Here is a 55,744-nt window from a genome sequence, read left to right as displayed (position 1 = left end):
AAGAGCCAGTTGTCCAACAGCACGATGCGGCCTTCGTGGGACCGCAGCACCGTGGACAGAGTAAGGCCGGCAAGGCTGACGAGAAGAATGACAAATAGGACCCGGACGGAGCGAGGCGCGGTCGTAAAGCGGGATTCGATGTCGGAGCGCGCGCCGGGTATCGATTCGCTCACGAACTTTCTCCCTCGACGAACCGCTCAGACACTTGTCCCAAAAGGCGGAAAGACCGGATCCCGAGTCCAGTCTGTTACACATATCAAAACACGTCGTCGGCCTAGTTTGAAGAGGGTTTTCATACTTTAGGTATTTTTCTTGGACGGCTCTCGCCAAGGTCCGGCTTACCTACTTTTCCTGCCGCGCGGCACTACCCGGCATCGTTCGCAAAAGTGCGTCGCACACGCGGCCGAGCTCGCTGGTCGTTTCGTCGTCGAGTCCGGAAAACACCAGCGATCGGACCAGTTCGACATGACCCGGTGCGGCGCGTACGAGTTCGGCACGGCCGTTCTCGGTCAAGACCGCGAGCATGGCCCGGGAATCTGTCGGGGACGGTTCGCGACGAACCCACCCACGCTTTTCCATACGCGTGACGACGTGGGAGATGCGGGAAAGCGACGCGTGGGATCGCGCGGCCAGCCAGCTGAGCCGGATGGAGTTGTGCGGTGCGTCGTCCAGTTCGACGAGAACGCTGTACTCGAAGTGCGACATACCGGAGTCGCGCTGCAGCTGGGCCTCCAGCGCGGCGGGGAGTGTGATCATCACATTGGCCAGTTTTCGCCAGGCGACTTGCTGATCGGCCGTCAACCACTGCGGATCGTCCATGGCGTCGAGTGTACTCATTTTGTTGACGCTTAAACTAAAAGCCGATACGATTGAAGCATCAACTAGTCGAAGTCAGCGTCGGAAGGAATTCGATGACCGCCACCGCAGTACGTATGCCTGCGGCATTCATCGGTCATGGAAATCCGATGAATGCGCTGGAGCGAAACAAATACACGCGGGCGTGGCGCTCGTTCGGCGAATCGATTCCGCGCCCTCGCGCAATCCTGGTCGTTTCGGCTCACTGGTACACCAATGCGACCGCGGTAACCGCGATGCCGAAACCTCGAACGATCCACGACTTCTACGGCTTTCCGCAGCCGCTGTTCGATGTCGAATACCCCGCTCCCGGATTGCCCGAGCTTGCGACCGAAGTCGCCGACCTCGTCTCCCCGACCTGGGTTGGCCGCGACCTCGACAGCTGGGGCATCGATCACGGCACGTGGTCCGTGCTTGTGCATGCGTTCCCCGATGCGTCCATACCGGTGGTGCAGCTCTCGCTCAACGCGTTCAAGGATTTCGATCATCACCTCGAACTCGGCAGAAAGCTATCGGCCCTGCGTGACTCCGGAGTCCTGATCGTCGGCAGTGGCAACGTCGTCCACAACCTGCGCGCAGTCGACTTCGCCAAACCGGAGGCAGGCTTCGACTGGGCCTACCGTTTCGACGATGCCGCACGAGAAGTGTTGCAAGCCAACCCGACCGAGGTCGCCGCTCTCGACAGTCACGCAGATTTTCGCAATGCCGTACCGACGCCGGACCACTTTCTGCCGCTGCTCTACATAGCCGGCCTGGCCGACACCGAACCCCTCGACCTACTCGTCGACGGCCACGCCGCCGGGTCGATCTCCATGGCGTCCTACACCCTCGGGATGCCGCCCCCGGTTCAGGCCTGAGCCGCGCCGAGTACCCGCTCCAGATTGCGCAGCGTGATGTGAATGTTCTTGCGCTGGAAGGCTGCGAACGACGGTGACCCAGTCACGATGCGGTCGAAGGCGGCGGCAACGGAATCGGACCAGCCGCGACGATCGTCGTGCCACGTCTCGGTGACCTTCGTCCCGCTACCCTGCGGCTCGAACCTGTACTCCCAGGAGGCGATAGGTCCGCGAAGGCGAGGGGTGCCGATGCCGATGACGTGTACACGGAAGGCGAAACGCTCGCCAGGATCGGCTGCCGTGACAGTGCAGCGCGTCGTCCACCGTGCGAGCCCACGCTTGTTGCGCCCCTCGAACACCATTCCGACATAGGCGCCGTCCCGAGGTTCGAGGACAGTCGCGCCCTGATTCTCCGGACTCCACTTCCCCATCTGCGTTGGGTCGCTGATGTGCGAATAGACGGTCATCGGGTCGGCAGCAACATAGATGCTGTCGGATACGGACATATCTCGACTCATGCCACCATCGTGTCACCGACCCGCGCCCGACCGCCGTCGGCTACCGCTTCTGTGCGGTGACCAGCAGGTATTCCAGTGCCCAATCCGAGTGTGCGGCACCGGCTGTGCGGTCGTCGGTACGGGTGAGGAATGCCTCGAAGTCGTCGTCGAGCGCGGCGACGCGATCCGGATCGCCCGCGACCGCGTTGTAGACCGCAATGGTGGGTCCGTAGTTGGCTTTGAAGAATTCCCGCATCTCGACGGGCGACGCGAACTTCCGCGCAGGCCGCACGGTTCTGCGTGTGAGCGTGATGTTGTCGACGCGATCGCCGAACAGTTCGCGGACGTGGTCCTCGTCGCCCCAGAGTGGCGGCGGCTGCGCACCGGCAGGCGGCGGCGGTGCGTAGGGACCCATGGTCTTGAACAGCTGGCCGATCACACCTGCCGGCGTCCAGTTGATCATCGCGATCGTTCCGCCGGGGCGACAGACACGGATCATTTCGTCCGCGGTCTGCTGATGATGTGGCGCGAACATTGCTCCGACGACGGAGAAGACGACGTCGAAATCGTCATTGGCGAAGGGCAGTGCTTCGACGTCGGCTTCGGTCCAGGTCAGGTCGAGGCCACGTTCCGCCGCACGTGCACGACCGACGTCGAGCAGTTCCGGCGTCAGGTCGGAGGCGACGACGCGCGCTCCCAAGGCCGCAGCAGGCAGCGACGCGTTGCCGGCTCCTGCCGCAACATCCAGGACGTGTTGTCCCGCAGTAATTCCCGCGGCCGCGACGATCGTCGGTCCGAGGTCTGCGATGAGGTCCGTGGCTACGGCCGGGTAGTCCCCCGATGCCCACATCGAGCGGTGTTTCGCTTTGAGGGCTTTGTCGGCATCGGTCGACGTGATGGTCGGGTTCACGGTGGATGTCATGTGGTCTCCTTGCGGCGTTGCACCGGTGCACGGTGACGAAATTCGAACTCGTCAACCATGCGGCCGGGCGCCGAAAGCTTCCAGATATCCGACGGTGGTGGACCGTCCACTCGCGGGTGCGCACATTCGACCCAGGGGGAGGTAGCGATCTTGCGACGGCTGTGCTGCCTCGAATGCGCGCACCAGTCGGGCGGGCTTACGGCAACAGATCTTCCTTGTGCTCGACGAGTGGTCGAACGTCGGCAAAACTGTCCGCGAACACCCCGCCAGGACTCGGGCACCCTGCAAGCCGGGCGGCGATTTCGGTTGCCCTGTCGAAGCTTTCGCATTCGACGACCCAGTAGCCTGCGATTACCTCCTGCGTTTCGGCATAGGGTCCGTCGGTGACGACCGGGGCGCCGGCTTGTACCTGCACACGTCGAGTGTGGACGGGTTCGTCGAGTCCCCGGGTTTCGACGAGTTCACCCGATTCGACGAGATCGTTGGTGAACGACTGCATGAATTCGCCCATTGCGGCGAAATCCTCGGGCGCCCAGCCTGCCATCGTCGCGTAGTCGGCCTGCGAACCGTAGGTCAGGATGATGTATTTCATGGTCTTGATCCTCTCGTTGGGTTGCCTTCACCGAAGATGTCGAAGCTGGGCACGCCGTCCGGACATCGCTACGAGAACTATTTTGATCGAGTTCGACGCTCGTATGTGTCTCGTGCCCGGCTATGCGCCGACCTGAGTAGTTCGTGAACCGTCGGGGTGGTCGCTGTGCCCGGATCGACGACGCTCACCCAGCCGGCGCTTGCGTAGACGGGATGTGCAATCACCACGTCCGCAGTGCTCGGATCGACGTCGTCCGTCTCGGATTCCCGTGGCACTGATTCCCGCGTCTCGCGGCCGATCAGTGTGCGGAACGTCGAGGCGACGACGGCAATGTTCACGCGATAGGTGTCGGGTCTGTCGAGGCGGGAGCCTTTGTCGTCGGGATAGTCCTTCGTCACGATGGTCGCGAAGGGTTGCGTTCGTGGCACCACCCCGTCCGGTGCGTAGTAGAAGAACAGATCACCCCAGCTGATCTCGGGGGATCCGTCGCCGGGTTGCGGTTCGAGGGTGAGGACGCCGTCCAGGTCGCCGATGTAGCTTCTGATCTCGTCGAGGCTCATGTGTTCTAGCGTGTCATTCAAGTCCCTGTGGAGACTTCGACGCAGCAGAGCTGGGAGGATCCGATGGAAGGTCGCAAGTCACCCCTTGGGACCGCCGACGTCGCGCGGGAATCGCGATACTCCGTTCAGCAGATCCGCAATCTGGAGCGCGACGGTGTGCTGCCCGACGTTCGGCGTGGACCGACCGGCTATCGGATCTACTCCGACGTTCATGTCCACGCTGCCCGGGCCTATCGAGAACTGGCTGCCGGCGTCGGACCCGTCGAGGCCAAGATAGTGATGCGAGCGCTGTACACGCTGCCGAAGAAGGATCTGCTCGAACTACTCGACGCTGCGCACGCGCGATTGCATGCTGAGCGCCAAGATCTCGCTCGAGCACAACAGGCTGTTGCGGCGATCGCTGCGGAAACGATCGACGATTCTCGTTCGTCGGATGCGATGAGCATCTCCGAACTCGCCGACGCACTAGGAATCAGACCGTCGACGCTGCGGCACTGGGACGCCGAAGGGCTCGTAGTTCCTCGTCGCACATCCACCGCCGAAGCCCGAATGTACGCGCCGAGCGACGTGCGGGACGCGCGGATCGTGCACCAGCTGAGACTTGCCGGCTACGGCATCGAATCGCTACGAGCGCTGCTGCCGGACCTGCGCAGCACTCGACGGTGGACCGACGTCGGCGAAGCGTTGGCAGCACGCGACGTCAGCATCACAAACCGTTCGTATGCGCTGCTGCGCGCCGCCGCGGCGCTCGCGCCCCTCCTCGACTACGTCGACACGTGATCGCTCGGTACGACGACCTTCGTTGGCTGCTTGTCGGAAGCTGTGATCTCCACGATCGGAAGTCGCAGCGCGCCCGTCGCAAAGTCGGGAACCGCAGCACATTTCGGCCGAACCGGTTCGATCCGCTGGTAGGTGGCTCCGAGTGACGATCGGGTGTCTGCCTCGCCCTTGTTTGGCCAGAACGCCATTGCACGTTCTGCCTGCGCGGTGATGGTGAGCGAGGGGTTGACACCGAGGTTGGCTGTCACGGCCGAACCGTCGGCGACGTGCAGACCGGGATGGCCGTAGACCCGCTGGTAGGGATCGACGACGCCGGTCTCGGGTGAGTCGCCGATGACGCAGCCGCCGATGTAGTGCGCTGTCGCCGGAATGTTGAAGATGTCCATCGCGAGGCTGTGGGTATCGCCTTCGATCTTGTCGGCGAACCGGCGGCCGATGTCGTGGGCGACCGGGATCCACGTCGGATTCGGTTCTCCCGTCCCCTGTTTGGTCTTCAGCAGGCCGCGGCGGCGGTACGACGTCAGCGAGTTGTCCAGCGATTGCATGATCAGCAGAATCACCGAACGATCGGAGGCGCCACGGGCATTGAGGCTGCGTGCGAACACGATTGGATGCAACACGATCGCGAGCAGGAACCGCAGGAAGCGGAATGCGCCGCCGTCCACGATCGGGACCGACATCGGGAACAGTGCGTTCTGGCCGGAACCGTAACGGCAGACCTCGACGTGGGTGTCGGCTTCCGGATGGATCGACGACGTGATGGCGATGCCCTGCGCGAAGTCGGTGCGCTTGTTGCTGACGACGTTCAGGATCGCTTCGGAGTTGCTTCGGGTGAGCTCGCCGAGCGTGGGTGACAGATTCGGCAGCGTTTCCTCGTCGCGCATCTTGTGCAGCAGCTTCTGGGTGCCGAGCGCTGCTGCGGCAAAGACGACCTGTTCGGCGGTGAACGTCTTGCGGCCCTTACGGATCCAGCGATTCGACTGCACCGTCTCGACGGCGTACCCACCACTGGCAAGCGGCTCGACTTTGGTCACCGTCGTCAACGGGTGGACTTCTGCGCCACCCTGTTCGGCGAGATAGAGGTAGTTGGTTGTTGTCGTGTTCTTTGCGTTGTGCGGGCAGCCGGTGAAACACCGCGCACAGTGCACGCAGCCGGACCGGCGCGGACCCGCACCGCCGAAGTACGGATCGTCGACCTCTTCGCCTTCGCGACCCTCGTTGAAGAACACGCCGACGTTGGTCATATGGAAGGTGTCGCCGACGCCGAGGTCGTCGGCGATGTCACGGATGACCTCGTCGGCAGGCGTCATCCGTGGATTGGTCGCGACGCCGAGCATGCGCTTCGCCTGGTCGTAGTACGGGGCGAGTTCGCTGCGCCAATCGGTGATGTGCGACCACGCTTTGTCGGTGTAAAACGCGGGCAGGGGTTCGTAGAGGGTGTTGCCGTAAATGAGCGATCCGCCGCCGACGCCCGCGCCGCTGAACACCGCGCACTTGCCGAGGATGCTGATCCGCTGCGGACCCGTCATGCCGAGTCGGGGTGCCCAGATGGATTTGCGAACGTTCCAGTTGGACTTCGGGTAGTCGCCGTCGTTCCAGCGCCGACCTGATTCGAGCACACCGACGCGGTAGCCCTTCTCGGTCAGTCGCAGCGCGCTCACGCTGCCGCCGAAGCCGGATCCGATCACCAAGACGTCGTAGTCGAAGTCTGTCATTTGTTGTCCTTCTCGGTCGGTGGCGTCGCTATCGAACAGTCAACCCCTACTCATGATCACGTGCACGCATTCGAGTGGCCAGATATTGCTGGCCAACAAATCGATATTTCCGGCCAAAGGCCCTCCGGGCTCGTGAGTCTTTTTGGAGGGCGGGGCGCTCCGAAAGTGCGCACGAGGCGCGTAGCGCCCTTATCGCCGCCAGAGCAGATCGATTTCGACTCGCGCGAAGCGCCAGCCCTCGTCCGTCCGCACGGCGTCGTAGCGATAACGAACGCCAAGTGAGGTGTTGACCTCGGGCTCTGCCGCCCGCGGGACCATCGTCGCGATCACGTTCGCCGCTACCGTTGCGGTATCGCCATCGAGGTGGACCTGCACGTCGCCGACGTGATGCTGCGTCGTCTCGAAGTCCTGATGATTGCGGACCACCATCTCGATGATGGCGTCCAGTCCCTCGACCACGCCACCGGGCGTCGCCGCGTCGGCAGTCGCGAGATACAGGTTGCGAAAGTCCTCGAAGTTCTTGCTGTCGATGGCCCCACCCACCGCATGTGCGAGACGCGTCAGTTCGTCGCGGTCGAGCAACTCCAGCAGGCGGATCGATTGCGCGATCGTGAAGTCCACTGGCTCTCCTGAATTCGACTGACAGAGGCTTTGGTCGGAGGCCAAGGATAGGTGTCAGGCAGAGAGCAGCGCTAGAGCAGGGCAACGACCGAAGATGGGAATTGCCCTGGTGTTGGCGTGGTAAGGGATTCCTTCGGTATGGCCGGTGCCGCGTCGGTGTCCCAACATTCGGGATGCGACGCGGTGGTGCGTCTTACGCCAACGCAGCACCGATTTCTCGAACTGTTGCATTGCACTGTGGAGGGATTCGCCCACGCTCACGGTGAGCTGATCGGTCGAGGATGCAACCGCGTCGTCGACCGTGCGCTGTCCGGCAAGAACCCGACCGCGGACGGACGGAACCGACAAATACGCCGGCGACTCGATGCGACTGAGTTCCGGCGTACGGCATAGGCTTTCGACGATCTTGTAGTTTTGCGACTGAATTGCGCTTGCGCCATCGGTGTACTCGCGGAACTTCAGAAACGCCACAGGCTGCATCGTGGCAACCATCGAAAAGAGCAGCGACGTATCACGGAACGACTTTTCGGCCGATGCGAGTGCGTGTATAGCGCGCGCTCCCATGCCGAGCGACAAGGCCTGAATCGTGCTGGCCAGATTCACCGCCACCGCCGCGAATGTCGCTTCGTACGACTGCAATACGCGAATGAACAGGTATTCGTCGTGCACGAGACTGACGGGCAGAATGCTCCGCCGCAAGGTCAGGTGCTCGCCCTTTGCCATGTCGTTGCGGACCGCTGCGCACATGTGTCGGGCCGACTCGAGTGCGTGTGCAGTGTCGGGCCCGTCGAACGCTATGCCGAGTCGCTCCATTGCCGGACGTGCGATGCGCATGCCGAGGCGGCACCTTTTGGTGACTGTGCGCAGGTCCGGTCGAAGTACAGGTAGTCGATCGTCGGTGCCGTCGAGCACCGAGAGTTCGAAATGCATGATGTCGGTGACCAATTGCAGCACGAGTCGATCGCTGCGTCGCGCGGCGGCCATAGGACAACCATCAGTGTCCGCGGCAGGTAACGCCAGCAGTTCGAGCGCAAGGTAACTCGGGTTGTCGAAACGTTCGTCGAACTTGTCGAGGGCGACACTCAGAAATCGAGCGAGTGTGCTGTCGCCGGCGATCGAACCTTCGCGAACTCGCGAACGTACCTGGTCGAGAGCCTCTAGTACGTCCGCCTCGACCGAGTGCTTTCCGACGCGTTGGAATGTCGCGAGGACGGCGTCGTAGGGGAACGTGTCCGGATTGGGCTCGCGAAGCCACGTCGTCAGTACGTTCACGGGATTGCACTCCTGATCGCCTGGGTAGCACCAATGGTCCGTCCAGACGAGCGCGGCAAGAAGTGCCCCAAGGGTTGGTTGTCGGCCCACCTTGATGAGCGGGGCCCGACCGAACTGTCGTACCGTGCGGGTAGCTTCCCGTGCGACAGCACCGAGGGAAGGCACGATCCCAAGGTGAGTCTGACGCTCGACGGCACGGATATCGGACGCAATATCGTTCGCGTCGAGGGTGTCGCCGAATCGGCTCCCGATCAGTCTGCGGCGCACGAGCAGCCCGCCTACGTAGCCAAGTATCTCGAGAGAATCGGGGTTCTCTTCGGCACGCCGGAGCGATTCGCCGAGCGCTTCTCTTCGCCGCTGCTCATCACCCCGACCCGGGTATACACCTGACTACATCGGACGAAGATCGATCAGCTTTCGCAGCCGCTGCTTGTCCCGCTCCAGGCGGCGCGCTTCGTAGGCAATAGGGAAGTACCGCAATCGTTCCGGGAGCATCGGCACACCGCGGGCGACGGCCCAGCCGAGGGCGCGGAGTTTGCGTTCGTCCGTCGCTGTCCATTCGATCCCGAGTTTGCGGCGTGCTACTTCGGGGGTGGAGCCAACGGTCGCGAGGTATTGCATCTTGCCGATGGGTGCGGTGACCGCGGTCCACAGCGGTCTGAACGCCCGCGGCAGTTGCGGTGGTGCGGGCAGCTGCGCGGACAGCCGCAGGAAGTCCTGCGTGACGGCTGTTGCCTTCAAATCGTGAGCGACGACGTCTTCGAAGTAGACGACGAAATCCGCGTACGTCGCGGGGATTTCCTTCTCGGCGACCCTGAAGTTGCGCATCAACTGCACAGTTTCTTGGTAGTACGCCTCCTTCTCGGCGTACGAAAGAGGTTGCCTGGCAAAATATTTCGCGCCCTCACAGAAGGCGTAGGTCCCGGTGTGCAGTACCCATGCCCACGGTTTGGTCGACAGGGCGGTGTGTCGGACGCCATGAGCGTCAACCGAATTCAGGTGCCTGTGCATCTCGCGCAGGCGATCGGCCTCTGCGATCGCCTCGTCACCGCCGTACACCCACATCATCACCGACGCGATGCTGCGCGCTGCCCGGCCGAGTGGGTCGGTCCGGAAGGTCGAGTGTTCGTCGACAACGGTCGAGATGGTCGGTTCCATCGTCTGCAACAAAAACGCTGTCCCGGCAGTCAGCGAGAAGGAGACGAGCCCGGTTTCGTCCCACATCCGGGTCCCCGGCTCGATGGGACGCCGCGAAGGACGGGCGGGTGGCTTGATCTCGGCTACTGCTCGGGTCACGATGGCGATCTCCCTCGACGATGAAAGAGTTATGCGATAACTCTCTCACTGTATCGCGAACCAAGTCGAGTAGACAGGGCCGCCCCGACCCGAACGATTCGGATCGAGGCGGCAGTCAGCGCTGGATCAGGGATTCATCTCATAGGTGTTCGCATGTGCGCGAGCCTGTGCCCACACCGTCTCGAAACGCTCGGCATCGGCGACCGGACGCTGGATGCACCTCAGCGCACCAGCGTATTGGGCCGGCGTTGCCGTCGGCTTGGCGGACAGCGCCAGCGCATGCGTCGAGAAGTCGCGGACGAAGACGTCGAAGATCTGGTCGACCACCGCGTCGTCCGTGCCGGCGATCGCGGCCTGTTCCAGGATCAGCTCCGCGAACGGGATCAACGAGAACATCTCGCCGAACGACAGCAGGAAATCGAGGTCGGCTCGCTGCGACTTCGACGGCGGGGCACTACCGAGCAGCGCCTGCAGTGCGTCGATCTGCTCGACGAACTTGCCGACGTTGGGCAGATGAGCAGCCTTCTCGAAGGTCGGGCGCCAGTCGTGGAACTTGACCTTGAACAGGCCCTTCGTCGGTCCCTGTTCGAACAGAAACTTGTCGTCCGCGAAATCGCGACGGGTCGGCACGGGTGCGAACGCCGACTTCGCAGGCCGCAGGCGTTTCACAACCGGTCCGGCGGAGCGAATTGCCTTGCGGGAGAGCGAGAATGCCGTTCGGAACGCGCCGTCGGGAATGCGGCTCTGCTCCGCCTTCTTCGGATCGCGCAGTCCGAGTAGTGCCAAGCTGGTGTCGGCCGGGTTGAAGAGGTAGTTCGGCATGAACTTCAACGCCAGCGCCAAGTTGATGTGGACCGTGCCCTCGAGCTTGGGCAGACCCATGATGCCGAGCGCGCCCATCTGGAAGTACGTGTCCTTCTCGAAGCCGCGCGCCGAAATGATGTCGAACATGTCCTCGATCGCCTTGAGCCCCTGGCGCGTGACCGTCATCTTTTCGATCGAGTTGTAGAGCACGTAACGGCGATCGTCGATCGACGCCGACCGCATGTAGTCGATCGAGCGCTCGCTGTAGAGCTTCATGGCGAGCAGACGCGCGTAGCTGTCGGTGAAGAGTCGGCGGACCTGGGCGAAGTCGGTGACCTTCGTGTCGAAGAGGACGCGGTTCTCGGCGTGGGTGAGTGCCTCGTAGAACGAGTGCTCGACTATGCCGATCGCACCGAAGCCGAGGTTGAACTTGCCGACGTTGACGGTGTTGATCGCCGCATCGAACGCTGCCGGCCCGGTGTGCAGGATGTCTTTCTTGGCGACGGGATATTTCTCCAGATCGAATGCGGCGACGTACATCTGAGATGCAACGACGTTGTCTCGCAGCTTGTAGGCCTTGTGCTGGCTGTCGGCGACGAAGAAGACGTAGCCTTCCGGACCCTCGATGCCCTCGATGCGGCCGAACACCGAGACCATGCCCGCAAGGTTGCCGTTGCCGATGTAGTACTTGCCACCGCTCGCCGAGTAGCCACCACGGGAGTTCGGCGTCAACACCATGTCGGTCTGGTAGATGTCGGCGCCGTGCTCCTTTTCGGAGAGACCGAACGCAAAGATTGCGCCCGAATCGAGTAGATCGGCTGCCTTGCGCTTGGCGTCTGCGTTGCTGGACTGCCAGATTGGCCCTAGGCCGAGGATGCTGACCTGCCAGACGTACCAGTACTGGATGCCGTAGAACCCGAGAATCTTGCTCATCATCGCGATACGCGCTGTGTCCCAACGCTTGTCAGGGTCGCCCGCCGCCTCGGCAGCCGGTGTCAGCAGTGTCGCGAACACCCGCTCGCGCTTGACGAAGTCGAGGAAGTCGGCGTACCAGACGCGCTCGCGATCGTCTTCGAGGAGCTGGCGTTTTCCGAGCGTTTCGAAATAGTCGATCGTCGCTTCGAAGATGCGTCGGGTCGGCGCGTCGAACTCGGAAAAGTCTGGTGTGCGCGGATTGAACAGGGCGGTCATCGGTGTCCTTCGGATCGAAACGGGTCCGGGGTTGGCAACAATTATTCAGCAATGTAGCATTATTATTCATGAGTGTAGAAACTTCGGATCGGCGTGCGCGGGCAGCGCACCTCGGACCGGAAAAGCGACGTCCGCAGGTGCTGGACGCTGCCTTGGCGATTGCGGTGGAGCAGGGGGTCGCCGCAGTCACCATCGGCGCCGTCGCCGATCGGATGCAGGTCACACGGCCGGTCGTCTACTCGTGCTTCACCGATCGTGTGTCACTCATCGAGGCGATGCTGCGCCGTGAAGAGCAGAACCTCATCTCCGGCGCGATCGCAGCACTTCCGCGCGGCCGCGCTGATGCAGACGCGCAAGTGTTCGTCGACGGTTTCCGCGCGCTGCTCGACACTGTCGCAGCCCGCACGGATTCGTGGCGCATCGTCTTCGACGCCGATCCGGACCCCGCCGTCGCCGACAAGTTCGGCCGCGGTCGTTCGGTGGTCGCTGACTTCTTCGCACGCCGCATCAGGCCGACCCTGGAACTGTGGGGAACGGTCGACATCGAGCGCAAGCTACCAGTGCTCGTTGAGCACTTCATGTCCGCAAGCGAGGGTGCGGTGCGTTCGCTGCTGCACGACGAATCCGACTGGACACCAGCAGAACTCGCCGACTTCATCGGCAACGCCGTCTACCGTGCCTTCCGGCATGCGTGACACTGACCCCATAAACCTCAACGAGGAGGACGCACACATGAGTGGTGCACACGAGATCGCCAAACGCGGCTGGCCGTTCGACCCGACGCAGCGTCGCCAGGACTACGGATTCTTCGGACCGGATTCGCCGACCTGGAAGGTCTGGACCGCTCCGACGGCGCTGATCGGATTCCAGCGCTCTGTCGTGCTCGAACATTTCGATCCGTTTCTCGCCGCCGCGGTCGCTGACGAGTAAGGCATCTACACCGACCCGAAGGGCCGCCTCGACGGGACACTGTCCTACTTCTTGATCGCCGCGATCGGCGACAGCCGCTCTGCCATCCAGACATCGGAGATGCTCCAGCGCGTCCACGCAAAGGCGACGGGTATCGAGCCGATCAGTGGAAAGCGCTACAGCGCAAACGATCCCGCGTCACAGCTGTGGATCCACGTTACCGGTTGGCATTCGGTGCTCAAGTGCTACGAGCTGTACGGACCCGGCCCGCTGAGCCCTGACGAGGAAGCGCAGTACTGGCGCGAGTGTGTGGTCGCCGCTGAACTGCAGACCTGCAAGCCGTCCGATGTGCCGTCGTCCCGCGATGAGGTCCGGGAGTACTTCGCGCGGATGCGGCCGCAACTGTGCTCGTCCGAGCATGCGCACAAGGCGATGCACTACCTACTGCGCACCCCGTATGCCAACGGCAAGCTGCCGTTCTGGGGTCTCAGCCGCCTCCTTGCACCGGCGACTATCGCCTCGCTGCCGAAATGGATGCGCGAGCTCGGCGACTTCGACCAGCCGAATCTTGTCGACCGGGGTTTCAAGCCGTTCGTGAGCACGGTGGTCAAGATGACCAGCAGCCCGAAAATCGAACTCGGAGTGATCAAACCGGTTCTGCCGATGACACATTCGGTGCTGCGCCAGAACTACGAGGGTGCGCCGCCGTTGCGCGCGACGACGGTCACTCCCGAGCAGGCTCGGGCGCTGTACGGCAAACGCGCTGTGGCGGTAGAAGACTCGGCGACTGCCTAGGCTTCGACGGACTCATGGCGGCGGAGCAGTCTCAACATCACCGCCGCCGGGAGGTACATAAGCACGCCGTAAATCGCGGGTGGGATCGCCATTTCCTCGTTGCCGATCACCGAGATCGCGATGGTGATCGCCAGCGTCGAGTTGTGGATACCGATCTCGAAACCCGACGCAATTGCCTGGCGGCGCTGCACCCCTGCAAGTTTCGGAATCCAGTAGCCGATTGCGAGACTCAGCGAGCACAACAGCAACGCGACAGCGCCGATCGTGAGAACGTGCTCGGACAGCGCTTCGAAATTGCCGATCAGTGCGAGCACGACCACGATGACGAGGATCGCGACCGACGCGATCTTCACCGGCCGTTCCATCCGCGCAGCGAAGGCCGAATACCGTGCGTGCACGAACATTCCGATGGCAACGGGGACGAGCACGATTGCAAACACCTGCAGCATCTTCTGCGGCTGCAAGCCGATGTTCTCGTCGCCGTCCAGGAAGTACGCGACCGAAAGTCCGACGATGAGCGCCAGGGTTACGACGGCGAGCACGGAATTGATCGCCGTCAGCGTGATGTTCAATGCGACGTCACCGCCTGCCAGGTGGCTGAACAGGTTCGCCGTCGTTCCACCCGGAGCAGCCGCGAGCAGCATCATGCCGACAGCGAGTTCGTTGGGTAGCGCAAACAGCAGGACGAGGCCGAAGCAGATCGCCGGCAGAACGAGGATCTGGACGGCCAGCGCGATGATCGCTGCCTTCGGTACCTTTGCGACTCGCTTGAAGTCGGCGATCGTCAGGGTGAGTCCGAGTCCGAACATGATGACGGCCAACGCGAGGGGCAAAAAGATCGTGACGACTGGCGAATCGATCTGACTTGCAGCGAGGGTCATGTCCGAATTGAACCGTATGGGCGAAATTGAGACGCACGCGACCCACAATTTCCAGGATGGGTTCTCGCCCGCGATCAAACTATTGCCCGTTGGAACACATCGATAATAAAAGCGTCATCGACCGGTCGTACGTTCCCACCATGGCGATCGATACGGATACTCCCCACAGCGAGCCGGCGCGACCGGCCACCCGGACCCGGTGGTATCGGTCGCTGTTCGTGCAACTGCTCGTCGCGATAGTCGGCGGCATCGCGATCGGCTGGATCTGGCCGGACTTCGGAGCCGACCTCAAACCGCTGGCAGACGGCTTCATCAAGCTGATCAAGATGCTGATCGCACCGATCATCTTCTGCACCGTCGTGCTCGGCATCGCACATGTCGGTGATCTGAAGTCGGTCGGCCGGATCGGCGTGAAGGCCTTGATCTACTTCGAGGCCGTGACGACCTTCGCCCTGCTGTTCGGGTTGCTGATCGGGAATCTGTTCGGACCCGGATCGGGATTCCGGATCGATCCGCAAACCCTCGCGAACGGTGCCGAGGCTGTCGAGAAGAAGACGAACAGCGGCGAACTCCCGCACACGGTCGACTTTCTCCTCAACATCATCCCGACCTCGATCATCTCGGCATTCGCCGAAAACGCCCTATTACAGGTGTTGTTCTTCGCCGTGCTGTTCGGTCTGGCTCTCGCCAAATTCGGTGAAAAGGGTCCGCCGATCGTGTTCGAGTTGATCGATCACTTCAGCCAGATCTTTTTCACGATCATCGGCTGGGTGATGCGTCTGGCACCGATCGGAGCCTTCGGCGCGATGGCCTACATCATCGGCCAGTACGGAATCTCCTCGCTCGGAAGCTACGGCAAATTGATTCTGTGCTGCTATCTCGCCGCTGTACTGTTCATCGGAATTCTTGGTGGGATTGCGTGGATCTTCGCCGGCGTCAACCTGTGGAAGTTCGTGCGCTACATCAAGGACGAGCTGTTCATCGCGCTCGGCACGGCGTCGACGGAGGTGGTCCTCCCACGCATCATGGCGAAACTGACGAACGCTGGATGCAGCCGGACGACGACGGGTCTCGTTGTGCCGACGGGCTATTCGTTCAATCTCGACGGTGCCACGCTGTACCTATCCATCTGCGTCTTGTTTCTCGCGCAGGCGCTCGGCGTCGATCTGACGCTCGGCGAACAGATCACGGCCGTCCTCATTCTGATGCTGACGTCCAAGGGAATGGCGGGTGTTCCCGGTTCGTCGTTCCTTGCACTGTCGGCGACCGTAGCCGCGATCGGCCACGGAGCGATCCCCGTTGCCGCAGTTGCACTGCTACTCGGCGCCGATCGGATCATGGATTCGATGCGGGTTTCGGTCAATCTGCTCGGCAACTGCGTCGCCACCTTCGTCGTCGCGAACTGGGAAGGTCAACTCGACAAGGAACGTATGCGTGCCGTACTCAACGGCGACGACGTCGAACCGCTGGACGACGACGAACTCGTGAGCGAGAAGGTTGCTGCCCGATCGACGTGAGTTGGATAGCATCGCCATATGAAACTGGCGCATGACATCTCCGGTTCGGGTCCGACGCTGGTTCTCGTCCACGGGGTCACACACCGTCGGCAGGGCTGGGACGTGCTGCTCGACCGACTGACGCCGTACCGGCGGGTGGTGACGGTCGACCTGCCAGGCCATGGAGAGTCGCCCGCGGTCGGGCAGCCTCCCAACATGCTCGAGTTCCTGACCGACGAGTTGAGTGCGTTCGTCGCTGAAGTAACGCCGGAAGGCGAAAGAGCGCACATCGCAGGCAACTCGTTGGGTGGCTGGCTGGCGCTGGCGCTCGCGGCTCGCGGCGAAGTTGTCTCCGCGACCGCGCTGTCGCCCGCGGGCTTCTTCGTCAACAGGCTCGATCAGAAGCGTGCACGTGCGACGTTCGTTTCGATTCGAACCTTGGCGAAGATCACGGGCGATCGTCTGCCGCAAGCGTTGCAATTCAGGCCAATTCGATATGCAGCGTTGGCGCCGTTCTTTGCGAAGCCAAGTCGTATCTCCTACGATGACGCGTTGGTCGACAGTCGGTCTTTGATGGCGAACGAGGTACTCGATCCGCTGGGGCCGCTTCCGTTCGTGCTCCCCGCTGTCGTCGATCCAGCTATCCCGGTAACGGTGGCGTGGGGCCGACGGGATCTCGTGCTACCGGTCTACCAGGCTCGACGTGTGCTCGAACAATTCCCCGCTGCGCAACTGTCCGTCTTGCCGCGGCTCGGCCACGTTCCGATGTCCGACGATCCGGCGCTGATCGCCAAGATCCTGCTCGACGGAAGTTCAGCCGCATCGTCGACTACGAAGACGGCCTGATCCGGATCGGCGTCAGACTGCCGGACTCTTTCTGAACAAGGCTCGCGCCCAGAAGAATCCGGCAAGGCCGATGGCGAACGACCAGCCGATCGCGACGACCGCGCTCGACCCTATGGCCGAGCCGAGCAACAGTCCGCGCAGCGTCTCGATGATGGGCGTGAAGGGTTGGTACTCGGCGAACCAACGCAACACGGTCGGCATCGAGTCCGTCGGCACGAAGCCGCTCCCGAGGAAAGGCAGCAACGCGAACGGGGTCGGGAGGTTGCTCGCGGTTTCGACGCTCTTCGAGATCATTCCGAGCGCGACCGAGATCCACGTCAAGGCCAGGGTGATGAGGGCTAGCAGGCCAAGTGCCGCAACCCATTCCAGCGGGCCGGCGGTTGGGCGAAAACCGATCGCAAGTGCTACGCCGAGAACGACGACCACGCACAGCGCCGTCTGGATCATGCTGCCGAGAACGTGTCCCGTGAGCACCGACGACTGCGAGATCCGCATTGTGCGAAAACGCGCGACTATGCCTTCTGTCATGTCGGTAGCGACCGACACCGCAGTACCCGTCGCGCCGCCTGCGATGGCCAACAACAGGATTCCCGGCGTCACATAGTTGATGTATGCCGCACGACCCACGGACTCGCCGCCGAGGCCGCTCCCGAGTGTGCCGCCGAAGACGTAGACGAACAGCAGCAGGAAGACGAGCGGCAAGGCAATCAGCGTTATCGTCATCGACGGATACCGAACGATGTGGCGAAGGCTGCGGCGGAGCATCGTCGCGGAATCTTTGGCCGCGTAGGAGAGGGTTGTTATCGCAGGTCCGCCTTTTGGGTATCGGAAGTGCCTGTGAGGGTGAGGAATACGTCGTCGAGATTTGGTGTGTGGATGGACAGGGTCTCGACCGGAATCGATTCGAAACTCAGCCGATCGAGTACGAGTCGAATCGATTCGGCGCTACCGTCGGTGGCGACCGCAAGTGTGAGCGTCTCGTCGTCGCGGATGACATCTCCGCGGAGTGCGTGTGACGCTGCTTCCAGTTCGTCCTCATCGATGAACCCCAGGTTGATATGCCCGCCGGGGATCAGGCGTTTGAGCTCGTCGGCTGTTCCCCGCGCGACCAGCTTCCCATGGTCGAGCAGTGCAATGCGGTCGGCGAGCTGGTCGGCTTCTTCGAGGTACTGCGTGGTGAGGAAGATGGTCACGCCGTCGGCGACGAGTGCGCGGATGATCTGCCACATCCCTCGTCTGCTGCGCGGGTCCAGCCCGGTCGTCGGTTCGTCGAGAAAGATGACCCGGGGGCTTCCGACGAGGGTCATGGCGAGGTCGAGTCGGCGTCGCATCCCACCCGAATAGGTTGCGGCAGTTCTAGGTCCGGCGTCGACAAGGTCGAACTGCTCGAGCAGTTCGGCAGCGCGTCGCCGACCCTTGGCCTTACCGAGGTGGTGGAGGTCCGCCATCATGATCAGGTTTTCTTCGCCGGTCAGCAGGTTGTCGACTGCCGAGAATTGACCCGTGACGCCGATGGTCCCACGAACCGAATCGGGGTCGGCAGCCAGATCGTGCCCACCAACGCGAATGTCACCACCATCGGCGGGGATCAGCGTCGAAAGTATCTGCACAACAGTGGTTTTGCCGGCGCCATTCGGACCGAGCAGCGAAAAAATCGTTCCTTCTGCGACATTCAGGTCGATCCCGTCGATCACCGTCTTGTCGCCGTACGACTTCCGCAGTCCGATCGCCGAGATCGCCGAGGTCGGAGGGTGAATGGTCATGGTCGCTTCTTTCGTGTGCGGGTCCGTGAGGAGCAGGGCTCAGGCGCGACGAATCACGATGTCGCCGAAACTTGTTCGGGCACGGACTTCCAGCGTCTCGTCGTTCGAATCGGGGGTGTCGGCTGCCATCATCGAGTTGTGGACCTCGCCGTACTTGGTCTGCACGTCGAGCCAGGCCGCCGACCCTTTGCTGATGCCGATTTCGAGGCTGCCGAAGGCAGTTTCCAGTGCGACGGCACCGCGCGTCGCTTCCCCGACGCGAATGCTGCCGTTGGCAGTTTTGGCGCTGACATCGGATTCTGTACGGTCGATCGAGATGTCGCCGTTGGCGGCGTTGACGTGGAGATTGCCGGTGACATCGCCGATCCAGGTGTCGCCGTTGGAGTTCTTGACTACAGCCCTGCCCGCGATCTCGGTCACGCGGATCTCTCCGGTGCCATTGCTGATGTTTGCGCGACCGCCGATCTTACGGACGACGAGATCACCTGTGGCCGTGGTCAATTGCGCGGAGTCGACGCTATCGACGCGGATGTCTCCGGTCGCGGTCTTGAACCTCGTGTCGCCGAGCGTGCCGGTGGCGCCGAAGTTGGCGACAGCGGCATCCGCCTTCACCTGTGATCCCGTCGGGAGGTCGATGGTTATGTCGACCGAGCCGCCGTCGTTGAAGAAGCTGTATCTGCGCCAGTTCTTCGGCGCGGCAACGAGCAACCGGCCGTCCACGAACTCGACTCGGGTTTCGCTTGCGGCGACGACATCGGACTTCTTGGAGCTGTCACTGGGACGGACCTCGACCGCAGTGTCGTGACGAGCGGTTGCATTGATGCGGATATCGCCGACGCCGACCTCGATCGTGACCGATATGGGTTGCGGTGTTGCAAATGTAGGCATAGCTGTGGTTCCTCGAATGTCGTTGTGCGGGTGTTGGTCAGCGAACCCAGCCGGTGAAGCCGGCCCCGTCGCGGGGTACCCGGCGGCCTGCGCGCGGTCCGCCGGAATCGAGGGTCGCGACAACAGATCGGACGAGCCAGGCATTGACCGACAGGCCCTCCTTGCTTGCGGCGTCTTCGACTCGGGTCTTGATGCTTTCTGGAAGGCGGAGGTTGATGCGCGAGGTCGAGCCCTCGTCGGCGTCGCTCGAAGCCGAGGGCGCCGGGATGCTCGGCTCGGCGTCCTCGTAGCTGTGCTCGCTCGGCGGTGCGGTGACCACGAACTCGGGATCCACGCCTCGGAGTCGCACGGAGACCGATCCTGGCGCCAGTTCGGTGGTGATCTCGTCCGCTGCTGCAGAGAGCGCGTTCAGTAGCGCAAGTCTGGTCGCGGACTCCAGGGGTGCGGTGAGTCGCTCGGCCAACGCCGTTGCGTCGTCGCCGCCGGCTGCGGCTGCGACGACAAGCTCGCGGCGGAGGCTGTCGATGTAGGTGCTGAGGTCCATGGCGCCACTATGGCACCACTGTGGCGCCATAGCAACGCCTGATTGGCTCAGGCTAGCTCAGGTGATGCTGTTCGCCGCGAGTGCATCGAGTAATCCGTGGGTGCGAACGGCGGTTTCGGTCGGCTCTACCAGCGCAAACGCGCAGCCGATGGCACGTGCGCCACCGTCGGCCTCGTCGCTGTCGCCGACCATCAGGCAGTGCTGAGGATCGACGCCGAGACGGTCACAGGCGAGGCGAAAGATCCGCGGATCGGGTTTGGTGGCACCGATTTCGAACGACAACACGAACTCGTCCACCAGGTCGGCCCAGCCGCGTGCGGAGAATGCCGGGCGCACATCAAAGGCAATGTTGCTGACGACAGCGAGCGGATGTTGCGCGCGATCAGCAGCGCGAGGGTTGCAGCGACATCCTGGTACGGCGTCCACTGCATCGGATCGATCAGATGGGAATACAAAGCCACCGACTGCTCGTGCGGGACGCCCGAGTTGTCCAGCATGTTGACATACGCGCGGCGATGCAGCGCGGGATCGAGGTCGCGGTTCTCCCACGCATGCCGATCGGCTTCGTCGACGTCGACGGTGAGCCCGACCGGTGCGGTCATCCGGCGCATCAGCTCGGTTCGGGTGTCGATGTCGAACGCCGTTCCGTCGTGGTCGGTGAAATGGGGCACCCACGAGTCGTTCGGTTCCAGGCGAAACAGGGTTCGAAGAGAAGTCGAACAGCACCGCATCGATACGTCCCTGAGCCGCGGTTGCTCCGATTCGGCTGTCCATCGATCAGTCCTTCGTGTCTTACGGGTTCTGAGGAAAGTCTTTCTCGTGCACGTCGACGAAATGGATCTGGATATCGCGCGCTGGACGATCAGGCATCGGCGGGCCGAGGACGGCGTCGAGCACGGCGACCGCGGCGTCGGCGAAGTGCGACCCGAGGGACCGCAGATCGTCACCGTAGGTTCCGGTGACGGATACTTCGGCACCTGTACAGGTGGATTCGTCGAGATACAGTGCAATGGAACTGATTTCGATTGCACCGGCCCGTAGCAAGGCCTGCCGAATTGCCCGGGTGACGACGGCGTCGCTGATTCGGAGAGTGTCGTGCTCGCGTTCTGCAGGCGCAGTTGGAAAACGGGCGTCGAGTGGTGTGGTCCGTCGTGTCGTGGCACGGATCTTCGAGAGCACGGACGAACTGATGTCGACCCAGCGCGGCTCCGTTGGTGCCGCGCGCAGATTCTCGATCGCGCGACCGAGCACGGGATCGTGTTCCTGTGTCATCTCCACCTCGCCATCCGCACGCTCAATGTTGCTCGGGCCCGTTGCAAATTGCCGCGGACGGCTCCGTTCGACAACGCCATGACCTGTCCGATTTCTTCGTGTGACATCCCTTCTACTTCACGCAGCAGCCAGCACGCACGCTGTTTGTACGGTAACTCGCCGAGGGCGAGGCCGAGGTCCTCCATAAATCCGGCGTTCGTAGCGCGCGCAGCCGGATCGACGCTGCTGGCTTCGGCGGGACGATCCAAAACCCAGTCTTCCGATGGTGTAGCTGTACGGCGACGTTGCTGATCTATGACCTTGTGTGCGGTTATCCCGAACAGCCAGGTCCGCAAACTCGATTGAAACCGGAAGTCGGATATCGATTTCCACGCCGCGACGAGAGTGTCCTGCACAACCTCTTCTGCAGCGCCGTGGTCGTTCAGCAAAGTGGTTGCGTAGCGCAGTAGCTGGGGGCCGTAGCGGACAACGATGGCCTCGAATGCGTCTTGCTCGCCGATCGCCGCCGCGTGCACCAGCACCTTGTCCGATGCTCCGGCCCAGGCTTCTTCGTCGTCGAAGATGCGGTCGGTGCTGACCCCGTCGTTCGACACTTCCGCGAGAGTACACGCGACGATCGAACGCCGACCGATGTTGCTGTGACTCACGTTACAAAACATTTCCGTGCAGTTTTGTGAACTCGACTCGACTCACCTTTCGACAAACACAGTCGAGAAACATCGCCTCCGACTCTCGCAACGAAAGGGATTGGAAATGACCACCACTGAGGTGCAGTCCGCGAAGACCACGAACATCGCGCAGAAGCAGGTTGCAACACAGCCTGATTCGGCTCTGGTGAGTTCGACCGGTCGCACCACGATCGCGGACACCGTTGTATCGAAGATCGCAGGCATCGCGACCCGCGAGGTTCAGGGAGTGCACAGCGTCGGCGGCGGCGTCACCCGCGCAATCGGCGCGCTGCGCGAGCGCATCCCCGGTGCGCGAGTCAACCAGTCCCAGGGCGTCTCCGTAGAGGTCGGCGAGCGTCAGGCGGCTGTCGATATCGACATCGTTGCCGAATACGGCGTGTCCATTGCCGATCTGGCAGTAGGCATTCGACGCAACGTGATCGCTGCTGTCGAGCGGATGACCGGCTTGGAGGTCACCGAGGTCAACATCGTCGTGCACGATGTCTACCTCGACGAGGGATTCGACGAGGGTCCCGAAGAGACCTCGCGAGTGCAGTGAGCGTCAACAGCACGCCCGGCCGCGACGAGCCGGAACTCGCGGACACCGTCGCCCACGCAGTCCTTGCGGTAGACGGCGTTGCCGAACTGCACGGTGGCATATTCGGTGAGGCGGCAACGTATCTACCGGGTCGCCGTGTCTCCGGAATTCGGCTGACCGATGCGGGTACCGAAGTTCATGTGTCACTCGCTTTGGGGACGTCGATCCGGACTGCCGCGGACGATATCCGCACCGCCGTAGCCGCGCTGGTCCCCGGACCGGTCCACGTCATCGTCGAAGACGTGATTCGCAGTGCCGCAACATGATCGGGACTTCTCGCAGGAGTATCGTGCGCGCCGCCGAGCGGCGGCGCGCACGCACCACCCGGATGTAGGTGGGGACGCCGAGTCGCTGTCCGCGGCTCTCGCCGCCGTCGATCGAGAATTCGGTCAGGCTCGGCGAATCCCCGCATCCAACCCGGATGTTGTTGCTGCACAATCGATTCGAACTCGGCTACGCCGGGTTGCCAGAGTCGCAACAAAACAGGCCAAACGCGTCGGACGTCGACGCTATTTCGAAATCTAGCCAGATCCCAGGAACATTGGAGCCCCACAGTGTCGAACGCAGTCATCGGACTATTTGCTGGTCTGTTGTTGGCCATCGCGGCCGCAGCGGGAGGATTCACCGGACTGTTGTTGGCGTTGGTCCTCGGCGCCATCGGGTTTGCAGTCGGGGCGTACACCGCGGGTGACGTCGATTTGTCGTCCGTGATGCGAGGTCGCGGTCGTGATTGAGCAAGCAGCCGACCGCACCGATGCCGGCGACCGTGGAACTCTACGTGTCGACGATCGGGTGATCACACGCATCGCGTCCACGGTGGCAACGTCTGTTGCCGGTGTGGTCCCCCGCGAATCGATGCTGACGAAGGTCACCGGCCGTGGTCTTCCGCGGATATCGGCCCACGTCGATGGTGGCCACATCAGGATCGACGCCGACTTGGCAGTCACCTGGCCGGCTCCCGTTGTTGCTGTCACAGAACAGGTTCGGGCCGACATTGCCAGCAAGGTCGGTGAGTACACCGGTATGACCGTCGACCGTGTCGACGTGACGATCAAAAGCCTGGTCCCCGCTAGCTCGGATGGGCCGGACGAACTGACAGGACGAGTGAGATGACAAGTGCGAAACCGCCCAGATCGGCTCCAGCGGTACCCCCAGCAGCGATCGGAGCCGCCCTCGCCCTCATAGCAGTCGGGGGTGTCGCAATCCGAGACACGTTGGTGGAGGCAGGCGCTGTAGCCGGCCAGCCCTGGATTGCTCCTGCTCTCGGCAGGCTCGACGGGCTGAGCGCGCAGGCATGGATGGTGCCTGCAGGCATTGCCGTCGCGGTGGTCGGATTGTTGCTGCTTGCCTCGGCTCTGAAGCCGCGTCGATCGACGCACACCGTTCTCGCGACGGACGGACTCTGGATTCGTCGCCACGATCTGCTCGAATTCGTAAGGCGCACAGCCAGTGACGTCACTGGAGTCGAAAAGGTAGAGGTCCGTGGGTCGTTTCGCAAGGTGGTCATCAAGGGCCGCGTTCTTTCCGATGTGGATAAGGCAGCTGTCGGTGCAGCCACCGAAGCGGCGGTCGGTCGTGAGCTGGCAGTCCTATCGAAGCGTCCCGCGCTCGCCATCGCATTCTCGGAGACAGCACGATGACCCGCGCGAATGTTGTCACAGATCGCGTCCTGGTCGGACTTATCGGGTTGGCGTTTATGGCACTCGGGTCGCTGGCGGTAGCGTGGCAACTCGATTACCTGCCCGAAGATCGTCGGACGCTCGTGCTTGCCTGGGCGGTGGGCGTGGACGAACAAGCCTGGTGGGCATGGGCATTGGGCGCAGGCGGCGTAGTTGCAATAGTGCTCGGCCTCTGGTGGCTGGTCGCACACCGACCACGTCGAGGGCTCGGTGAGGTGACCTTGCCAGGAACCAACGGCGCAGGTGCACTTCGCGTCGACCTCGACACGTTTGCTTCCGCAGCAGCGTCGACGCTCGGCACGACTCCGTCCATCGCGACCGCCAGGGGCAGGTCGCTCGCTGATCGCGGCCAACGGATCATCGAGATAACCGCGACAGCTGCGGACAACGCCGGCCTCGCTGACGTCGTCTCCGCCGCCACGACCCAGCAGGCGAACATCGTCGAATCGGCAACGGGCATCCCCGTCGTCACGCGGATTGCACTTCATGCCAAACCACCACGGCGCGCCCGCACCGAGCGGTAGCGCCTACCCAAAGACCGCCCACTCGAATCGAGTGGGCACGTAGAATGGAATACACCATGGGAATTGTCGACAAGGCCAAGAACGCAGTCGAAGACACCGTCGGCAAGGTCAAGGAGGTTGTCGGTGACGCCACCAACAACTCCGATCTCGAGGCAGAAGGCAAGAAGGACCAGGGTTCGGCCGGCATCAAGAAGGTCGGCGAAAACGTCAAGGACGTTTTCAAGAACTGACGTTCGAGGGGTCGAGCGCGGGACCGATTACCGGTCCCGCGCTCGCGGCATTCGAGGGCGCTGCGCGCCTCGTTAGTCTTTTCGGAGGTCCCGCACTCCGAAGGGACTCACGACGTGCTTGGCGCCCGGTGCATCCCCCATTCGGGGGTGGTGCGGATCGCCCCCCGCGCACGATGATGGGTGAACACCGTTACCGGTGCGAACGCTTCGTCGAAGAGGGGTATCCGTGCATTACCCGCTGGCAGTCACCGACTTCCTGGACCGTGCCGTCACTGTCTATCCGGACCGCATCGCGATCGTCGACGAACCGGATCAGCCCGCCGATTCCTGGGGTGAGATCACCTACCGCGAAATGCATCGGCGAGCGCGGTCGCAGGCAGCGACTCTCGACGAACTCGGCATCGGGGTCGGAGCGAAAGTCGCGATCATCTCCCACAATTCGGCACGGCTACTGACCTCGTTCTTCGGCGTCTCCGGCTGGGGACGAGTATTGGTGCCCATCAACTTTCGGCTCGCTCCTGCCGAGGTCAAATACATCGTCGAACACTCCGAAGCCGAAGTCCTGCTGGTGGATCCAGCGTTGCGCTCGTTGCTGGACGACTCTCGAAACAAGGTCGACTGTAAACACGTTTTCGTGCTCGGCGAGGACGACGACAAGATCTGGGCGAGCGCCGCTGATCCGCAGCCGTGGGAAGCCGACGAGGACGCGACCGCCACGATCAACTACACCTCCGGCACGACTGCCCGACCCAAAGGCGTCGAGATGACGCACCGCAACGAGTGGACGAACGCAACCGTGTTCGGATGGCAATCCGGCGTCAACGACCGCGACGTCTACCTCCACACGCTGCCGATGTTCCACGCGAACGGGTGGGGCCAGCCGTTCGCCGCGACGGGCATGGGTGTCACACACGTCGTGATCCGGCAGATCGACGGTGCCGAAATCCTGCGTCGTATCCAACGACACGGCGTCACTTACCTGTGTGCAGCGCCCGCGGTGGTTGCGGCGGCGCTCGACGCGGCGAAAGACTGGGATGGTCCCATCCCCGGGCGCGACACCGTCCGCATCATCGTTGCCGGCGCCCCGCCGCCGACACGCACGATCGAGCGGGTCCGCGACGAACTCGGGTGGGAATTCATCCAGATCTACGGCCTCACCGAGACCGCGCCACTGCTGACGATGTCGCGGATGCGTGCGGAGTGGGACGACCTCGATCCGTCCGAGCAAGCTCGGCGACTCGGGCGTGCCGGAGCCCCGGCCATCGGCGTGCGGATCAAGATCGACGAATCCGGCGAGGTACTCACGCAGACCAATCACAATCTGAAGTCGTACTGGCGAAATCCAGAGGCAACCGCAGAAGCGCAGGCCGACAACTGGTTTCACACCGGCGACGGCGGGACCTTCGAGGACGGCTACCTCACGATCGCCGACCGGAAGAAGGACGTCATCATCACGGGCGGCGAGAACGTGTCGTCGATCGAGGTCGAGGATGCGCTTATGCAGCACGAGGCGGTCCGCGAGGTTGCGGTCATCGGAATCCCGGACGAGAAGTGGGGTGAACTGGTGACGGCGCTTGTCGTACTCGACGGCGAGGTCTCTGCCGAAGATCTGATCACCCACTGCCGCAAGTACTTAGCGGGCTATAAGTGCCCGAAGCGGATCGAGTTCCGCGACGAACTGGTGCGCACTGCAACCGGGAAGCTGCAGAAATTCAAACTGCGGCAGCCATTTTGGGACGGGCAGGGTCGTCAGATCAACTGAAGTCAGCCGTCGACCCTCGCGAAGTGATCCCGGAGATGACCCGCGACGATCTCGGGTTGCTCCGCGCTGACCGAGTGGCCGGCTGCCTCGACGGTGAGGTGCCTGCCACCAGTTGCGGCGGCGATGTTCTCCGATGAGATCGGCGGTGGATAGGCGTGATCTTCGGAGCCTGCAATGGCGAGGACGGGCACCTTCGTCGACGCCAGCTCGTCGACGATCGAGCGCCGGTGGATGACCTGGTGTGCCGAATCCGCAATCGAATTCGGTAGCGACAACATGTGCAGACGCCAGTGCTTTGCCGCAGGCGTCTCCTCGGCCATCGAGGTGTCGCCGAACATGATGTACATCAGGATGTCGATCAGCTCGGCAGGACCCTTGTCCCGTGCCGCGGCGACGACCGGCTCGAACTCCGCGAGCTTGTGCTCTTCTTCTGCCGAAGAATTGAGGGCCACGGCGGACCGCAGTAGGTCCGGCCGACGCGCGGCGAGCCGAAGGGCGACGAAGCCACCCATCGAGTTTCCGACGAAGTGGCACGGCCCGAGGTCGAGCGCCTCGATCAAGGCTGCCGCGTCGTCGGTGAGGGTGTCCATGTCGAGCTCATCCATTGGGGCACTTGCGCTTTCGCCCTGTCCGCGATGGTCGTAGGTGACGACTCGGTACTGCGGCGAGAAGTTCTGCAGGTAGTAGTCGAACATCGCGCGGTTGAAGAAGAGCGAGTGGCTGAACACGATGGCGGTCGCGTCCTTCGGTCCCGCCTCGTCGTAGGCCAGTGTCGTTCCGTTCACGTCGATCATTGCCATCGTGAATCTCCTCTTGTCGTTGACATCAACCGTAGGCATTCCAGCAACGCCGGACTTCTCCCCACGCGCAGACAACACCCTCGCGCGCGCAAGCCTTCCTCGCCTACTGTGGATCGGGAGTGAGGCGGCGCGATGCGGACAGATCAGTACACCAACAGGCGGACCTCGACGCTCGATCTCGAACCACGCGAGCGAGCCGAGTTCTGGACCGAACATGTCCGCGAGAATCACTGCCTCTTCGACTACCGCTTTCCCGGTGGCAAGGACTTTCACGGCGCGACGCAAGTGCAGCGGGCCAGAGGGTTTCAGCTGGTCGAGTTCTGGTCGGACGGGATCGACTACGTGCGGTCGATCGAGCAGATTCGCCGCGATCCCAACGACGACTACCGGTTGGTGGTCCCGTACAGGGGTGAGCTGACGATCCGCATCGACGATGGTTCGATCACGCTCGCTCCCGGTACCGCTGGACTCATTTCGACGGGAACACCATTCGAACTCTTGCATGGCCGGGCTGTGCAGGCATTGGTACTCACGATTCCCGCCGCGACAGCCGGCCGTACACACGGGTTCGGGCCTGCCGCGCAAACGCTGGATCTGCGCGCCGGACTCGGCGTTGTGCTCGGCTCGATGGTTCGCACGCTTGCCGACGAGCGGGGCCACTTCGCGGCGCACGACTTCGAGATCGCATGTGAGCACATCGTCGAGTTGTCGTCCGCGCTGACCAGCAGGACCCAGGAGTCGGGAGCTGATACGGGACTGGCCGCGGTCGAGTCGTCCGTGCGCCGGCATGTGCGGCTCAACTCGGACGTGCCGAGCCTCAACGGCGGGGCGATCGCACGCGAACTCGGGTGGTCGCTTCGACAGGTTCAGTTGGCGCTGCAGCGGGCAGGCACAACGCCACGTGAGTTGATCCGTGAGGAAAGACTTCGCCAGGCCCGCCGACGCCTCATCGACCCAGCGTTCCGCAATCTCAGCATCGCAGAAGTTGCTTTCGCGTCCGGCTTTTCGTCACTCAGCAACTTCGGCGCCGCATTCGGCGAACGATTCGGAGCAACTCCGCGTGACGTGCGTGGCCTGCTCGATTAGCTAGCGGACAACTGTGCTGCAGCCGGGCTGTGCCGGGGTGCCGGTCAGGCGCTCTGCGAGCCATGCGAAAGCCACCGGTTTGCCGGTCCCAGATACGACGCTGTGGTCACCCGGCATTTCTTCCAGCCGGACCGACGCACCGCCCGCGCACCATTCGTTCTGCAGGTTTTCGGCACCCTCCTTGGGGATCCAATAGTCCTGCAGCCCTTGGTAGATGAAGATCGGTGTGGTGGGAGCCGTTGCACCCATCCGGTTTTCGGCGATGACCTGTCGAATCAGCGGATCGGTGAAGGAGTTCTGGTCCTTGGCGAGAGCTTCGATGGGAAGCATGAAGATGCCTTGGTAGGAGAGGATGTCGGCGCATTGGTCCTTGTTGACCTGCATGAGCCGCAGACCGTTCGCGTTGTACAGCCGGAGCAGTTCCGGGTATTCGCGTGCCAGTCCGGTTGATGCGGCGAGGTAGAGCCCGGACCCGATCTGGCCGTTGAGCGACTTGTGCAGAATGTTGTAATCGGTTGGCGGACCACCGAATGCGACTCCGACGATGTTCAGTTCGGGCGCGTAGCTCGGCGCAAGTTGTGCTGCCCAGCCGGAGGCGATCGCGCCGCCCGAGTATCCGGTGATACCGATCGGCGACGACGCGGTGAGGCCGAGTTCGCTGCGACCGAGTGCAGCTCGCAACGAATCGAGCACGGTGTGGCCCGAGACGAGTCCGGCCGAGTATGCCTGTCGTGGGCCCTGGTAGTCGGTGACGACGACAGCGAAGTTGCGGGCGAGCAGGCTCTCTATCGAGTCTTCTTCGGCGACTGTGCCTTTCGGCAGCGTCGACGACGGGGCGCAGGCATTGCCGAGCGAGTCGATGGCGATGTTGTACGAGACGACGGGGCGGGGTCCGCCGTCGGTCCATGCCTCGGTCGGGACGATGACGCTGGTGGCCGCTGCGATCGGACGATTCTTGGAATCGGTGGACCGGAAGAGCAGTTGCGTCGTTGCGCTCGGTACCGCGAGACCGGGGACGGTGATGCCACGGGTCCGCAGGACCGTTCCCGGAGCGGTCGCCTCGAAGCCTGCTGTCGGTTCGAGAAACGGATCCCCAAGGGGAGTAGGAAGATACAGCGGTGGATCAGGTTTCGGATCGAGAAAGTCCGATGCGGGGTCGGCGTGTGCGGTTGCACCGGACCACGTCATGAGTGTTGCGGTGGCTGCCAACAATGCGCTCGTAAGCCAGGGCTTAGCCACCGTGCAACCACCGGTCCTTCAGTTGTCCGTGGTGTTTCCACCACTGCTCGATTGCTATCGGGTCGGAGCCTAGCGGCGGCGGCGGCGCCTCACCCGGGAACAGGCCGATCGCGTTCGGCTCGCCGACCTTCGCTGGTAGCGGTGGTGCCGGCCGCGGTGCAGGTGTTTGCGGCGCGACTGGTGAACTTGCCGGCTGTTGGGGAGCAACGGAATTCGGCGCATTGTCTGCGGGCCACGGGGTTGGCGGTGCCGGTGCAACGTTCGGCTGCGTCCAATCCGGCGTCGCGGGCGCTGCGTCGGCACGCGCCGGATCGGCGGGAGCAGGTGCAGCTACAACTGGTGTAGGGACCGGTGCCACCGGCGCAGGTGCGTCGACCGACGGGGCGAGTGCCGCGAGCTGCGCCGCAGAAAGCGTCGTCGTATCCGTGCCCGCCGAGGAGCCGGTGCGAAGTTGCGTAGCACCGAGCGTGCCGAGACCGACCAGCGCGGCCGCTGCAGCAACGGCGACAACCCTCTTGCGGTTGGAGCGGCCGGTCGTTGCGACCACTGCCGACGGCTCTTCGGGCTCGGGCTCGGCTACCTGTTCGGGCGCGGGAGTTGCGGCGACCGGTGCGACGAGCGGAGCAGCCACGGTGATAGCCGGCTCGGCCTCGTGGGTGTCCCGCGCGATCAATGCTGCGCCGATCGCTTCGGCGGATTCGAGTTCCGGAGCGAGGATGACGGGGACCCCGAAACCGAGTTCGAGTACGGGTGCAACCTCTGGTTCGTCGGCCGACGCGCCGAGCAGTACGACGGCATCGGGCTTGGCGTCGATCGAATCGAGCATTGACCAGGCCTGGCTCACCGATGCGCCTACGGCGCCGGCATCGATGTCGCCGCCTGTTGCGGTATCGGATGCGAGGACCTCGGTACGACCCGCATCGACGACCGAAAGTGCTTTGTGGTCGTAGATGACCTCGTACACGAGCAGCGTGGCGTAGTCGTCCAGGTCGGGCATGTCTTTCACAGTCGCAAGGAGAGCGGAATCGGCTGTCACCAGTGACGACGAACTCCATCGACCGTCTGCCAGTCGGCTTTCGATCGCAGTGCGCTCACCCGGGGTGTGGCACGAAACGACGGTCCCGTCGATCTCCTCGTCGGGACCGAGTTCGGCCTCCAGAGCGTCGAGAACGGACGCTACCGCCGCGGCTGTCGCCGGGTCGGTTTCCGCGACCAGATCTCGTTCGCCGCGGTTGAGCACACGTGGTGGCGAGTCCGGTGAATCAGCAATGTTGTCAGCGAGCAGCACGCCACGCACTACCCCACTCTCGGTCGAAACGCCGATTGTGGCCATGTGGTCAACCTCCCGATAGGAATCCCTCGTTAGGTATTCGTGACTGGTCGGTTCACAGATTGGAGCCGAACGAGTGACGATCGTTACAGGGGGTACCCATTTCTCGGAGATCATCCCGAGGCCAGCACGCACCTCGTCCCGCTGTAGATCGTCGGCATACAGCGATTGCAGTGGATGCACGCCGAGTGGGTGGTGGCGTCGGCCTGAATGCGCGTCAACAGGTCGGGTTCGCGGAGCAGCGCGCGTGCCATCGCGACGAACTCGAAACCCTCCCCCATCGCGAGGTCCATCGTCTCCTTGCGAGTGATCCCACCGAGCAGGATCAATGGCATCGTCAGCTCGCGCCGAAACTGTCGGGCGCTGTCGAGAAGGTATGCCTCCTGGTACGGATACTCGCGCAGAAAAGCTTTGCCGCTCATACGCATTCCCCAGCCGAGCGGCTTCGGCATCGCAGCGGAGAAGTCCTTGATCGGGGACTTGCCACGAAACAGGTACATCGGATTCAGGAGCGAGCTGCCCGCGGTCAGCTCGAGTGCGTCGAGCGTGGCGTCGGCTTCGAGCCATTGCGCGACCTGGAGACTTTCGTCGAGCCACAGTCCGCCGGGGACGCCGTCGTCCATGTTCAGTTTGGCCGTGATCGCCAATCGGCCCCCGACGGCGTCACGAACAGCGCGCGCTATGTCGAGAGCCAGCCGTGCTCGATTCGCGAGGATGCCGCCGTAACTGTCCTTGCGGCGATTGAGGAGTGGGCTGAGGAACGCGCTGACCAGGTAGTTGTGGCCGAAGTGGATCTCGACGGCGTCGAAGCCGGATTGTTCGGCGAACAACGCTGCGTCGGCGTGAGCGCGAACCACCCGAGCGAGCTCGGCCGCATCGGGCTTCTTCGTCAGTGCCATGCCGAGTGGGCTGAACAGTCGACCGGGAGCAAGCGCGGGCAACCGGTTCGAGGCAGCATTGGCGACCGGACCGGCATGGCCGATCTGCGCCGATACGGCCGCACCTTCTGCGTGAATCGTGTCGGTCAGCCTGCGAAGCCCAGCAACCGCCTCGGGTCGCATCCAGATCTGATGTCGGTCCGTGCGGCCTTCGGGCGACACTGCGCAGTAGGCGACGGTTGTCATACCGACTCCGCCCGCTGCCGGTCTGCGGTGGTACTCGATCAATTCGTCGGTGACCAGCGCGTTCGGTGTCTGGCCTTCGAACGTGGCGGCTTTGATAACCCTGTTGCGCAGGGTGATCGGCCCAAGGGTGGCGGCTGCGAAAACGTCGGTCATGGGGTGTCCTCGTATGCCGTTGTCAGGCCAGCGAGCACAAACGCGCGCAGCGTCCGTACGGCGGCAGGGGTCGGTGCGCGGTCTGCTGTCGGATCGCCGAACTGCTGCAGGACAAGCTCGAATGCCAGCGCCCAACGACGCTGAGCTTCCTGTTCTGTGAGACCGGGACACTCCTCGCGAAGAACGTCGGCCCACGAGTCCAGCCGGAACCAGCGTGAACTCCACTGCACCCGCAACCTGCCGAGCACAACCCGCGAAAGCAGCCTCAGGTACAGGCGACCGGACGGCTCGGCGGCGAGGTCCGCGAACGGTTCGAGGATGGCGTCCAGGTAGCTCGCGACGGTCGATTCCGCCTCCGCGAGATGGTCGAGGGTCGACGCCCAGATCGGCGCGAGACGGTCTTCCAGCAAGGCCGTGACCAGCGCGGTCTTGGTGCCGAAGTGATAGTGCACTGCCGCGGGATTGGCCCCGGACTCGGCGCAGATTGCCCGGACCGACACCTGGTCGTACTCGGCTGTGAGTAGAAGTTGTTCGGCGGCACCGAGCAGTCTTTCCCTCGGGCCGGTGTCGGTGTTTACTGGCATGCATCGAGTAGAACATGTTTCAATCAGTGAATCAATCAGTGATTGAATTCGGCGACTTCGGAATGGAGCCTGCGGTGGGCAGAGTTGACGGCAAGATCGCGCTTATCAGCGGAGGCGCACGCGGTATGGGCGCCTCGCACGCACGGGCACTTGCGGCCGAGGGAGCTGCCGTCGTCATCGGCGATCTGCTCGAAGAGGAAGGTCGAGCATTAGCCGAGAGCATCGGTGAGCGTGCCACTTTCGTGCGGCTCGATGTGACGGACGAGGAGAGTTGGGTGGCGGCGGTCGCCACAACCATCGAGCGGTACGGCGGTCTGTCTGTGCTGATCAACAATGCCGGCATCGTCAACGGGAACCTGATCACGAAGTTCGAACTTGCGCAGTGGCAGTCGATCATCGACATCAACCTCACCGGCACGTTCCTCGGCATCAAGGCTGCAGCTCAGGCGATGATCGACACCGGACCCGGTTCGATCATCAACGTGTCCTCCGTCGAGGGCTACCGCGGCAGCCCCGGCCTGCACGGCTACACCGCAACAAAATTCGCAGTTCGAGGGCTTACGAAATCGGTTGCACTCGAACTCGCGCCGCACAACATCCGTGCCAATTCGGTCCATCCTGGACTTGTCCGTACACCCATGACCGCAGGTATTCCAGAAGACTTCCTCACCATCCCGCTAGGGCGAGGGTGCGAACCCGAGGAGGTGTCCGCGATGGTGTTGTTCCTGGCCAGCGACGAGTCGTCCTACTGCACAGGCTCGGAATTTGTCATCGACGGTGGACTGCTGAGCGGAGTTCCGCACAAGACGTTCACGTGATGGGCCTAGACCAACACTATTCGTCGCGATTGACGGAATCCTGCGTATTTGTGCCGAAAATGTAGCTCCAGGCCCATCTGGACTAGTTGCCTAGCTGCACACGCAGCAGATTGCCGGTCTCGGTGCCGAGGATCAGCTGACCATCGCGCCCGGGGACGGTCGCTGCCGACGTGATCGGCTCGCCACCGAGAACCGTGCACGTGTTGCCATTGGTCGGGTCGACCCGGAACAGCCGTCCCGTTGTCGTCGTGACGTAGAGCTGATCGTCCGATCCCACGACCAGGTCGTCCGGAATCGCGGGTAACGTGAGCCCAGGACTCAGCTCGGCGGCAACACTCTGTGCTACCGGATTGGCGATCGGGATGCGCACGACCTGGCTCGACGGAGTGGCCATGATCGTCACGTAGACGGAATCGCCAAGCACGGCAATACCGTTCGCACTGAAGTGTCGGGCCTGGCGGGTCCAGTCCGCGTCGATGGAACCGTCGGGCCGAATTCGAACGACACCGGCCGACGTGTCGGCGACGTAGAGGTAGCCGGCATCGTCGAACGCTGCGCCGTTCGGCATGCCGAGGCTCGTGGCGAAGACCTCTGGTGCTGCGCCGATGGCGGATGGATCGAATCTGACGACGCCGCCCGTGCGTGAACCCGGAACGATGCTGGCAGTGAAGTTGCCGAAGTTGACATAGAGCAGGTTGTCGGGTCCGAGCCTGATCGCACCCGGTGCGAAAACGGGCACCCGCGCAGTCACGTTTCCGGCAGCGTCGTAGCGCTGGACCTCATTGCGCAGCACCCGCGCGACCCAGAGGTCGCCTGCTGCGTCGTAGCCGATGTTCTCGGACATGTCGAGTATCGGAATACCGGTGGACACGGCTGTATTCACGGTCGCAGGCGCACACCCGACCGGCACACCCCCTGCGGGTGCCGGTGCAACGATGCTCAGAGCCGCCAACGTCAGTGTCGCCGCCGCAGACCAGGTCGACCTGCGCACTGAGTGTGTGTTCAACGCTCGCCTCCGATTTACGATACAGAACGTAAATGAAATACTATTGCGCCGTGGCGCGTCAACCCTCGGATACTCCGAAACCGCGCGGCCGCCCGCGTGACAACGCGATAGACGACAGGGTCACGCAAGCAACACTCACGCTGCTCGCCGCGCACGGGTACAGCGCATTGACGCTCGACGCGGTAGCGAAGGAGGCCGGCGTCACCCGCCCGACCCTCTATCGACGGTGGTCCGGCAAGGCTGCTCTTGTCGTTGCTGCGCTCGGCGCCGCCGCTCCACCTCTAGTCGCCTCCTCGACGTCGGACGCTCTTGCCGATCTGCGGGAGACGGCAGTGGACTTCATCGTCCGTCTCGGCGAAAGTGGTTATGCCGGAACGATTTTTGCCGTACACGCAGAAGCAAGGCACGATCCCGAACTCGCTGCCCTTGTATTCGGTACGTATCTGCTTCCGCGAGCGATACTGATCGACGACATCATTTCCCGTGCCCGAAAACAGGGAACGATTCGCGCGGATCTTTCGAACGGGATGGTGCGAGATCTTGTGTTCGGCCCGCTCGTCTACAACTGGCTTGTGGTCGGCGAGGTACCGGGTAGAGACGGCGTCGGATCCCTAGCCGATGCCGCACTACGGGCGGTCAGGGTGTGAACGGCGTCAGAGGCCGGTGCCGATGAAGTCCGCAAGCTTGGCGATCTGGTCCTCGTTGCGCTGATAGTGAGTCCACTGGCCGATCCGTCGGCTGGTCACCAAACCAGCGCTTTGCAGTGCCGCCATGTATTGCGATGCGGTCGACTGCGACACCTGCGCCCTGGCTTGGATGTGCTTGAGGCATACGCCGACCTCTTCGGCCGGTTCGAGTTGTGGCGGAAAGCTGCCGGGGTCCTTCAGCCATTGCAGGATTTGCACGCGGGTCGGATTCGCGAGCGCGCGGAACGCGGACTCCCAGTCGGCGGCGTCGGTCATGAAGTCAGCATACCGAAATATCGCGAAATCACGATATTTGTGCTCTACTTCAATATCGGTAAATCGCGATATAGCAATGAGGAGACGGCAATGACAGGCAAGAAGGTTGCACTCGTGGTCGGCGCCCGCGGAGTTATCGGCGGGAATTTGATCGACCATCTCGAAGCCACCGGCTCATGGCAGATCATCGGTCTGTCTCGCCGGGGCGGCACAAATTCCGAACGGGTACAACACATCTCGGTCGACTTGCTCGACCCCATCGATACCGTCGACAAGCTGAGCGGGCTCACCGACATTACCCACATCTTCTACGCCGCCTACCAGGACCGACCGACGTGGGCCGAGCTCGTCGAACCCAATGTTGCGATGCTCGTCAACACGGTCTCGGCGATCGAACCCATCGCGAAGAAGCTCGAACACATCAGCCTCATGCAGGGCTACAAGGTATACGGCGCCCACCTCGGTCCGTTCAAAACACCTGCGCGGGAGAATGATCCGCCGCACATGCCGCCCGAGTTCAACGTCGATCAGCAACAGTTCCTCGAAGACCGGCAACGCGGCAAGGACTGGACGTGGTCCGCAATCCGTCCATCCGTCGTATGTGGTGTTGCACTTGGCAATCCCATGAACCTGGCGCTGGTGATTGCTGTGTACGCCACGTTGTCCAAACAGCTCGGCATACCGCTGCGATTTCCCGGAAAGCCCGGTGCCTACTCGAGTCTCATCGAGATGACCGATGCAGGTTTGCTTGCCGAAGCTACGGTGTGGGCGGCCACGACTCCGGCGTGCGCTAACCAGGCGTTCAACATCAACAACGGCGATCTCTTTCGCTGGCAGCACATGTGGCCCAAGATCGCCGAATTCTTCGAAATCGAGGTGGCTCCGCCGTTGCCGATGTCCATGGACGTCGTGATGGCCGACAAAGAACCGCTCTGGGACAGCATGATTCGTGAAAGCGGACTGCGCCGCACCCCGTACGCTGACGTATCGTCCTGGGCCTTCGGCGATTTCGTGTTCGGCTGGGACTACGACGTGATCGCAGATGGATCGAAAGCTCGAAGGTTCGGCTTCCACCGCTTCGTCGATACCGAAGAGATGTTCCTGCGGATCTTCACCGATATGCGGGCACGCAAATTGATCGCGTAAGAGGCTGCCGTAGGGGTGGACGAAAGCAACACGTCGGGTACCTATCTGCTGTCGCGCGGCCACGCGATAGTTGACGAATCCCAACGCAGTCGACCGAAGTAGGCAGCATGGCTCGCACGAGACGGTTCAGCATGCTCATCGCCGCGATCGTAGCGGCGGTGGCAGTAGGTGGCTGCGGAGATTCCGCGGATCCGGCGATGACGGAAGCAACTGCCACACAAGCCGAGTCGACTCGCCCGACCTTGTACGACCCCCTCGAAGCTGAAGTCGATATTCGTACCGATCCGAACGTTCCTCGCTCGTCGAGCATTACGCCGAGTAGCGCCGTGTACGCAGTGCTTGTGATCGAAATGCGTGACCCCGGTGCGACATTCGAGGCAGATATCGATGTTTCGTTCGGAACCATCGGTGAATCCGGCAAGCAGATTCCAGTCGAAGAGAAGAAGGCGCGGGCGTCGATACGCAACACCGGCGAGGCCGTCGTCGAGTTCGGACCCACCCTTACTGCCGGCGTTCATTTTGTGATGTTCGAGGTCTATCCAACGGTCGACGGGTTCGACCGCTCCAGCTATAGCGTCTCCTTCGACGTCGACGATTCTACGAGAAGTACGATCACAGCATCTGCGCCGGACTTGTTCGAGCCGTGGCTGCAGGACGCGGAGCTGGCAACGGATCCACAGGGCGGCGATGGACCAAATGCTGTATACAGCAGCACCGACAAGGTTGCCGTGATCGCACTGGTGGAGACCCGTAAACCCACCGACTCGGTTCCGGTGCGTATCAAGGTCACCTGGACAGCGCAGGCCGACGGGAAGACCGTCGGAGAAGACGAGGTCACCGGTCACGCGTCGGGACAAGACCAGTGGACTTTCGAGGCAGGACCGTTTCCCCCGGGCGCCTACCATGTCTCTGTCGAGGTCGAATCCGAGATAGATTCCGCGGGTACCGGATTGGCGTTCACCGTCGAGTAGACCGGTTGTGCGGAACAGTATTCGCCTCTGCGTTGTGAGCGAGCCGGTCAGGCGCGCGTAGTCAGCTACCTGCCGCGTCGCTGATGGTGTCGATGAAGTCCGTCAACGGATCGCTCGGCGTAACCACGACGCCGCCGTCGATGTAAGTCCGTTGCTGCCCAGTGCAATCCATGACAACGATGTAGTAGCTCGCCGGCGGAATGTGGTAGAGCTTCACAGTCTTGCGGGCATTCGGGGCAAGGCTGACGTGCTTCGAGGCAACGGTCTGGTTCAGTTGGTTGACGACGTGGACGTCGCATTCGCGCGCGGTCCCGTCGTTGGCGACGTTGGTGATGACCTTGCCGGGTCCACCCGCGCCCGTAATGGTTGCGTCGGCCGATGCTGTGCCCGCCCCGAGGCAGACGAGGGCGGCAGCGGCGGGAAGTGTCAGAAGGGTCGCGCGAAGTTGTCGTCTCATGCAGTGACCGTAACCCCGGCGGCCTGTCCATACCGTTGCAATCGCACCGGCACGTCGAGCTGATGTTGCACCGCGCTGACGACCAAATCGGCACGCATTTGTTCGAGAAGAGTCTTCATCTGTCGCAACTGCGTTATGCGACGGGTGATCTCGCTGATCTTTGCGTCAACCAGTTCCGCACCGCCCACGCAGTCGAGCGCCGACGATCGTTGGGATTCCTTGATCGAGCGGATCTCGGCGAGTGTGAACCCGATGTCTTGAGCCGTCCTGATGAACGCCAGTTCGTCGACGACCTCCGGTGCATAGTCGCGATAGTTGTTGCTGTCGCGTCGCGGTGCGTCGATCAGCCCCTCCGCTTCGTAGAAGCGAATGGTGTGACGACCACAGCCGCTTGCCTTTTCGACCGCGTTGATCCGCATGAATGCCATCCTTGACTATCGACCTAACTCGATAGTTTACCGTCATGTCACCCCAACGAAGGAGCAACAATGACGCAGGTGATGGTGACCGGAGCTACCGGCTTCATCGGGCAATGGTTGTGTGTCGAACTGACGAAGAACGGCCATGACGTGTACGCACTTCTGCGCCGTCCGGATCAGTTGGAGGATCTACGGAGAGCGTGCACCATACGCGGTGGCAACGGCGCGTCGATCCACGAGGTTTCGGGCAATCTCGACGCTCCCGATCTCGCGCTCGAATCGGATCCATTGGTAGACATAATCTTTCACCTCGGTGCCATGTTCGCCTGGAACTTGACTCCAGCCGAAGCACGCGCGACCAATGTTCGCGGAGGTAGTGCGGTCGTCGATCTCGCGGCAAGAATCGGGGCGAAGTTGGTGATCGTCGGTGGGTTTATGTCGCAGAATCCGCAGCACCTCGGCGAACTCCGCATCGACCCTCTCGATCCGCTTGCCGCGGATTGGGACTACGTCTATCGGAAGGCCGGCGCCTACGAGGCAAGCAAGCTGGAGTCGTTCTTCGCGATGGCAGATCGTGCCGAATCATTGGCTGTGCCGTGGATCGGTGTGCATCCGGCTGCGGTTGCCGGGCACAGTCGCACCGGCGATATCGCCGCGGGGCAACCTTTCGCCGAGCTGATCGATGGAGTTCGCAGTGGACGGATGGCTGCAATTCCTGGCGGGACAGGCCACTGGCTCCCGCTGGTTGCCGTCGACCACCTTGCTAAAATCCTTGCTGCACTTGCGGATCGGCAATGGCCCACCGAGACGGCATTGATCACCTTGGATCCCGAAACACCCGATCTGGCAACGATGGTCGGGCTTATCGCAGATAGCGTGGGGGTATCGGTGCCGCGCCGGCGCATTCCGCTCGGCTTGCTACGCGCGGTGCTGCGTCTGCCCGGAAGTGAACGGCTCGCACAGACCTCACGCGAGAGCCTCGAGTTTCTGAGGACCGAACGCTACGACGTGAGCGCAACGCAGGCATTCGCCGCTGCGGCGGGGATCGAAACACCGTCGATCAGGGACGTCATCGTCAACACCGCCGCGCAGGCGGTCCGTGTCACGGCGTCGGTGGGATAACCGGCGGAACGAAGTCGAACGTCGTCCCGAGCAGCCAGACCAGCACCAGGACGACGGGCAGGTGAAAAATGAACTGCAAGAACGTGAATCCGACAAGATCGCGTGCCCGCAGCTTCAGCACCGCCAACAGCGGCAGCATGAAGAACGGATTGATCAGGTTCGGGAGAGCCTCGGCGACGTTGTAGATCTGCACGGTCCACCCCAGATTCATCTGGACGTCTGTGGACGACTGCATCACGTATGGGGCCTCCACCAGCCATTTTCCGCCGCCGGATGGAACGAAGATGCCGAGGACGACGGTGTACAGAGCGATGACGACAGCGAATCCACCACCGCTGCCGATGCTTGTGAAGAACTCGGCGAGGTTCTCGGAGATGGTGGTTCCACCCCTACCCTCGGCCTTCGTGAGAATCGCAGCCATCGCGGCGTACAGCGGAAACTGGACGAGGATTCCGGCGGTCGCAGGAACCGCTTGGGATACGGATTGCAAGAACTTGCGGGGTGTCCCGTGCAGCACCAGACCGAGCATCAGAAAGACGAGGAGGTAGCCGTTGAGGCTGCTGACCACGGTCAGTACGGGTTTGCTGAACAGTTGGGACACAAGCCATCCCACCGTCAGCAGGCCCGCAAGGATCGGCAGGATCCGGCTGTACTCCAGCCATTCGCCTGGACGCGAGCGCGGTGGGACTTCCTCGGGCTCGTCGTGCACGTCGACGCCTATGTCCTCGGCCGTCTTGATCGCCGCACCGCGCGGAGCGGAGAAGTGCGCGATCACCACGGACAGCACGATGATGACGGCGCACATGACGATCGACTGCCACGTGAAGATGGTTGTGCCGAAGTCGAGAACACCGGTGATCTTCAGCAGCGCCGGCGGCAAAGACGACGCGGTGGCCTGCAGCTGTGCCGCGGAGGACGACAGCCCGAGTGCCCACACCGCACCCAACCCCATAAACGCCGCCGCACCGAGGGCTCGGTAGTCGACCCGCAGATCCGTGCGGCGAGCGATGGCGCGGGCAAGCAGTCCACCGAAGACGAGGCTGAGGCCCCAGTTCAAGAGCGATACCGACATCGCCAGCAGCGCGACGAAGCTCACGGCAGTGGCAGCTGTCCGGGGAACGGCGGCCAGCCGATCGATCAACCGGGCCACCGGCGGGGACGTCGCAACGACATAACCGGTCAGGACGACCATCGCCATCTGCAGAGTGAATGCGGTCAGGTCCCAGAACCCGTTGCCGAAGGCATCGGCGACCATTTGTGGCGAGGACCCGTTGGCGAAGGCGGCAACGGCGACAACGACAACTCCGGCGAGAGCGACGACGTATGCGTCGGGGAACCATTTCTCCGTCCAACCAGCCAGCCGTTGGGCAACCCTGGCCAGCCCCTTCTCGGAAGCTGCGTTTGTGCTGGCAGATGTCATGTTCCGGTCTCCTTCTGCCCCCGCGCTACGAAGGTAGCCCCTGCGGTGGCCGGTAAACCTCGAACGGGCCGCCAGTGTCGCGATCCGGCGCTGAAAGCAGCCGTGAGAGCCCGTTCGGCTTTGTTACGTCCGCGTCCGCTGACGGCGAACAACGATCCGGAACAACCCGGCAATACCCGGGGTTGAGTAGGTATCGCTCAACTTTGGAAAGGGCCGAAAATATGACTTCGACACTGAATTTGCCCGTGCTGTTCCTGACCGATCCGGTAGTGCTCCCGGGCATGGTTGTGCCGATCGAATTGGACGAACCGGCCCAGGCCGCGATCGACGCCGCTCGCGCGAGCAGCAACGGCCAGGTCCTCGTTGCTCCGCGACTGGACGACCGCTATGCGGCCTACGGCGTGATCGCCACGATCGAGCAGGTCGGGCGTATGCGCGGCGGTACGCCTGCAGCCGTTTTGAAAGCTGAACAGCGCGCCAAGATCGGACACGGCGTAACCGGCCCGGGTGCAGCACTGTGGGTCGAGACCGAACCGGTCGACACCGCCAAGGCGGACGGACGAACCACAGAACTTGCCGCCGACTACAAGAAGCTCGTCGTCGCCGTGTTGCAGCGTCGCGAAGCGTGGCAGATCATCGACGCCGTCAACAAGCTCTCTGATCCCTCTGCCATAGCCGACACCGCTGGTTACGCGCCGTACCTGACCGACGAGCAGAAGCGTGAACTGCTCGAAACACCCGACGTCGCAGAGCGTTTGACGACGCTGATCGAGTGGACCAAGACCCACATCGCCGAGGCCGAGGTCACCGAGAAGATCAGTGACGACGTCCGTGAAGGTATGGAGAAGAGTCAACGCGAATTCCTGCTTCGCCAACAGCTCGCCGCCATCCGCAAGGAACTAGGCGAAGGCGAACCCGACGGCGCCGACGACTACCGGACCCGGGTCGAGCAGGCCGACCTACCCGATGCCGTTCGCGAATCAGCGATGCGGGAGGTCGGTCGGCTGGAGCGGTCGAGTGACCAGAGTCCCGAATCCGGTTGGATCCGAACCTGGTTGGACACCGTGCTGGAACTGCCGTGGACCGAACGGACCGCTGACAGCACCGACGTCAAGGCCGCGCGTGCGGTTCTCGACGCCGATCACCATGGCCTCGAAGAGGTGAAGGATCGGATGGTCGAGTACCTGGCCGTTAGGTCGCGTCGTGCGCAGCGTGGACTCGAAGTGGTCGGCGGTCGTGGGTCGGGTGCTGTGATGGTTCTCGTCGGCCCGCCCGGAGTTGGCAAGACCTCGCTCGGCGAAAGCGTCGCACGGGCTTTGGACCGCAAGTTCGTTCGTGTTGCGCTTGGCGGCGTGCGTGACGAAGCGGAGATCAGGGGTCACCGGCGGACCTACGTCGGGGCACTTCCCGGCCGCATCGTGCGAGCGATCAAGGAAGCGGGATCGATGAATCCTGTTGTCCTGCTCGATGAAATCGACAAGGTCGGCGCCGACTACCGTGGTGACCCCGCTGCGGCCCTGCTCGAGGTGCTCGATCCGGCGCAGAACCACACGTTCCGCGACCACTACCTCGACCTCGATCTCGACCTGTCCGACGTGCTGTTCATCGCGACCGCCAACGTGATCGACACGATTCCGCAGGCGCTGCTGGACCGTATGGAGCTGATCACGGTCGACGGCTACACCGAGGACGACAAGGTTGCGATCGCCCGCGACTTCCTCGTGCCACGTCAGCTCGAACGTGCAGCGCTCACGGCGGACGAGGTGACGTTGACCGATGACGCACTGCGCGAGATCGCGGCGAACTACACGCGAGAAGCCGGGGTCAGGCAGATGGAACGCCTGGTGGCAAAGGCGTTGCGTAAGGCGGCAACTCGGCTCGCGCAGGAAGGCGAACAGGTCGTCGTCATCGACAAAGCCGGGCTGAAAGACTTCCTCGGCAGGCCACGCTTCACGCCGGAATCCCATGAGCGCACAGCGGTTCCGGGTGTTTCGACGGGACTTGCGGTGACCGGTATGGGCGGCGACGTGCTCTTCATCGAAGCGAATGCTGCCGAGGGAAAGCCTGGTCTGACGCTGACCGGACAGCTCGGCGACGTGATGAAGGAATCCGCACAGATCGCACTGACCTACGTGCGGTCGCACCTGGAGGAGCTGGGTATCGAGGCAAGCGTGCTCGATCGCAGCATCCACGTGCACGTTCCTGCGGGTGCGGTCCCGAAGGACGGTCCGTCTGCAGGCGTGACGATGGTGACGGCGTTGACGTCGCTCGCATTGGGTCGGCCGGTTCGCTCGGACGTCGGCATGACCGGTGAGGTCACGCTCAACGGTCGGGTGCTCCCGATCGGCGGTGTGAAGCAGAAGCTGCTCGCGGCCCAACGTGCAGGTCTCACAACGGTATTCCTGCCGAAGCGCAACGAGCCGGACCTGGACGACGTGCCGGCCGAAGTCTTGGCTGTCGTCGAGGTGAAACTGGTGTCGGACGTGGCTGACATCCTGTCGGCCGCAATCGAGCCGGCTCGCGAAACGGCGACCGCCGCAGCCTGATCACAGACGAGGCCGTCCGCATTCCGATCTCGGTGTGGACGGCCTCTCCCCGTGCGGGCACAAGGCAGCGGCAGATTCAGGCGCGGTAGATTCGGACGATGACATCGACGTTTTCCGCATTGGTTGCCCGTGAGTCCGACGGCAAGATCGAATTGGCTCAGGAAACGGTCGACCACGACTTTCTTCCCGAGGGCACCGTCACCATCAAGGTCGCCTACTCCAGCGTGAACTACAAGGATGCGCTCGCGATCACGCCGAAGGGCGGTGTGGTTCGCGAATACCCGATCATCCCTGGCATCGATATCGCCGGTGAGGTCGTGGAGTCCGAACACGCGGATTTCAAGGTAGGCGACCAGGTCGTCGCACACGGTTACGACATCGGAACAGCACGGCACGGCGGCTACGCCGAGTACGCGCGCGTCCCCGGTGAGTGGGTCGTGCGACTCGATCAGCTCACTGCTCGCGACGCCGCAACTATCGGCACCGCAGGCTTCACCGCTGCGATGAGCGTCGAAGCACTGCTCGATCGCGGCATCACTCCCGATGACGGACCCATTCTCGTGACCGGTGCAAGTGGTGGCGTCGGCAGCACAAGCGTCGACCTTCTTGCTGCCGCGGGGTTCGAGGTCGTTGCGTCGACGGGCAAGACCGACGCCGCCGAGCTGCTGACCTCGCTCGGCGCGGCGAAGGTGATCGGGCGGTTGCCCGAAGATCCCGATGCGAAGATTCGCCCGCTCGGTAAAGCAGAGTGGGCGGGTGCGGTCGACTGCGTCGGCGGCAACACCCTCGCCTACGTCCTGAGCACCGTCAAGTACGGCGGTGCCGTCGCTGCCAGTGGCCTGACCGGCGGCGCAGCACTCCCGACCACCGTGCTGCCTTTCATCCTTCGTGGTGTCGCGCTGCTTGGAATCGACTCGGTTCAACTCGGAATCGAACGTCGCCGCGTGCTGTGGGAACGCCTGGAGGAAGGTCTGCGGCCAGCTCACCTGGACGCGATTGCGACCGAAGTTCCCGTTCGTGATGTCGCGAAGGTGCTCGATCAGATCCGCTCCGGCGGCACCACGGGCCGATTCGTGGTTGCCGTCGAAGGCGGCTTCTGACCCGAACGCAAACCCCGATCAGCCGACGACGACTCCTTCTGTCGAGTCATCTTTCGAGTTGTCGTCGGCTGACTCGTTTTCGGGATCCGAACCTGTATCGAACTGGGTCCGGTACAGCTCCTCGTACCGCCCACCTGCGGCGAGCAGTTCCGTGTGTGTGCCCCGCTCGATGATCCGGCCGTCTTCGAGGACGAGGATGACGTCGGCTGCCCGAACTGTCGAGAGCCTGTGCGCGATGACAAGTGCCGTTCGACCGACCAGCGCTTCGCCGAGTGCCTCCTGCACCGCGGCCTCCGATGTCGAGTCGAGCGAGGCGGTCGCTTCGTCGAGGACAACGATGCGGGGGCGTGCCAGCAGCAGGCGAGCGATCGTCAGGCGCTGACGCTCGCCGCCGGAGAGGCGATAGCCACGCTCGCCGACAACGGTGTCCAAACCGTCGGCCATCACGCCGACCAGGTCAGCGAGTCGCGCGCGCCGCAGTGCGTCCCAGATCTCCTCTTCGGATGCGTCCGGCCGCGCCAACAGCAGGTTGCCGCGGACCGAGTCGTGGAACAGGTGGCCATCCTGGGTCACCATGCCCACCGTCTGCTTGATCGACTCGGCGGTGAGGTCTCGGACGTCGACACCGGACAGGCGTACCGACCCCGAATCGACGTCGTACAACCGCGACACCAATTGCGCGATCGTCGACTTACCTGCTCCCGACGATCCGACGAGTGCAACGACCTGACCCGGCTCGGCTTTGAGGGACACCTCGTGCAGGACGACGTCGCCACCGCGCGAGTCGAGCGTGGCGACCTCTTCCAGCGATGCGAGCGAGACCTTGTCCGCAGAGGGGTAGGCGAACGAAACGTCGACCAACTCGACCGATGCCGGACCGTCCGGCATCTTCTCGGCGTCGGGCTTGTCGACGATGAGCGGCTTCAGATCGAGGACTTCGAAGACCCGCTCGAAGCTGACCAACGCGCTCATCACCTCGACGCGGGCGTTGGCAAGAGCTGTGAGTGGTGCGTACAGCCGCGTCAACAGCAGTGACAGCGATACAACGGCACCGGGATCCAACTGCCCTCGCAGAGCATAGAAACCGCCGAGGCCGTAGACCACAGCGATCGCCAACGCCGACACGAGCGTCAGTGCGGTCGCGAAGATCGTCTGCGCCATGGCAATCCGAACGCCGATATCGGCAACCCGGCTTGCCCTCGACGCGAACTCGTGAGACTCGCGTTTGGGCTGGCCGAACAGCTTGACCAGAGTTGCACCGGGTGCGGAGAACCGCTCGGTCATCTGGGTACTCATCGCCGAGTCGTGATTCGCAGATTCACGTTCGAGCGAGGCGAGCCGATTTCCCATTCGGCGCGCGGGTATGACGAACACCGGTAGCAGAACGAGCGACAGCAGCGTCACCTGCCAGGAGATCTGGAACATCACGGCGGCTGTCAACAGCAGCGTCACGACGTTTGCAACGACACCGGACAAGGTGTCGCTGAATGCGCGCTGGGCACCGATGACGTCGTTGTTGAGGCGGCTGACCAGCGCGCCCGTTCGGGTCCGGGTGAAGAAGGCGATCGGCATACGCTGAACGTGGTCGAACACGGCTGTGCGCAGATCGAGAATGAGACCCTCGCCGATGCGAGCCGACAGCCAGCGGGTGATCACCCCGAGTACTGCATCCGCTACAGCGAGCGCGGCAATGATGAGCGCCAGGATCACCACTACGCGTGGTGCGTCGTTGTCGACGATCGCGTTGACCACCCGACCTGCCAGCACCGGCGTCGCAACGCCGAGGATCGCGGTCGCGACGCTCAAGATCAGGAATCCACCGAGCAGCTTGCGGCGTGGTCGTGCAAATTCGAGGATCCTCAACAACGTGGCCCGCGAGAACGGTCTCGTCTCGTTGGGTCCCGTCATCGCCGTGTACACCTGATTCCAGGCGACCATTTCCATGCTCATTGTCGATCTCCGCTCATGTGTTGACGAGGTCTATAAGAGCACCGAGCACCGACAGTACGACCTTGACAATGGTTGAGGTCAAGCGATTTTCGTCGTAACGCAGTCCGCCCCCGTCACAAACTGTGACGGGGGCGGAGAAGCTTGGTGATCAGCTACCGAAAGGCAAAGTTCCCGGGGGGATCTGGTAGCCGCTGCTGCCGGCAGAAACGCCGCCCCACAGGTTGAGGATCGCATTCAGCAGGTTGGTGATCATTGAAGTGCCTTTCGTTGCGGCGTCATTCGACTGTCGTCAAAGGAACGTCGCCTCGAGGCGACATCACGTTACAAAGTACCGGCTGTCACGGATATTGCCGATTTTGCACATGGGGCATCCGTGCTTGCCGAAGGAGGGACAATCGAAGTATGAGCAATCTCGAGACGTCGGCATCGATCCTGACCTGCGAAAATCCTGGCGAGGTCGAATCGGCTGCTGTCGAGGTGTTGACCCCGCGCGAGGTTCCCCTCGGCGGCCTGCGCGCGATGGGAGTCCGCCGGACGCTTCCCCAGCGGCAGCGTTCGTTGATCGGCGGCTGGTGTTTCGCCGACCACTACGGACCCGACGACGTCGCGGAGACCGGTGGCATGACGGTCGCGCCTCATCCGCACACAGGCTTGCAGACAGTCAGCTGGTTGTTCGCCGGCGAGATCGAGCATCGCGACAGTGTCGGCTCCCACGCGATGGTTCGACCGGGCGAACTCAATCTGATGACTGCGGGACGCGGGATCGCGCACTCGGAGGTGTCGACCGCGAACACGACGGTGCTACACGGCATGCAACTGTGGGTCGCTCTCCCGGACGCTGCTCGCAACACCGAGCCCAAGTTCGAGCACTACGTGCCGACGCCACGTGCCGTCGACGGCGGCCGGATCAGCGTGTTCATCGGCGCGCTTGCAGGCGAGACGTCGACCGTCGAGATGTTCAGCCCGATGCTCGGCGCCGAGGTCTGTATCGATGCGGGTGCGACGCTGAAATTCGACGTCGACACCTCTTTCGAGCACGGTGCGATCGTCGACCAGGGTGTGGTCGAGCTGTGTGGCACGACGTTGACTCGGGCCGAGCTCGGGTTCGTGGCGGTCGGACGATCGAGCCTCGTGCTGCACAACCCCGGCGACGAGCAGGTGCGGCTGCTGTTGCTCGGCGGTGAGCCACTCGACGAGCAGATCCTGATGTGGTGGAACTTCGTCGGTAGGTCCAACGACGAGATAGGTATCTACCGTGCGCAGTGGCAGGACGAGGTCCGTGCGCACGACTCGGGAGAAGCGCCTTCGGCGACCCGCTTCGGCGTGGTCGACGATTATGTCGGCAATTGGATTCCGGCGCCGACGTTGCCTGCGACGCCGCTCAAACCGCGTGTCTAGTCTGGGCACCTCGGCTGTGTCGGTCCACTGTGGGAAAGTGCGGGCATGACTATCGAACTACAGGGCTTGCGCACGGTCATCTATCCCGTGGCGGACCTCGCCGCGGCAAAAGCGTGGTGGACCGAGTTGATCGGCGTGACACCGTACTTCGACGAGCCGTTCTACGTCGGGTTCGAGGTCGCAGGTTACGAACTCGGGTTGCTGCCGACCGAGGATTCGGCCGACGGTTCGTTCACCTACTGGGGTGTCGAGTCGGTAGCCGATGCGGTCTCGCAAGCGTTGACGAACGGCGCGACCGAGCATGTTCCTGCCGCCGACGTCGGTGGCGGAATCATCACCGCGACCGTCCGCACACCGGACGGCAGCGTCGTCGGATTCATCTTCAATCCGCATTTCGCGCTGCCGAGTTAAGAGTCCGACAATCGCAGCCAACAGCGTCGGGGTGACATCGAGCCTGGACCGTAGCCTCCGCGCCGACAGTCCGGTGAACCTCGCGATGACGATCGCGCCGCTGCGACGCGGGCGCAACGATCCGTGCCATCAGCGGACGTCGGACGGCGCGATCTGGCGTGCGTCGCTGATGGAATCAGGACCTGTCACCTATCGGCTCGTCCAGCATTCGCGCCAGGAGATCTCGGCCAGAGCGTGGGGTCCTGGCGGTGCCGAATTTCTCGACCAGCTCCCGAGGATGCTGTGTCTCGACGAGTCCACCGACGATTTCCGGCCGACGCATCCGAAGTTGATCGACGCGCACCGCCGCTTTCCCGACCTCAGAATGTTGCGCACCGGCAGGGTCTTCGAAGCCCTTGTGCCGTCGATTCTCGAACAGAAGGTCCACGGCATCGCGGCACTCTCCTCGTGGCGACAACTGGTCCGCAAGTACGGAACTCCTGCTCCCGGACCCGCTCCGGCGGGGTTGTACGTACCACCGAGTGCCGAAGTCTGGCGGCACGTTCCATCGTGGGAGTTCCACAAGGCCAACGTCGACCCACAGCGGTCACGGACGATCGTCACCGCAGCGCGCATGGCCGACAAGCTCGACCAAGCTGCCACGATGTCGCGCGAGGATGCGCAACGCCGCCTTCGGCTGGTCCCCGGCGTCGGGATCTGGACGGCAGCCGAAGTGGCACAGCGAGCGCTCGGCGACGCCGATGCGCTCTCGGTCGGCGACTACCACCTCGCGGCCATCGTCGGCTGGACGCTGCTCGGGCGGCCCATCGACGACGCCGAGATGGTCGAGTACCTGGAACCGCTACGGCCACATCGTTATCGAGCGATGCAGCTGCTCGTGGTCAGTGGTCACGCGCACAAACCGAAGTTCGGTCCGCGGACCACCGTCACCGACCACAGCTGGCACTAGAAGCCAGCTAGTCCCGCGGCCCACCCGCAACGTAGATGACCTGCCCGGATACGAAGCCCGCGCCTTCGCTGACCAGGAACGACACGGTATGCGCGATGTCTTCCGGATAGCCGACCCGACCGACGGGCGTGTTGGCTGCCGCGGCGGCCTTGAAGTCCTCGAACGGGACACCGACACGTTCTGCGGTCGCCGCAGTCATGTCGGTGACGATGAAACCTGGTCCGATGGCGTTGGCGGTGACTCCGTATTTGCCGAGCTCGATGGCGAGTGTTTTCGTGAAACCTTGCAGTCCGGCCTTTGCCGCGGAGTAGTTCACCTGCCCGCGATTACCGAGCGCCGAGACGCTCGACATGTTGACGATGCGTCCCCACTTCTGCTCGACCATGTACTTCTGGGCGGCCTTGGTCAGCAGGAAGGCACCGCGAAGGTGCACGCCGATCACCGAGTCCCATTCCGACACAGGCATTTTGAAGAGCAGGTTGTCACGAGTGATACCTGCGTTGTTCACCACTACCGTCGGTCCGCCGAGTTCGGCGGCAATTCGTTCCACTGCCGCGGTCACCGAGGCTTCGTCGGAGACGTCGGCACCGACGCCGAGTGCCGCACCACCGGCTGCGGTGATCGAGTCGACTGTTGCTGCACACGCGGCCTCGTCGAGATCGAGCACTGCGACAGCGAAACCGTCGGACGCGAGGCGTTGTGCGATCGCCGCTCCGATTCCGCGGGCTGCACCCGATACGACGGCAACTCTGGTGTTGGCACTGCTCACGACGGGGTCCTCCTGTAGCTGCGGCTAACGGCAATGGTGCGATATTCGATCGAGCTTACGAAGAGTGCATTCGACCACGAACGGGGTACCACGATGTTTCGCGATCCAGAACTGCCGGACTGGCTCGAATACGTGCTCGGACAGCTCGGCGTGCGCTGGTGATCCGAGTCCGCTAGCCCGCGATGATCCGCGTGATCGCCTTGACCGGCAGCGGTAGCCAGTTCGGACGATGCCGGACCTCGTACACGGCTTCGTAGATGGCTTTGTCGAGTAGGTAGGCCTCGAGGAGGTCGGACTCGGCGCGGGGGTCGGTGCCTGCGACCGATGCGTAGCCGTCGCAGAAGGCAGAGCCGTTGCGGGTCGTCCATTCCTTGGCTCTGAATTCGCGTTGCGAATCCTGCATTGTCGAAAAGTCGGTCAGTGAATGGTGCCCGGCGTAGTCGAACGACCGAAGCATCCCGGCGATATCTCGCAGCGGGCTGTCGGGGAGCCGCCGCTCGGCGATCGTCTTGACCGGTTCGCCCTCGAAGTCGATGACGATCCACCGCGACGGGGCCCGAAGTGCCTGCCCGAGATGTAGGTCGCCGTGGATGCGCTGCACCGTTGTCGGCGCGGCTGTTGCCGCCTTGTCGAATACCGCTTGCGCTGCCACCCGCCGGTCGGCGATTTCGGGAACGATCGCGGCCGCGGCATCGAGACGTCGGGTCATTCCTGCAATGGTGTCCGCCGACACCGCCGCATGCGTCGAGCCGAGTTGACGGGCAAGGTCCGCATGGACGTGTGCGACGGCCTCGCCGAGCCGCTGGGCCTCACCCGCGAAGTCGGTGCCGACTTCGGCGGCGTGCAGGTCCGCCTCGACGAACAGATCGCGCACACTGTTGACGGCGAGCGACCAGCCATCCGCGGCATTTGCAACGAACTCCTGCACCATCGCAAGGGTGAGTGGCTCGCCGTCGAGTTCGGATTCGATCCAGCCGATCAGGGGTGCGACGTGCTCGCAGCCGCTGTCGGCCAACGCGCGGTGCAACTCCAGATCAGGGTTGATGCCAGGCTCGAGTCGGCGAAACAGCTTGAGCAACAACTGTTCTCCATACACGATCGACGTGTTGGATTGCTCGGCGCCGATCGGCCTGCTGCGCAGTGCTGTGTCGATGGCGCTACCGGCGACCGTGCGAAAGGTGATGCTGCCCAACGTTTGTTGTTCCGCAAGCGCCGTCAGGTAGTGATCGTTGACCTCCTGATCGGCGGTCGCGTCGTAAACGACGGGACGCTCGGTGCCGGGAACCGGGTCGACATCGAGCTCGGGTAATGCGAAGGGCAACAGTGCTTCCGGTGGATGGACCCGGTACGCGAGTGGAATCTGATAGCGCTGCGCAGGCCCGCCGGCGAACTCGACATCGACGACCACCTGCTCGGCTGCGAAACCGTCTGTGTCGATAAGGGGTTCGCGCAGTCGGAGGCGCACTGCGCTCAGCGTGAGGCTCTTGCCGGAGAACCAACGCTGTTCGGGTAACCAGAGCGCCAACTGGGCGCACAGGTCGGAGTCGGTCGGCAGTGACAAGGTCATGACTGCACCGCGGCCTCTGCCTCGCTGCTGACGGGATGCCCGGTTGCGGCACCTTCGGTACGCGGATCGGGTTGCAACGCAAACCAATAGAACCCGTGGCCGGGCAGCGTGATCATGTAGCCCTGGTCCGTGATCTTCGGAAACGGCACCGACCCGGTCAGTTCCACAGGAATCCGACCTTCGAAGACGGACAGATCGAGCACGACGGCCTGCGGGAATCGCGACAGGTTGTTAACACAGAGGATGACGTCACTCGAGCGTCGCTGCGCTTCCGACGGCGCGAGTTCTCGCACGTACGACAGGATGGCCGGATTGCTGTTGCCGAGTTCGGTGAACGTGCCGAGGCCGAACGCGGGATGCTGCTTGCGCACCTGGATCATGCGCCGCGTCCAGTGCAGGAGAGTGTTCGTCGAATTCATCTGGGACTCGACGTTGACGGACTGAAAACCGTAGGTCGGGTCCATGACCACCGGCAGGTACATGCGGGCGGGATCGGCGCGCGAGAAGCCCGCGTTGCGGTCGGGGGTCCACTGCATCGGAGTGCGGACCGCGTCGCGGTCGCCGAGCCAGATGTTGTCACCCATGCCGATCTCGTCGCCGTAGTACAGCATCGGCGAGCCGGGCAGACTGAGCAGTAGCGCGGTGAAGAGTTCGAGTTGGTTGCGATCGTTTTCCAACAGTGGTGCCAAGCGCCTGCGAATCCCGATGTTGGCCTTCATCCGTGGGTCTTTGGCGTACTCGGCGTACATGTAGTCCCGCTCGTCGTCGGTGACCATTTCCAGCGTCAGTTCATCGTGATTGCGCAGAAAGATTCCCCACTGTGCCGACTTCGGGATGGCTGGAGTCTGGGCGAGGATCTCCGAGATCGGAATGCGATTCTGCCGACGCACCGCCATGAAGATGCGGGGCATCAACGGGAAATGAAACGCCATGTGGCATTCGTCGCCGTTGTCGGGTTCGCCGAAGTACTCGACCACGTCCGCGGGCCACTGGTTGGCTTCGGCGAGCAGGACGCGTCCCGGGTACTCCTTGTCGACCACGCTGCGGCAGCGCTTGAGGTAGGCGTGCGTCTCGGGCAGGTTCTCGCAGTTCGTCCCCTCACGGGCGAACAGGTACGGCACCGCGTCGAGCCGAAAACCGTCGATGCCGAGATCGAGCCAAAAGCGCAGCACGTCGATCATCGCGTCCTGCACTTCGGGGTTGTCGTAGTTCAGATCCGGTTGGTGGGAGAAGAATCGGTGCCAGTAGTACTGTCCGCGTACGGGATCCCACGTCCAGTTCGACACTTCCGTGTCGACGAAAATGATTCGCGCATCAGGATATTTGTCGTCGGTGTCGGACCACATGTAGTAATCGCCGTACGGTCCGGTCGGATCCGACCTCGACTCCTGGAACCAGGCGTGGGTATCGGAGGTGTGGTTCATGACCAGGTCGGTGATGACGCGAATTCCACGGCGGTGCGCGTGATCGAGCAGCGTCACGAAATCTTCGACAGTTCCGAATTCGGGGAGCACAAGTCGAAAGTCGCGGATGTCGTAGCCGCCGTCGCGCAGCGGGGAATCGTAGAAGGGCGGTAGCCACAGACAGTCGACACCGAGCCACGACAGATAGTCGAGTTTGTCGGTGAGCCCGCGCAGATCACCGGTGCCGTCGTTGGACGAATCGGAGAAGGCGCGAACGAGAACTTCGTAGAACACCGCGCGTTTGAACCACTGGGTGTCGACCTCTAGCGGTTTGGCGTGGCTGAAGTCTTCGGCTCGAGACTCGACGAGATGTCCGTCGGCGGTGTGTTCGGGCTTCAGGTTGTCGTGCTTGGACGAAGGTGTGTTGCGCGGCAGTCCATGCTTCTCGAACTGCGTTCGCGACAAATCTTCAAGGGGCATGCGCACCTCGGCGGTCGGTTCGTCAGGTTCGGATCTATCCCGACCCTAGCGCGATCGCCGAGGTGCTGCCGTTCCGTGCAGGTGAAACGCTTCTCAGTGCAGCAGAAGCGGTGGGGCTGCTTCTTTGTCGTCCTCGACGGGCGCCTTCGGCTTGGTCCGCGGCAAGAAGTACGCGGGGATCAGCGTCAGCGCAATCAGCACCACCGCGACCATAAATGTGTTGCCGAATGCCTCGCCTGCCTGCTGCAGACCAGCCTCGAGCATGCCGGGAACCTTTTCGAGTTCGGCCCTGATGCCCGGGTTCTGCTGCGATGCGATGGCAGGTCCCGCGAATTCACGATTCTGGATGAGGTTCGTCAGAACTACCGACATCGTCGCCGTACCAACCGATCCGCCGACCTGGTTCACGATGTTCATCAGAGTCGAACCGCGGGCGACCTCGTGATGAGTCAGCGTCTGCAGCGCCGCGGTCATGATCGGCATCATCGTGGCGCCCATGCCGAGGCCCATGACGAACAGTGAGCCGAGCAACAGCGCGTAGGACGTATCGGCGCCGACCTGTGTGAACACGGCCATCGACAGGCCGATCAGCGTGATGCCTGCCATCACGATCTTGCCGGGTCCGATCTTGTCGACCAGGAATCCGGCAACCGGCATCGTCAGCATTGCGCCGATGCCTTGCGGGGCAAGCAACAGACCCGCGTGCAATGTCGATTCACCTCGCACCTGCAGGAAATAGCTCGGGAAAAGCAGTCCTGCGCCGAAGAATGCGACCGCGAACAGCGACATCGACAGCACGGCAACCGTCAGATTTCGGTTCTTGAACAAATGCAGATCGATAAGCGGATGTGTGGCCCGCAGCGCGTGGAAGACGAAAACTACGACCAAAATGAATCCGACTATGGCCGGTATCAGCACCCTGGCCGAAGCGATCGTCCCCATCTCCGGGATCGACGAAACGCCGAACAGCAGCAGCGCCAGGCCGGGCGATAGCAGCAGCATGCCGACGAAGTCGAACGATTCCGACGGTGACGGGTCGTCGGACGGCAGGATGAAGATGGCCGCGATGAGCGCGATGGCGCCGATCGGCACGTTGATCAGGAAGATCCAGTGCCAGCTCGCGGCTTCGATCAGCCACCCGCCGAGGATCGGTCCGCTGATCGGTCCGAGGAGCATCGGGACGCCGAGTACGGCCATCACGCGACCGATACGTTGGGGTCCCGCAGCGTGGGTCATGATCGTCATACCGAGCGGCATCAGCATGCCGCCGCCGAAGCCCTGCAGCACGCGGAAGCCGATCAGCGACGTGATGTCCCATGCGAAGCTGCACGCCACCGAACCGGCAACGAAGAGCACAAGAGCCGTGATGAACAGCCGTTTGGTACCGAAACGGTCTGCGCCCCAGCCTGTCAGCGGAATCACCGTGGCAAGCGCGAGCGTGTATCCGGTCATCGTCCATGCCGCAATGGCGAACGACGTCTCGAAGACGTTGACGAACGTTGGAATCGCGACGGTGACGACCGTGAGGTCGAGAATCGACATGATCGCGCTGAGCACGACGACTCCGGCGATCTTCAGAACCCGGGCATCGAGCTTGTCGGAGCCGGCGTCTGGTGCGGCGGAGCCGGTATGTGGAGGTGAAGTCACCGGTTCAGCGTGGCAGGTTCGTTTGCTCAGCGCTAGCCTCGCGCTTTCACGCTAATTCGGCAGAGGACTGTGTCGCAGACAAAGAATGGTG

General features: G+C 62.9%; 58 protein-coding genes and 2 pseudogenes (1 of these 60 cut by a window edge). 26 read left to right on the top strand and 34 right to left on the bottom strand.

What is annotated here, in order from left to right; all coding sequences use genetic code 11:
• Together ACHIRB_RS13120 and ACHIRB_RS13115 are read right to left on the bottom strand one after the other, a co-directional pair.
• Positions 1–173 carry the 5' portion of a putative bifunctional diguanylate cyclase/phosphodiesterase gene (locus ACHIRB_RS13120; protein WP_395124707.1) on the bottom strand. Its footprint begins 2,143 nt before the window's first position, so only the first 173 of its 2,316 coding nucleotides appear in the window; it begins with the start codon at positions 171–173; the stop codon falls past the left edge of the window.
• Between the two features lie 169 nt (positions 174–342).
• A complete protein-coding gene (locus ACHIRB_RS13115; protein WP_395117640.1) occupies positions 343–837 on the bottom strand; it encodes a MarR family winged helix-turn-helix transcriptional regulator in 495 nt (164 codons plus the stop codon).
• Positions 838–932: 95 nt separating this feature from the next.
• On the opposite strand from ACHIRB_RS13115, the gene ygiD reads away from it, so the two are divergent.
• Positions 933–1,712 (top strand): 4,5-DOPA-extradiol-dioxygenase, encoded by a 780-nt coding sequence (gene ygiD / locus ACHIRB_RS13110; RefSeq protein WP_465254675.1) that lies wholly within the window; start codon positions 933–935, stop codon positions 1,710–1,712.
• Here the strand turns inward: ygiD and ACHIRB_RS13105 are convergent.
• The 4 genes from ACHIRB_RS13105 to ACHIRB_RS13090 form a co-directional block, all read right to left on the bottom strand.
• Positions 1,703–2,209, bottom strand: coding sequence for an SRPBCC family protein (locus tag ACHIRB_RS13105; protein ID WP_395117636.1), 507 nt, complete (start codon positions 2,207–2,209; stop codon positions 1,703–1,705). The genes ygiD and ACHIRB_RS13105 overlap by 10 nt on opposite strands.
• 40 nt (positions 2,210–2,249) lie before the next feature.
• Positions 2,250–3,110: a class I SAM-dependent methyltransferase gene (locus ACHIRB_RS13100; protein WP_395117634.1), complete on the bottom strand. Its 861-nt coding sequence runs from the start codon at positions 3,108–3,110 to the stop codon at positions 2,250–2,252.
• 196 nt (positions 3,111–3,306) lie between these two features.
• The gene (locus ACHIRB_RS13095) at positions 3,307–3,702 is read right to left on the bottom strand and encodes a YciI family protein (RefSeq protein ID WP_395117632.1); all 396 of its coding nucleotides are present in this window, start codon (positions 3,700–3,702) and stop codon (positions 3,307–3,309) included.
• 77 nt (positions 3,703–3,779) lie between these two features.
• Positions 3,780–4,262, bottom strand: coding sequence for a DUF6194 family protein (locus ACHIRB_RS13090; protein ID WP_395117630.1), 483 nt, complete (start codon positions 4,260–4,262; stop codon positions 3,780–3,782).
• Positions 4,263–4,325: 63 nt separating this feature from the next.
• On the opposite strand from ACHIRB_RS13090, the gene ACHIRB_RS13085 reads away from it, so the two are divergent.
• On the top strand, positions 4,326–5,042 hold the full coding sequence (locus tag ACHIRB_RS13085) for a MerR family transcriptional regulator (protein WP_395124740.1): 717 nt from the start codon (positions 4,326–4,328) through the stop codon (positions 5,040–5,042).
• On the opposite strand, the gene ACHIRB_RS13080 is transcribed toward ACHIRB_RS13085, so the two are convergent.
• From ACHIRB_RS13080 to ACHIRB_RS13070, 3 genes are all read right to left on the bottom strand, one after another.
• Positions 5,027–6,757 carry a GMC oxidoreductase gene (locus ACHIRB_RS13080; protein WP_395117626.1) on the bottom strand — a complete coding sequence of 577 codons (1,731 nt, stop codon included), beginning with the start codon at positions 6,755–6,757 and terminating at the stop codon, positions 5,027–5,029. The genes ACHIRB_RS13085 and ACHIRB_RS13080 overlap by 16 nt on opposite strands.
• A 189-nt stretch (positions 6,758–6,946) precedes the next feature.
• Positions 6,947–7,378: a nuclear transport factor 2 family protein gene (locus ACHIRB_RS13075; RefSeq protein WP_395117624.1), complete on the bottom strand. Its 432-nt coding sequence runs from the start codon at positions 7,376–7,378 to the stop codon at positions 6,947–6,949.
• 54 nt (positions 7,379–7,432) lie between these two features.
• Positions 7,433–8,650, bottom strand: coding sequence for a tryptophan 2,3-dioxygenase family protein (locus tag ACHIRB_RS13070; protein WP_395124708.1), 1,218 nt, complete (start codon positions 8,648–8,650; stop codon positions 7,433–7,435).
• Between the two features lie 33 nt (positions 8,651–8,683).
• Between ACHIRB_RS13070 and ACHIRB_RS13065 the strand changes: the two genes are divergently transcribed.
• Positions 8,684–9,040: a pyridoxamine 5'-phosphate oxidase family protein gene (locus ACHIRB_RS13065; RefSeq protein WP_395117620.1), complete on the top strand. Its 357-nt coding sequence runs from the start codon at positions 8,684–8,686 to the stop codon at positions 9,038–9,040.
• On the opposite strand, the gene ACHIRB_RS13060 is transcribed toward ACHIRB_RS13065, so the two are convergent.
• Both ACHIRB_RS13060 and ACHIRB_RS13055 read right to left on the bottom strand, forming a co-directional pair.
• The gene (locus tag ACHIRB_RS13060) at positions 9,041–9,946 is read right to left on the bottom strand and encodes an oxygenase MpaB family protein (RefSeq protein WP_395124709.1); all 906 of its coding nucleotides are present in this window, start codon (positions 9,944–9,946) and stop codon (positions 9,041–9,043) included.
• 126 nt (positions 9,947–10,072) lie between these two features.
• Complete coding sequence (locus tag ACHIRB_RS13055; protein ID WP_395124710.1) at positions 10,073–11,941, bottom strand: acyl-CoA dehydrogenase family protein; 1,869 nt, start codon at positions 11,939–11,941, stop codon at positions 10,073–10,075.
• 68 nt (positions 11,942–12,009) lie between these two features.
• Here ACHIRB_RS13055 and ACHIRB_RS13050 point away from each other — a divergent pair, with 68 nt between their 5' ends.
• On the top strand, positions 12,010–12,636 hold the full coding sequence (locus tag ACHIRB_RS13050) for a TetR/AcrR family transcriptional regulator (protein WP_395124711.1): 627 nt from the start codon (positions 12,010–12,012) through the stop codon (positions 12,634–12,636).
• 37 nt (positions 12,637–12,673) lie between these two features.
• Positions 12,674–13,645 (top strand): annotated as a pseudogene (locus ACHIRB_RS13045) (oxygenase MpaB family protein).
• Here ACHIRB_RS13045 and ACHIRB_RS13040 read toward each other — a convergent pair.
• Positions 13,642–14,526 carry a bile acid:sodium symporter family protein gene (locus ACHIRB_RS13040; protein ID WP_395124712.1) on the bottom strand — a complete coding sequence of 295 codons (885 nt, stop codon included), beginning with the start codon at positions 14,524–14,526 and terminating at the stop codon, positions 13,642–13,644. The pseudogene ACHIRB_RS13045 and the gene ACHIRB_RS13040 sit on opposite strands and share 4 nt — an antisense overlap.
• A gap of 140 nt (positions 14,527–14,666) precedes the next feature.
• Here ACHIRB_RS13040 and dctA point away from each other — a divergent pair, with 140 nt between their 5' ends.
• Positions 14,667–16,043 (top strand): C4-dicarboxylate transporter DctA, encoded by a 1,377-nt coding sequence (gene dctA, locus ACHIRB_RS13035; protein WP_395117608.1) that lies wholly within the window; start codon positions 14,667–14,669, stop codon positions 16,041–16,043.
• An 18-nt stretch (positions 16,044–16,061) separates the two neighbouring features.
• The gene (locus ACHIRB_RS13030) at positions 16,062–16,868 is read left to right on the top strand and encodes an alpha/beta fold hydrolase (protein WP_395124713.1); all 807 of its coding nucleotides are present in this window, start codon (positions 16,062–16,064) and stop codon (positions 16,866–16,868) included.
• Between the two features lie 12 nt (positions 16,869–16,880).
• Here the strand turns inward: ACHIRB_RS13030 and ACHIRB_RS13025 are convergent, their stop codons facing one another.
• From ACHIRB_RS13025 to ACHIRB_RS12995, 7 genes and pseudogenes are all read right to left on the bottom strand, one after another.
• Positions 16,881–17,672 (bottom strand): ABC transporter permease, encoded by a 792-nt coding sequence (locus ACHIRB_RS13025; protein WP_395124741.1) that lies wholly within the window; start codon positions 17,670–17,672, stop codon positions 16,881–16,883.
• Positions 17,669–18,631: an ATP-binding cassette domain-containing protein gene (locus ACHIRB_RS13020; RefSeq protein ID WP_395124714.1), complete on the bottom strand. Its 963-nt coding sequence runs from the start codon at positions 18,629–18,631 to the stop codon at positions 17,669–17,671. The genes ACHIRB_RS13025 and ACHIRB_RS13020 overlap by 4 nt, the downstream gene beginning before the upstream one ends.
• Before the next feature lie 39 nt (positions 18,632–18,670).
• On the bottom strand, positions 18,671–19,519 hold the full coding sequence (locus ACHIRB_RS13015) for a DUF4097 family beta strand repeat-containing protein (protein WP_395117600.1): 849 nt from the start codon (positions 19,517–19,519) through the stop codon (positions 18,671–18,673).
• Between the two features lie 37 nt (positions 19,520–19,556).
• Complete coding sequence (locus ACHIRB_RS13010) at positions 19,557–20,063, bottom strand: hypothetical protein (RefSeq protein ID WP_395124715.1); 507 nt, start codon at positions 20,061–20,063, stop codon at positions 19,557–19,559.
• A 57-nt stretch (positions 20,064–20,120) separates the two neighbouring features.
• A pseudogene (locus ACHIRB_RS13005) lies at positions 20,121–20,837 on the bottom strand (HAD family hydrolase).
• Positions 20,838–20,855: 18 nt separating this feature from the next.
• A complete protein-coding gene (locus tag ACHIRB_RS13000; RefSeq protein ID WP_395117596.1) occupies positions 20,856–21,335 on the bottom strand; it encodes a hypothetical protein in 480 nt (159 codons plus the stop codon).
• Complete coding sequence (locus tag ACHIRB_RS12995; RefSeq protein WP_395117594.1) at positions 21,332–21,928, bottom strand: RNA polymerase sigma factor; 597 nt, start codon at positions 21,926–21,928, stop codon at positions 21,332–21,334. Before ACHIRB_RS12995 ends, ACHIRB_RS13000 begins: the two co-directional genes overlap by 4 nt.
• Positions 21,929–22,088: 160 nt before the next feature.
• On the opposite strand from ACHIRB_RS12995, the gene ACHIRB_RS12990 reads away from it, so the two are divergent.
• The 8 genes from ACHIRB_RS12990 to ACHIRB_RS12955 all read left to right on the top strand — a co-directional run bounded on the left by ACHIRB_RS12990 (position 22,089) and on the right by ACHIRB_RS12955 (position 26,796).
• Positions 22,089–22,562, top strand: a complete 474-nt coding sequence (locus ACHIRB_RS12990; protein WP_395117592.1) for an Asp23/Gls24 family envelope stress response protein — start codon at positions 22,089–22,091, stop codon at positions 22,560–22,562.
• Positions 22,559–22,867: an Asp23/Gls24 family envelope stress response protein gene (locus ACHIRB_RS12985; protein ID WP_395117590.1), complete on the top strand. Its 309-nt coding sequence runs from the start codon at positions 22,559–22,561 to the stop codon at positions 22,865–22,867. The genes ACHIRB_RS12990 and ACHIRB_RS12985 overlap by 4 nt, the downstream gene beginning before the upstream one ends.
• Positions 22,868–23,155: 288 nt before the next feature.
• Entirely contained in the window at positions 23,156–23,335 is a 180-nt protein-coding gene (locus ACHIRB_RS12980) for a hypothetical protein (protein WP_395117588.1), read from the top strand.
• Positions 23,328–23,714, top strand: coding sequence for an Asp23/Gls24 family envelope stress response protein (locus tag ACHIRB_RS12975; RefSeq protein WP_395117586.1), 387 nt, complete (start codon positions 23,328–23,330; stop codon positions 23,712–23,714). Before ACHIRB_RS12980 ends, ACHIRB_RS12975 begins: the two co-directional genes overlap by 8 nt.
• Positions 23,711–24,241, top strand: a complete 531-nt coding sequence (locus ACHIRB_RS12970; RefSeq protein WP_395124716.1) for a DUF6286 domain-containing protein — start codon at positions 23,711–23,713, stop codon at positions 24,239–24,241. Before ACHIRB_RS12975 ends, ACHIRB_RS12970 begins: the two co-directional genes overlap by 4 nt.
• Entirely contained in the window at positions 24,238–24,804 is a 567-nt protein-coding gene (locus ACHIRB_RS12965; RefSeq protein ID WP_395124717.1) for an Asp23/Gls24 family envelope stress response protein, read from the top strand. Before ACHIRB_RS12970 ends, ACHIRB_RS12965 begins: the two co-directional genes overlap by 4 nt.
• A gap of 56 nt (positions 24,805–24,860) precedes the next feature.
• The gene (locus ACHIRB_RS12960) at positions 24,861–25,034 is read left to right on the top strand and encodes a CsbD family protein (protein ID WP_199703673.1); all 174 of its coding nucleotides are present in this window, start codon (positions 24,861–24,863) and stop codon (positions 25,032–25,034) included.
• A gap of 226 nt (positions 25,035–25,260) precedes the next feature.
• A complete protein-coding gene (locus ACHIRB_RS12955; protein WP_395124718.1) occupies positions 25,261–26,796 on the top strand; it encodes an AMP-binding protein in 1,536 nt (511 codons plus the stop codon).
• Positions 26,797–26,798: 2 nt separating this feature from the next.
• Here ACHIRB_RS12955 and ACHIRB_RS12950 read toward each other — a convergent pair whose 3' ends face one another.
• Positions 26,799–27,596: an alpha/beta fold hydrolase gene (locus ACHIRB_RS12950; RefSeq protein ID WP_395124719.1), complete on the bottom strand. Its 798-nt coding sequence runs from the start codon at positions 27,594–27,596 to the stop codon at positions 26,799–26,801.
• Positions 27,597–27,728: 132 nt separating this feature from the next.
• Here ACHIRB_RS12950 and ACHIRB_RS12945 point away from each other — a divergent pair, with 132 nt between their 5' ends.
• Positions 27,729–28,682: an AraC family transcriptional regulator gene (locus ACHIRB_RS12945; RefSeq protein ID WP_395124720.1), complete on the top strand. Its 954-nt coding sequence runs from the start codon at positions 27,729–27,731 to the stop codon at positions 28,680–28,682.
• On the opposite strand, the gene ACHIRB_RS12940 is transcribed toward ACHIRB_RS12945, so the two are convergent.
• The 4 genes from ACHIRB_RS12940 to ACHIRB_RS12925 all read right to left on the bottom strand — a co-directional run bounded on the left by ACHIRB_RS12940 (position 28,683) and on the right by ACHIRB_RS12925 (position 33,112).
• A complete protein-coding gene (locus ACHIRB_RS12940) occupies positions 28,683–29,921 on the bottom strand; it encodes a lipase family protein (protein ID WP_395124721.1) in 1,239 nt (412 codons plus the stop codon). It abuts the gene before it with no gap.
• The gene (locus ACHIRB_RS12935; protein ID WP_395124722.1) at positions 29,914–31,254 is read right to left on the bottom strand and encodes a DUF7159 family protein; all 1,341 of its coding nucleotides are present in this window, start codon (positions 31,252–31,254) and stop codon (positions 29,914–29,916) included. Before ACHIRB_RS12935 ends, ACHIRB_RS12940 begins: the two co-directional genes overlap by 8 nt.
• Positions 31,255–31,364: 110 nt before the next feature.
• On the bottom strand, positions 31,365–32,528 hold the full coding sequence (locus ACHIRB_RS12930) for an NADH:flavin oxidoreductase (RefSeq protein ID WP_395124723.1): 1,164 nt from the start codon (positions 32,526–32,528) through the stop codon (positions 31,365–31,367).
• Positions 32,525–33,112, bottom strand: a complete 588-nt coding sequence (locus ACHIRB_RS12925; RefSeq protein WP_395124724.1) for a TetR/AcrR family transcriptional regulator — start codon at positions 33,110–33,112, stop codon at positions 32,525–32,527. Before ACHIRB_RS12925 ends, ACHIRB_RS12930 begins: the two co-directional genes overlap by 4 nt.
• A 74-nt stretch (positions 33,113–33,186) precedes the next feature.
• Here ACHIRB_RS12925 and ACHIRB_RS12920 point away from each other — a divergent pair, with 74 nt between their 5' ends.
• Complete coding sequence (locus ACHIRB_RS12920) at positions 33,187–33,930, top strand: glucose 1-dehydrogenase (RefSeq protein ID WP_395118605.1); 744 nt, start codon at positions 33,187–33,189, stop codon at positions 33,928–33,930.
• 82 nt (positions 33,931–34,012) lie between these two features.
• On the opposite strand, the gene ACHIRB_RS12915 is transcribed toward ACHIRB_RS12920, so the two are convergent.
• Entirely contained in the window at positions 34,013–34,936 is a 924-nt protein-coding gene (locus tag ACHIRB_RS12915; protein WP_395124725.1) for an SMP-30/gluconolactonase/LRE family protein, read from the bottom strand.
• 50 nt (positions 34,937–34,986) lie between these two features.
• Here ACHIRB_RS12915 and ACHIRB_RS12910 point away from each other — a divergent pair, with 50 nt between their 5' ends.
• Positions 34,987–35,583 (top strand): TetR/AcrR family transcriptional regulator, encoded by a 597-nt coding sequence (locus ACHIRB_RS12910; RefSeq protein WP_395118601.1) that lies wholly within the window; start codon positions 34,987–34,989, stop codon positions 35,581–35,583.
• Between the two features lie 6 nt (positions 35,584–35,589).
• Here ACHIRB_RS12910 and ACHIRB_RS12905 read toward each other — a convergent pair whose 3' ends face one another.
• Complete coding sequence (locus ACHIRB_RS12905; RefSeq protein WP_395118599.1) at positions 35,590–35,898, bottom strand: ArsR/SmtB family transcription factor; 309 nt, start codon at positions 35,896–35,898, stop codon at positions 35,590–35,592.
• 90 nt (positions 35,899–35,988) lie between these two features.
• On the opposite strand from ACHIRB_RS12905, the gene ACHIRB_RS12900 reads away from it, so the two are divergent.
• Positions 35,989–37,044 (top strand): SDR family oxidoreductase, encoded by a 1,056-nt coding sequence (locus ACHIRB_RS12900; RefSeq protein WP_395124726.1) that lies wholly within the window; start codon positions 35,989–35,991, stop codon positions 37,042–37,044.
• A gap of 107 nt (positions 37,045–37,151) precedes the next feature.
• A complete protein-coding gene (locus tag ACHIRB_RS12895) occupies positions 37,152–38,015 on the top strand; it encodes a hypothetical protein (protein ID WP_395124727.1) in 864 nt (287 codons plus the stop codon).
• Between the two features lie 61 nt (positions 38,016–38,076).
• On the opposite strand, the gene ACHIRB_RS12890 is transcribed toward ACHIRB_RS12895, so the two are convergent.
• Together ACHIRB_RS12890 and ACHIRB_RS12885 are read right to left on the bottom strand one after the other, a co-directional pair.
• A complete protein-coding gene (locus ACHIRB_RS12890) occupies positions 38,077–38,472 on the bottom strand; it encodes a hypothetical protein (protein WP_395118593.1) in 396 nt (131 codons plus the stop codon).
• On the bottom strand, positions 38,469–38,891 hold the full coding sequence (locus ACHIRB_RS12885; RefSeq protein WP_395124728.1) for a MerR family transcriptional regulator: 423 nt from the start codon (positions 38,889–38,891) through the stop codon (positions 38,469–38,471). The genes ACHIRB_RS12890 and ACHIRB_RS12885 overlap by 4 nt, the downstream gene beginning before the upstream one ends.
• Before the next feature lie 69 nt (positions 38,892–38,960).
• Here ACHIRB_RS12885 and ACHIRB_RS12880 point away from each other — a divergent pair, with 69 nt between their 5' ends.
• Entirely contained in the window at positions 38,961–40,013 is a 1,053-nt protein-coding gene (locus ACHIRB_RS12880) for an SDR family oxidoreductase (RefSeq protein WP_395124729.1), read from the top strand.
• On the opposite strand, the gene ACHIRB_RS12875 is transcribed toward ACHIRB_RS12880, so the two are convergent.
• The gene (locus ACHIRB_RS12875) at positions 39,994–41,433 is read right to left on the bottom strand and encodes a short-chain fatty acid transporter (RefSeq protein ID WP_395124730.1); all 1,440 of its coding nucleotides are present in this window, start codon (positions 41,431–41,433) and stop codon (positions 39,994–39,996) included. The two genes, ACHIRB_RS12880 and ACHIRB_RS12875, sit on opposite strands and share 20 nt — an antisense overlap.
• A 221-nt stretch (positions 41,434–41,654) precedes the next feature.
• Here ACHIRB_RS12875 and lon point away from each other — a divergent pair, with 221 nt between their 5' ends.
• Complete coding sequence (gene lon, locus ACHIRB_RS12870; protein WP_395118587.1) at positions 41,655–43,979, top strand: endopeptidase La; 2,325 nt, start codon at positions 41,655–41,657, stop codon at positions 43,977–43,979.
• A 98-nt stretch (positions 43,980–44,077) separates the two neighbouring features.
• Positions 44,078–45,079: an oxidoreductase gene (locus ACHIRB_RS12865; RefSeq protein WP_395118585.1), complete on the top strand. Its 1,002-nt coding sequence runs from the start codon at positions 44,078–44,080 to the stop codon at positions 45,077–45,079.
• Positions 45,080–45,097: 18 nt separating this feature from the next.
• Here ACHIRB_RS12865 and ACHIRB_RS12860 read toward each other — a convergent pair whose 3' ends face one another.
• Positions 45,098–47,029, bottom strand: a complete 1,932-nt coding sequence (locus ACHIRB_RS12860) for an ABC transporter ATP-binding protein (protein WP_395118583.1) — start codon at positions 47,027–47,029, stop codon at positions 45,098–45,100.
• A 402-nt stretch (positions 47,030–47,431) separates the two neighbouring features.
• On the opposite strand from ACHIRB_RS12860, the gene ACHIRB_RS12855 reads away from it, so the two are divergent.
• Genes ACHIRB_RS12855 through ACHIRB_RS12845 form a run of 3 tightly spaced genes read left to right on the top strand, consistent with a single transcriptional unit; the run spans position 47,432 to position 49,787 of the window.
• A complete protein-coding gene (locus tag ACHIRB_RS12855) occupies positions 47,432–48,427 on the top strand; it encodes a pirin family protein (RefSeq protein WP_395124731.1) in 996 nt (331 codons plus the stop codon).
• Between the two features lie 45 nt (positions 48,428–48,472).
• On the top strand, positions 48,473–48,838 hold the full coding sequence (locus tag ACHIRB_RS12850) for a VOC family protein (protein ID WP_395124732.1): 366 nt from the start codon (positions 48,473–48,475) through the stop codon (positions 48,836–48,838).
• A 31-nt stretch (positions 48,839–48,869) separates the two neighbouring features.
• The gene (locus ACHIRB_RS12845) at positions 48,870–49,787 is read left to right on the top strand and encodes a DNA-3-methyladenine glycosylase family protein (protein WP_395124733.1); all 918 of its coding nucleotides are present in this window, start codon (positions 48,870–48,872) and stop codon (positions 49,785–49,787) included.
• Positions 49,788–49,794: 7 nt separating this feature from the next.
• On the opposite strand, the gene fabG is transcribed toward ACHIRB_RS12845, so the two are convergent.
• From fabG to ACHIRB_RS12825, 4 genes are all read right to left on the bottom strand, one after another.
• On the bottom strand, positions 49,795–50,556 hold the full coding sequence (gene fabG / locus ACHIRB_RS12840; protein WP_395124734.1) for a 3-oxoacyl-ACP reductase FabG: 762 nt from the start codon (positions 50,554–50,556) through the stop codon (positions 49,795–49,797).
• Between the two features lie 172 nt (positions 50,557–50,728).
• Positions 50,729–52,123 carry a maltokinase N-terminal cap-like domain-containing protein gene (locus tag ACHIRB_RS12835; RefSeq protein WP_395124735.1) on the bottom strand — a complete coding sequence of 465 codons (1,395 nt, stop codon included), beginning with the start codon at positions 52,121–52,123 and terminating at the stop codon, positions 50,729–50,731.
• Positions 52,120–54,006, bottom strand: a complete 1,887-nt coding sequence (treS, locus tag ACHIRB_RS12830) for a maltose alpha-D-glucosyltransferase (protein ID WP_395124736.1) — start codon at positions 54,004–54,006, stop codon at positions 52,120–52,122. Before treS ends, ACHIRB_RS12835 begins: the two co-directional genes overlap by 4 nt.
• Before the next feature lie 93 nt (positions 54,007–54,099).
• Positions 54,100–55,653 (bottom strand): DHA2 family efflux MFS transporter permease subunit, encoded by a 1,554-nt coding sequence (locus tag ACHIRB_RS12825; RefSeq protein WP_395124737.1) that lies wholly within the window; start codon positions 55,651–55,653, stop codon positions 54,100–54,102.
• Between the last annotated feature and the right edge of the window lie 91 nt (positions 55,654–55,744).

This window comes from Antrihabitans spumae (assembly GCF_043944905.1).
Taxonomy (GTDB): domain Bacteria; phylum Actinomycetota; class Actinomycetes; order Mycobacteriales; family Mycobacteriaceae; genus Antrihabitans; species Antrihabitans spumae.
The sequence above is the reverse complement of the archived record's forward strand: the minus strand, read 5'-3'. Positions and strand labels throughout refer to the sequence as shown.

Bases quoted from the DNA above. Each gene is read 5' to 3' on its own strand.
- ACHIRB_RS13115 (WP_395117640.1), bottom strand. From the start codon at position 837: ATGAGTACACTCGACGCCATGGACGATCCGCAGTGGTTGACGGCCGAT.
- ygiD (WP_465254675.1), top strand. From the start codon at position 933: ATGCCTGCGGCATTCATCGGTCATGGAAATCCGATGAATGCGCTGGAG.
- ACHIRB_RS13105 (WP_395117636.1), bottom strand. From the start codon at position 2,209: ATGAGTCGAGATATGTCCGTATCCGACAGCATCTATGTTGCTGCCGAC.
- ACHIRB_RS13100 (WP_395117634.1), bottom strand. From the start codon at position 3,110: ATGACATCCACCGTGAACCCGACCATCACGTCGACCGATGCCGACAAA.
- ACHIRB_RS13095 (WP_395117632.1), bottom strand. From the start codon at position 3,702: ATGAAATACATCATCCTGACCTACGGTTCGCAGGCCGACTACGCGACG.
- ACHIRB_RS13090 (WP_395117630.1), bottom strand. From the start codon at position 4,262: ATGAGCCTCGACGAGATCAGAAGCTACATCGGCGACCTGGACGGCGTC.
- ACHIRB_RS13085 (WP_395124740.1), top strand. From the start codon at position 4,326: ATGGAAGGTCGCAAGTCACCCCTTGGGACCGCCGACGTCGCGCGGGAA.
- ACHIRB_RS13080 (WP_395117626.1), bottom strand. From the start codon at position 6,757: ATGACAGACTTCGACTACGACGTCTTGGTGATCGGATCCGGCTTCGGC.
- ACHIRB_RS13065 (WP_395117620.1), top strand. From the start codon at position 8,684: ATGGTCCGTCCAGACGAGCGCGGCAAGAAGTGCCCCAAGGGTTGGTTG.
- ACHIRB_RS13055 (WP_395124710.1), bottom strand. From the start codon at position 11,941: ATGACCGCCCTGTTCAATCCGCGCACACCAGACTTTTCCGAGTTCGAC.
- ACHIRB_RS13050 (WP_395124711.1), top strand. From the start codon at position 12,010: ATGAGTGTAGAAACTTCGGATCGGCGTGCGCGGGCAGCGCACCTCGGA.
- ACHIRB_RS13040 (WP_395124712.1), bottom strand. From the start codon at position 14,526: ATGACCCTCGCTGCAAGTCAGATCGATTCGCCAGTCGTCACGATCTTT.
- dctA (WP_395117608.1), top strand. From the start codon at position 14,667: ATGGCGATCGATACGGATACTCCCCACAGCGAGCCGGCGCGACCGGCC.
- ACHIRB_RS13030 (WP_395124713.1), top strand. From the start codon at position 16,062: ATGAAACTGGCGCATGACATCTCCGGTTCGGGTCCGACGCTGGTTCTC.
- ACHIRB_RS13020 (WP_395124714.1), bottom strand. From the start codon at position 18,631: ATGACCATTCACCCTCCGACCTCGGCGATCTCGGCGATCGGACTGCGG.
- ACHIRB_RS13015 (WP_395117600.1), bottom strand. From the start codon at position 19,519: ATGCCTACATTTGCAACACCGCAACCCATATCGGTCACGATCGAGGTC.
- ACHIRB_RS13010 (WP_395124715.1), bottom strand. From the start codon at position 20,063: ATGGACCTCAGCACCTACATCGACAGCCTCCGCCGCGAGCTTGTCGTC.
- ACHIRB_RS13000 (WP_395117596.1), bottom strand. From the start codon at position 21,335: ATGACACAGGAACACGATCCCGTGCTCGGTCGCGCGATCGAGAATCTG.
- ACHIRB_RS12990 (WP_395117592.1), top strand. From the start codon at position 22,089: ATGACCACCACTGAGGTGCAGTCCGCGAAGACCACGAACATCGCGCAG.
- ACHIRB_RS12970 (WP_395124716.1), top strand. From the start codon at position 23,711: ATGACAAGTGCGAAACCGCCCAGATCGGCTCCAGCGGTACCCCCAGCA.
- ACHIRB_RS12965 (WP_395124717.1), top strand. From the start codon at position 24,238: ATGACCCGCGCGAATGTTGTCACAGATCGCGTCCTGGTCGGACTTATC.
- ACHIRB_RS12960 (WP_199703673.1), top strand. From the start codon at position 24,861: ATGGGAATTGTCGACAAGGCCAAGAACGCAGTCGAAGACACCGTCGGC.
- ACHIRB_RS12950 (WP_395124719.1), bottom strand. From the start codon at position 27,596: ATGGCAATGATCGACGTGAACGGAACGACACTGGCCTACGACGAGGCG.
- ACHIRB_RS12945 (WP_395124720.1), top strand. From the start codon at position 27,729: ATGCGGACAGATCAGTACACCAACAGGCGGACCTCGACGCTCGATCTC.
- ACHIRB_RS12935 (WP_395124722.1), bottom strand. From the start codon at position 31,254: ATGGCCACAATCGGCGTTTCGACCGAGAGTGGGGTAGTGCGTGGCGTG.
- ACHIRB_RS12930 (WP_395124723.1), bottom strand. From the start codon at position 32,528: ATGACCGACGTTTTCGCAGCCGCCACCCTTGGGCCGATCACCCTGCGC.
- ACHIRB_RS12925 (WP_395124724.1), bottom strand. From the start codon at position 33,112: ATGCCAGTAAACACCGACACCGGCCCGAGGGAAAGACTGCTCGGTGCC.
- ACHIRB_RS12905 (WP_395118599.1), bottom strand. From the start codon at position 35,898: ATGACCGACGCCGCCGACTGGGAGTCCGCGTTCCGCGCGCTCGCGAAT.
- ACHIRB_RS12900 (WP_395124726.1), top strand. From the start codon at position 35,989: ATGACAGGCAAGAAGGTTGCACTCGTGGTCGGCGCCCGCGGAGTTATC.
- ACHIRB_RS12895 (WP_395124727.1), top strand. From the start codon at position 37,152: ATGGCTCGCACGAGACGGTTCAGCATGCTCATCGCCGCGATCGTAGCG.
- ACHIRB_RS12890 (WP_395118593.1), bottom strand. From the start codon at position 38,472: ATGAGACGACAACTTCGCGCGACCCTTCTGACACTTCCCGCCGCTGCC.
- ACHIRB_RS12885 (WP_395124728.1), bottom strand. From the start codon at position 38,891: ATGCGGATCAACGCGGTCGAAAAGGCAAGCGGCTGTGGTCGTCACACC.
- ACHIRB_RS12880 (WP_395124729.1), top strand. From the start codon at position 38,961: ATGACGCAGGTGATGGTGACCGGAGCTACCGGCTTCATCGGGCAATGG.
- ACHIRB_RS12875 (WP_395124730.1), bottom strand. From the start codon at position 41,433: ATGACATCTGCCAGCACAAACGCAGCTTCCGAGAAGGGGCTGGCCAGG.
- lon (WP_395118587.1), top strand. From the start codon at position 41,655: ATGACTTCGACACTGAATTTGCCCGTGCTGTTCCTGACCGATCCGGTA.
- ACHIRB_RS12865 (WP_395118585.1), top strand. From the start codon at position 44,078: ATGACATCGACGTTTTCCGCATTGGTTGCCCGTGAGTCCGACGGCAAG.
- ACHIRB_RS12860 (WP_395118583.1), bottom strand. From the start codon at position 47,029: ATGAGCATGGAAATGGTCGCCTGGAATCAGGTGTACACGGCGATGACG.
- ACHIRB_RS12855 (WP_395124731.1), top strand. From the start codon at position 47,432: ATGAGCAATCTCGAGACGTCGGCATCGATCCTGACCTGCGAAAATCCT.
- ACHIRB_RS12850 (WP_395124732.1), top strand. From the start codon at position 48,473: ATGACTATCGAACTACAGGGCTTGCGCACGGTCATCTATCCCGTGGCG.
- ACHIRB_RS12835 (WP_395124735.1), bottom strand. From the start codon at position 52,123: ATGACCTTGTCACTGCCGACCGACTCCGACCTGTGCGCCCAGTTGGCG.
- treS (WP_395124736.1), bottom strand. From the start codon at position 54,006: ATGCCCCTTGAAGATTTGTCGCGAACGCAGTTCGAGAAGCATGGACTG.